Consider the following 56,521-nt stretch of genomic DNA (forward strand, 5'->3'; position numbering starts at 1 on the left):
CGGTGAAATCCATTTCCGTGTCGGGCGCGTTGTAAAAACGGTCCGCCCGCAGATGGAACTCTGGCTTCAGCGCCTGCACCGCTGCCTGACGCAGCGTACGGGCTTCATCGGGGGACGAGGACGCGTCCTGATGGAAGCGGAACCCGTCCAGACGGCCGACGAACTCGCCTTCGACCGTCACTTCACCCTTGTCATTCACCTCGGCCACGAGGGTCTCCTTCTGCTTCAACCGCCGCATCAGCACAGACGTGCGCCGGTCAACAAATCTTTGCGTCAGCCGCGCATGGAGCGCATCCGACAGGCGGTCTTCTACAGCGCGAGTTTCCTCGCGCCAATGTATTTCGTCATCCACCCAGCCTTTGCGTTGCGCCACATAGGTCCAGGTCCGGATATAGGCCAGCCGTTTCGAGATCGCGTCGATATCGCCCTCGGTCTTGTCGATGCGCTCGACCGCTTTGGCAAGCCAGTCTGTCGGCACCTTTCCGGCCTTCAGGAACTCGAACAATCGCTGCAAAAGCGTTGCATGTTCCATCCCCGAAGATGAACGGAAATCAGGCACGCGGCACACATCCCAAAGCAGCCGCACATCGGCGGGCGACCGCACACGGTCGCACACTTCGGGCATCTCTCCCAAGATTTTCAGCGTGGTCAGATCATCCGAATCCCGCGCCCGCGTCAGCCATTCGTTGCTCGTCGGCTCCTCAAGCGCCCGGATCAACCGCTCGACCGTCCCGAACTCTAGCCGTTCGTTGCGCCAATGCAGTTTCTTGACCGGCTGGAATCGGTGGTTTTCGATGGCCTCGACCACATCTTCATCCAACGGCCGCGCCTCGCCCGTCACCCCGAAGGTGCCGTTATCCGTATGCCGCCCTGCGCGGCCTGCGATCTGCGCCAGCTCCCACGGAAACAGCGCCCGCATCCGCCGCCCGTCGAACTTGGCAGTGCTGGAAAAGGCGACATGGTGGATATCGAGGTTCAGCCCCATCCCGATGGCATCGGTCGCCACCAGATAATCCACATCGCCGTTCTGGTATAATTCCACCTGCGCGTTGCGCGTGCGCGGGCTAAGCGCCCCCATCACCACCGCACAACCGCCCTTTTGCCGCCGGATCAGCTCGGCAATCGCATAGACATTTTCGACACTGAACCCGACAATTGCGCTTCTCGGCGGCATCCGGCTTATCTTTTTCGAACCTGTAAAGGTCAGCGTCGAAAAGCGGTCGCGCTTCATGAACTGCGCCCCCGGCACCAGCGCCGCAATCGCAGACCGCATCGTGTCGGACCCGAGGAACAGCGTCTCGTGCAACCCCCTCGCCCGCAGCAGGCGGTCGGTGAACACATGCCCGCGCTCGGGGTCGGCGCAAAGCTGGATCTCGTCCACCGCCACGAAATCGGCGCCGATCTCCAGCGGCATCGCCTCGACCGTGCAGACCCAATACTGCGTCCGCTCGGGCACGATCCGCTCTTCGCCCGTCACCAGTGCCACCACCGAAGGCCCGCGCTGCGCCACGCAACGGTCGTAAACCTCGCGCGCCAGCAGCCGGAGCGGCAGGCCGATCACCCCCGTCCGATGCGCCAGCATCCGCTCGATCGCATAATGTGTCTTGCCGGTATTCGTCGGCCCGAGGACCGCCGTGACCCTCGCGGTCGTTGCCATATCAACTCTCTGTCAGAGGTCCTGCCCCGCCGCCTCGGCCTCGAGCCGCTGGACGGAGTCCAATACCCCGCTCAGATGGGGATGTATAGCCAAGGCCGCCTTGTAGACCTCGAGCGCCTTTTCCGGTTGGTCCAACTCCTCGAAGATCATGCCCAGACCTGCCAAGGCCCCGAAATGTCTCGGGTTCAACGTCAGCACACGGGCAATGTCCTGCACTGCAGGCCCAAGCTCTCCCATCTGGTAATAGCACGTGGCCCGCGCGTTCCAGCCCTCGGCGAAATCCGGCGCATGGTCGGTAAGCGCCGTCAGATGCTCGACCGCAGCCGGCAGATCACCCGCCGCCATCGCCTCGCGCCCGCGCTCCAGCAGCAGATCCATCGCGGGCGACCCCGATTTGGACCATTCGTTCCAGATTTCCTGCTCGATCCGCTCGGATGCCTGCACGTCCGATGATTTCAACTCGTCAAACAGCTTGTCCAGTGCCGCACCGTCCGCAAATGCCGGCGCGGCCCAAGCGAAAACCGCGACAAGTGCCGCAACGATATGGTTGTGGAATGTGGCCCGCGCTTTCATAACCTAATAGGTAACGCAACCGCCGTGAAACGCCAGACGTTCTCTGGTCACGACACAGCGATAAGGACCACAAACATGAGCCAAGTGATAGATGCCGCCGTCCAAGCCCTCGGCGCGAAACTGACCAGCCCGCTCGACGGCGTGGCCAAATTCGTGATCGAAGGTGAAGGCGCCGTGATGATCGAAGGCGCCACCGTCCGCGCCGGAGACGAACCCGCCGATGTGACCCTGACCGCCAGCACCGAAACCTTCCGCGCCATCCTCGACGGCGACCTGAACCCCACCACCGCCTTCATGACCGGCAAACTGTCGGTCGACGGCAGCATGGGCCTTGCCATGAAGCTCGGCTCGGTTCTGGGATGACCGCCGCCGCGCAAGCCCCCGCAAGCTATCCCGCCGCCCCGTTCCACGCGGATGTGGCGCAGGGTCCGGCGGGTGGCTACGCGCTCTGGCTGACCGCGGCCGACGGTGTGCGACTGCGCCTCGGCATCTGGCCCGAAGGCAGCAAGGGCACCGTCCTCATCCTGCCCGGTCGCACCGAATATATCGAGAAATACGGCCGCGCCGCCGAAGACCTGCGCCGCCGCGGCTATGCCACCGCGGTACTAGACTTCCGCGGCCAGGGCCTTGCCGCACGCCCAAACGCCGACCGGATGCTGGGCCATGTCGACCATTTCGACGAATACCAGCGCGACCTAGCGGCGATGCTTGCCGCCGCCCGCGCGCAGGGCCTGCCCGAACCCTTTTACATGATCGCCCATTCCATGGGCGGCTGCATCGGATTGCGCGCCCTGATGAACCGCTTTCCCGTCAAGGCGGTGGTGCTGTCCGGCCCGATGCTCGGCGTCAACCTTGCCCCGTGGATCAAACCCTTTACCGGGGCCGTGGGCGCGATGCTCGGCCCCTTCCGCCAGACCTACCGCTATGCGCCGGGCACCAGCGCGCAGGCCTACCTGCTGTCCGCACCCGCCCATGGCAACATGCTGACCTCGGACCATGACATGTGGGACTATATGCGCCATCAGGTCGCCACCCACCCCGACCTCGCGCTTGGCGGTCCAAGCCTTGGGTGGGTCCATGCCGCACTTCAGGAATGTGGCGCGCTCTCGAACCTGCCCGCCCCCGACGTGCCTTGCGTCACAGCGCTTGGCACCGCCGAAAGGGTCGTGGCAACCCTGCCCGTGCACCTCCGCATGGCAGGCTGGAAAAATGGCCGCCTGGACCTCTACGCAGGTGCCGAACACGAGGTGATGATGGAAACCCCAAGCCACCGCGCCCGCTTCTTCGACAGCGCAGCCGCGCTTTTCGCCGCCCACCCCTGACCCGTTTTCTGACGCAGAAAACGGAACGGAATTTCACGAAAATTCCGCGACCCCACCGCTGCGCCCCGAAATCTGCGTCAGATTTCGCCTCTCCCGCCGTCAGACAACGCCTTGGACCACGTTTCCGACATTGCGCCGAACTGCCCCCCACCGACAGGTTTGACCGCAGGTTCGCATCCATCGACCGATTCCGGCAGCGCGCGCCCCGGCAGCGCGCGCCCCGGAATTTGCGTCAAATTCCGCCGCGAAATCTGCGTCAGATTTCGCTTCCCCCCGCCGTCAGATGTTGATCTGGACGAACCCGTCGCGCAGCGCCTTGGACCAGGCCTCCGACATCGCGCGGAACTGCTCGTCCCCCGCCTCGATCCGCCGCTTCTGCGTCACCCGCAGCGCGTCCTTCTCGATCACCGCCAGATCGAGCGGCATCCCCACCGAAAGGTTCGACCGCAGCGTCGAATCCATCGACAACAGCACCGCCTTCTGCGCGTCTGCCAGACTGGTCGAGGGCTTCACCACACGGTCCAGAATAGGCTTGCCGTATTTGTGCTCGCCGATCTGCAAGAACGGCGTGTCCTCGGTCGCCTCGATGAAATTCCCCTCGGGATAGATCAGGAAAAGCCGCATCGCGCCGCCCCGCCGTTGCCCCGCCACGATCATCGACGCCGAGGCCCCCTGCTCCATCACCGCCAATTTCTCGTCGATCTCGCCGCGCACGCGGGCCAGCATATTGCCCACCATATCGGCCACCTTCAGCAGCGTCGGCGCCTTCAGGATCGACGTCTCCTCGGTGCTCTCGGGGTCTTCCACCGCCTCGCGCAGCCGTGCGATGGTGGTTTGCGTCACCGACAGGCTGCCCGCCGTCATGATCGCGATCACCCGCTCGCCGGGGTCTTCGAAGGTGAACATCTTGCGATAGGTCGAAATATTGTCGAGCCCCGCATTGGTGCGGGTATCCGACAACAAAACCATGCCATCGTTCAGTAGCAGCCCCACGCAATAGGTCATTCCGGCCTCGTTCTAAACTTCCGTAAAGACCCTATTGCTGCACCTGACGGACCGCAACCTCCACATCCAGGATTTCCTGCCCGTTGCCCCGCGCAATCCCGCGGATCGGGGCGGCATCCACCGCATCGAACCCCGACCCGAGCCTGATATACTTGTCGTCCGGACAGCAACGGTTCGCCGCATCGAACCCGACCCAGCCAAGCCCCGCCACGAACAATTCCGCCCAGGCATGCGCCGCCTCGGGGGCATCGCCGTCGCTGGCGAACAGATAGCCCGACACATAGCGCGCAGGCGTTCCCACATGCCGCGCACAGGCGATCAACGCCTGCGCCTGATCCTGACACACGCCCTGCCCCTGCGCCAAAGCCTCGGCGGCGGTGGTCTTGGCCGTGGTGGTACCGGGCACATAGGCAATCGCATCCGAGACCAGCGCCGAAAGCCGGTGCGCCATCGCCAAAGGCCCGTCCTCGCCCAGCGCCCGCGCCGCCAACGCCGCCAGCGCCGCATCAGCCTGCGTGGCCAGCGTGTCACACAGATACACTTCCGCCGGCACCAGCTCGCGGTGCCCGCGCAACACCCCCGCCAGATCGACCGTCTCGACCGTGCCGGTCACGCGCACCTCGATCTCGCTCACCGGTCCGGGCACGGTCCAAGCCTGCACGCGGTCACCCGCCCCGTCGCGGAACGCCCCCCCCGCCAGTCCGTCCGTCACCGTAACTCCCCAGTCGCGCACCCTTTGCCCGTCAAAGGTCGAAGGCACCAGCCGGTGGCTTTGCACCACCCCCCGCACGGGCCGGTCATAGCGGTAGCGGGTGACATGGTCGACCGACAGCAGCATCAGCGCATATCCCCGCTCAGATAGGTGTCATGCACGACCGCGCCCAGCGCCGCCGTCTCGCGGATGAAGCGCGACAGGAAATCGTGCAACCCCTCGTCGAAGATATCCTCGACCTTGGTTTCGGCCAAGCCGTCGCGCATCGCCCGCGCCTGCGCCTGCGCGTCGGTCGTCGCGCCATAGTGCTTTGCCAACCGGTCCAGATGCCCCGCCAACCCGTCGACGCAGGTGACCAGCGACCGCGGGCATTGCGGGTTCAGAATCAGGAAATGCGCTATCTTCGCCGCCGTCACCTCTCCCCCGTAAGCCCAGTGAAACGCCCGATGCGCCGACATGGCGCGCAACAGCGTGGTCCACTGATAGTTGTCCAGCCCCGTGCCCACGAAATCGACCCGCGGCAACAGCACGTAATATTTCACATCCATCAAACGCGCGGTGTTGTCCGCCCGTTCCAGATGATAGCCAAGGTTCAGGAAATCCCACCCGTCATTGCGCAGCAGCGTGGCATCGATCGCCCCGCGCACCATGGCGGAATGGCGCATCGTCCATTCGGTCAAGCGGCTCAGCTCCAGCCCGCTGCGCGGCTGCCGCTCCAGCTGCCGTAACTCCTGATAGGCCGAATTCAGCGCGTCCCACACCTGCGAGGTCAGCGCGGTCCGCACGATCCGCCCGTTCTCGCGCGCCTGCGTGACGCATGAGGCGACCGACGAAGGGTTGTCGCGGTCAAAGAACAGGAAACTCTCGATGTTGCGCTGCACCGGATCGCCATATTTCCGGGCAAAGGCATCGTAGTTGCCGCTCGCCTGCAACAGACTGTCCCATTCGTTGCGATACCCCGCCGCACTCGGCAACAGCGCGATCCGCGCCCCCACCTCCAGCAGCCGCGCGGCAGTCTCGGCCCGCTCCATCGAACGGGCAATCCAGTAAAGGTTGTCTGCGGTCCGGCTAAGCATCGGCTAGTTACCCCAAACTATAAAATACAGCGTAACTAATTGCATACAGACACAAAGCCAAACCAAGTTTCTAAGGCTTGAAATCGACCCTTTTAGCTTTTCTTGAAATGTCATGATTTGGGTTGCAAGCCCGTATGTGCTCGCTACGTCTTGCCTCGTATGGGCGATCAACCTGTCCTTGGTATCACCATCTAACCTGTAAGGCTCAACGCGCTTAAGTGGATCTGAAAAAGCGCCAAGATCCTCATGAAGGATGTTTTGGCCTAAAGCATCTGACAACTTCTTGGCATAATCCACATCGTCTTTATGAATTTCACGAAGCAGTTTGGTCGCTCTCGTATAGGCTTCTTCGGCGAGTTCGCTCTCGCTTTTTGAACTTGATTCTTGAGCAATCATCTCACATCACTCCGCCAGCACCCAGGTATCCTTGACGCCCCCGCCTTGGGACGAGTTCACCACCAAGGACCCCTCCTTCAACGCCACCCTTGTGAGGCCCCCGGGCACCAGCTCGATCCGCTCGCCCACCAGACAATAGGGCCGCAAATCCACATGGCGCGGCGCCACCCCCTCGGCCACGAAGGTGGGCGTGGTCGAAAGCGCCAGCGTCGGCTGGGCGATGTAATTGCCGGGGTCTGCCATGATCCGGTGCCGGAAATTCTCGACCTGCTCCTTGGTCGATTTCGGCCCCACCAGCATCCCGTAGCCCCCCGACCCGTGCACCTCCTTGACCACCAATTCGCCAAGGTTCGACAGCACGTATTTCAGATCGTCCTCCTTGCCGCATTGCCATGTCGGCACATTGTTGAGCAAAGGCTCCTCACCCAGATAGAACCGGATCATCTCGGGCACAAAGGTGTAAACCGCCTTGTCATCTGCCACCCCCGCCCCCGGCGCGGAACAGATCGCCACCCCCCCCGAGCGGTAGACATCCATCAGCCCCGGAACGCCCAGCATGCTGTCGGGCCTGAAACACAACGGGTCGATGAAGGCATCGTCGATCCGCCGGTAAACCACATCCACGCGGCGCGGCCCCTCGGTGGTCCGCATGTATAGAAACTCGCCCTGCACGAACAGATCCTGCCCCTCGACCAGCTCGATCCCCATCAGATCGGCAAGGAACGAATGTTCGTAATAGGCAGAATTGAAATGCCCCGGCGTCAGCAGGACCACCACAGGTTCGCCCGTGCATTTCTCGGGCGCGACACTCGCCAAGGTGCGGCGCAGCAATTCGGGGTAACGGTCCACCGGCTCGATCCGGTTCTCGCGGAACAGGTCGGGAAACATCCGCATCATGATCTCGCGGTTTTCCAGCATATAGGAAACCCCGCTCGGCGTGCGGCAATTGTCTTCCAGCACGAAGAACTCGTCAGGCCCCGTCCGCACCAGATCGACGCCCACGATATGGCTGTAAACCCCCTTCGGCGGCTTGATCCCCGCCACGGCCTTTTCATAGGCCTCGTTCTGGTAGACCAGCTTCGACGGCATCCTTCCTGCCCGCACGATCTCGCCCCGCCCGTAAATATCGACCAAAAAGGCGTTCAACGCCCGCGCCCGCTGCTTGATCCCCTTTTCCAGCTTGCCCCATTCGGCAGCGGTAAAGACCCGCGGAAACATGTCGAACGGAATCAGCCGGTCCGGATCGCCGCCCTCGCCGTAGACGGCAAAAGTGATCCCGATCCGGCGAAACAACTGCTCGGCCTCGGCCTGCTTGAGGCTCCGCAACTCGGCAGGCATCGCCTGCATCCAGTCTTCCAGCCGCGCATAGGGCACGCGCACGCCGCCGCCCTGATACATCTCGTTGAAATAGTCCGTCACCCGTCTCGCCCCCGCACCGTCCCGCCCGTAGCGTTCCGCACGCCCCGTTGTGCCGATCTAATCAGCCCCCTCCCGCAGGGGGAAGGCCTAGCCAAGCGAAGCCTAGGTGCAAGCAAGGCAAACGCCTATTTTTTAATCAAAATCGCGTAAGTCCCCCGCCACCCCTGCTCTGTCCCCTGTCGCCCCGCCACCCGGTCGCCCCGTTGCCCCCCTAATACCCCCCAACACCCCCAACACCCCCCCGGCCCCCCAATTCCACACGCGCCCCAATATCCCCGGTGGGAAGGCCGCAAAGCCGCGGGGGGCAAACAGCCCCCCGCCACCCCCCTGCCGCAAAATCCGCCCGCTCCGTTTGGCCCCCGCCGCGACACGCGCTATATATCTGCCCATGGCCCGCCAACCCGTTCTCACCTTCACCGACCGCGGCATCTACTGTCCGCCAGGCGATTTCCATATCGACCCCTGGCGCCCCGTCCCCCGCGCCCTCATCACCCACGGCCATTCCGACCACGCGCGCCGGGGCCACGGCCACTACCTGTGCACCCACCAAGCCCTCCCCGTCATCCGCCACCGCCTGGGCGACATCAGCGCCAGCAGCATCGCCTACGGCGAGGCCCTGCGCATCGGCGCAGTCACCGTCTCTTTCCACCCCGCAGGCCATGTCCCCGGTTCCGCCCAGATCCGCGTCGAACAGGGGGGCGAGGTCTGGGTCGTCTCGGGCGATTACAAGACCGAACCCGATGGCTTGGCCGAAGCCTTCGAACCCGTCCCCTGCCACGCATTCATCTCCGAATGCACCTTCGGCCTGCCCGTCTTCCGCTGGCGACCACAGACCGAAACCATGGCCGAAATCTCGGCATGGTGGGCACAAAACGCCGCCATCGGCCGCCCATCGATCATCGGCGCCTACAGCTTCGGCAAGGCCCAGCGCCTGATGGCGGGCATCGCGCCTTCCGGCCCCATCCTCACCCATGGCGCGGTCGAAGAAATCACCCGCATCCTGCGCGCCCAGGGCTACCCCCTGCCCGAAACCACCCGCGTCACACCCGACATCTCTGCCAGATCCCACCCCACCGCGCTTGTGATAGCCCCACCCTCCGCGCTCGGCTCCACATGGGCCCGCCGCTTCGCGCAGGCCGAGGAAGCCTTCGCCTCGGGCTGGATGGCCGTGCGCGGCATCCGCCGCCGCCGCGCCCTCGGCACCGGCTTCACCGTCTCCGACCACGCCGACTGGGACGGGCTGAACGCCGCCATCCGCGCCACGGGCTGCGAACGGGTCTTTGTCACCCACGGCTACACAACCCCTTTCCGCCGCTGGCTCGAAACCCAAGGCTATGACGCTGGCATCGTCGAAACCGCCTATGGCGGCGACAGCGAAGAGGAGGAGGAGGAGGCGACCGCCGAAGTCATAACCGAAAGCGGAACCGAATCCGAAACCGGAACCGGGGCCACCGCATGACCCGCCCCGCATCAACGCTGGCTAGGCCCTCCCCGGATGCCGCCCCGAAAGGGCAGAAAGCCCGCCCCACCCCCACACCCCGCCCCGCAAAACGCCCCTCCCCGCGCACACCCGCCCCTCGCATTTTCTGCCCCGAAATATCCTCGGGAGGGGTCCGGGGAGGGCAGACAGCCCTCTCCGGCGCTGGCAAAAGGCACCACCCATGAAAGCCTTCGCCGCCCTCTTCGCCGACCTCGACGGCACCACCAAGACGACGGCGAAACTCGCCGCCCTGACCCGTTACTTCCAGACCGCACCCGAACCCGACCGGCTCTGGACCATCGCGCTCCTGTCAGGCCGCCGCCCCAAGCGCAGCGTCAACGCGACCGAACTTCGCACATGGGCCTCCGAAGCCGCAAACCTGCCGCTCTGGCTGTTCGAGGACAGCTACGCCATGGTCGGCGACCTCGCCGAAACCATCGCCCTCATCCTGCCGCCCCCCGCCACGACCTCGGCCCACAGCCTGACCGACACCATCGGAACACTGATGTCCCTGAACGGTCGCGCCCCGGAAATCAGAAAGGCGGCGATCCTCGCCTACTGGTCCGAACTCGACACCGACGAACGCTTCCTTTTCAACAAACTCATCACCGGCGGCTTCCGCATGGGCGTCAGCCAGGGCCTTATGACCCGCGCGCTGGCCACCGCCACGGGGCAGGACGACTCCACCCTCGCCCACCGCCTGATGGGCGACTGGTCGCCCCTGACCACCAGCTACGCGGCCCTGACCGGCGGCGCAGACGAAACCGGCCCGAACTCGCGCCCCTACCCCTTCGCCCTTGCCGCCCAACTCGAAGGCCTCCCCGAAACCCTCGGCGACTCGACCGACTGGCGCGCCGAATGGAAATGGGACGGAATCCGCGGCCAGCTCATACACCGCTCCGGCGTCTTCGCCCTCTGGTCGCGGGGCGAAGAATTGGTGACCGACCGCTTCCCCGAATTCGCCCCCTTGGCAGACTTCCTGCCCCAAGGCACGGTGATCGACGGCGAAATCCTCGCATGGGGACAAAACCGCCCCCTGCCGTTCGCGCAACTGCAACCCCGCATCAACCGCAAGACGGTCCCGAAGAAACTGCTGGCCGAGGCCCCCGCCCGCCTCCTCGCCTATGACCTTCTCGAAGAAAACGGCCAAGACCTGCGCGCCCTGCCCTACGACACCCGCCGCGCCCGCCTGTCGGCCCTGCTCGGCACCCTGCCCACCACCCTGCCCATCGCCCTCTCCCCCACCCTCCCCTTCGCCACATGGGACGGGATCACCGCCACCCGCACCACATCGCGCGCCGAAATGGCCGAGGGGCTGATGCTCAAACGCGGCACCTCGCCCTATCACACGGGCCGCAAACGCGGCGAATGGTGGAAATGGAAGCTCGACCCGTGGTCGATCGACGCGGTGATGATCTATGCCCAATCCGGCCACGGCCGCCGCGCCAACCTGTTCACCGATTTCACCTTCGCGGTCAGGGATGGCAACGACCTCGTCCCCTTCACCAAGGCCTATTCCGGCCTGACCGACGCCGAATTTGCCGAAATCACCCGCTGGGTCGGCAAACACACCCTCGAACGCTTCGGCCCCGTCCGCCGCGTCACCCCCGAACTGGTGTTCGAAATTGCCTTCGAGGGGATACAGGCCAGCCCCCGCCACAAATCCGGCATCGCGCTGCGCTTCCCCCGCATGGCCCGCTGGCGCCGCGACAAGGGCGTGGACGAGATCGACACCATCGAAACCCTGCGCGCCCTTTTGAAGGCCGCCTCCGGCTGACCCGTCGCAAGCGGGGGTTTCACACCCCCGCACCCCCGTGGGATATTTGAGCGAGCATGAAAGCAACAAGCAGGCACCCGCCCTTGCACCCCGCCCCCTGCGCCCCCTAGATGTGACGCAAAGCCATTCCCGAAAGGTCCGCCATGACGCTTCCCCTGCCTCGCCCCGTCTTCGACGCCAACGCTGCCTCGGGTGGCGCCTTCGGCAAACTGCCCGACTGGGACCTGACCGATCTTTACCCCGCGACCGACAGCCCCGAATTGAAGCGCGATATGGAGTGGCTGGAAAAGGCCTGCGCCAGTTTCGCCGCCACCTATGAGGGTAAGCTGGCCATCCTCGACGCCGCAGCCCTTCTCGCCTGTGTGCGCGAATACGAACAGATCGACGTGATCGCCGGTCGCATCATGTCCTTTGCAGGCCTGCGCTACTACCAGAACACAATGGACAGCGACCGCGCCAAGTTCATGGCCGACGCGCAGGAATCCATCACCGATTTCACCACGCCGTTGGTCTTCTTCACTCTCGAATTTAACCGCCTGGACGAAGCCCACCTCTCCGGCCTGATCGCCCAAAACGCCGACCTCGCCCGCTACAAACCCGTCTTCGACCGCATGCGCGCCATGCGCCCCTACCAACTGTCCGACGAGCTGGAAAAATTCCTGCACGACCAGTCCTCGGTCGGCTCTGCCGCATGGAACCGCCTGTTCGACGAAACCATGGCCGGCCTGATGTTCAAAGTCGCGGGGATCGACGAGGAATTGAACCTCGAAGCGACCCTTAACCTGCTGACCGACACCGACCGCAGCAAGCGCGAGGCCGCCGCCCGCGCCCTTGCCGCCGTCTTCGACAAACACATCAAGCTCTTCGCCCGCGTCCACAACACGCTGGCCAAGGAAAAGGAAATCGAGGACCGCTGGCGCAAGATGCCCACCCCGCAGACAGGGCGGCACCTGTCCAACCACGTCGAACCCGAAGTGGTCGAGGCGCTGCGCAATGCCGTCGTCGCCGCCTACCCCAAACTCTCGCACCGCTACTACCGGCTGAAAGCCAAATGGATGGGGCTGGAAAAACTGCAAATCTGGGACCGCAACGCCCCCCTTCCCATCGAAACCCCGAAAACCATCGACTGGGACACGGCGCGGGGCATGGTAACCGACGCCTACGCCGCCTTCGCCCCCGAAATGGCCGACCTCGCCAAACCCTTCTTCGAACGCGGCTGGATCGACGCAGGCGTGAAACCCGGCAAGGCGCCGGGCGCCTTTGCCCATCCCACCGTCACCACCGTGCACCCCTACGTCATGCTCAACTACCTGGGCAAACCGAACGACGTCATGACGCTGGCCCATGAACTCGGGCACGGCGTCCATCAGGTGCTGGCCGCAGGCCAGGGCGAACTCCTGTCCTCCACCCCCCTCACGCTGGCCGAAACCGCCTCGGTCTTCGGCGAGATGCTGACCTTCCGCAAACTGCTCGACGGCGCCCAGACCAAGGCCGAACGCAAGACCCTGCTCGCCGGCAAGGTCGAAAGCATGATCAACACGGTCGTCCGCCAGATCGCCTTCTACGACTTCGAATGCAAACTCCACGCTGCGCGGGCTGGCGGCGAACTCACCCCCGACGACATCAACGCTCTCTGGATGTCCGTTCAGGCCCAATCCTTGGGCGATGCCTTCGACTTCATGGACGGCTACGAAACCTTTTGGGCCTATATCCCCCACTTCGTCCACTCGCCCTTCTACGTCTACGCCTATGCCTTTGGCGACGGCCTCGTGAACGCACTCTACGCCGCCTATGCAGATGGCCTGCCCGACTTCCAGACCAAATATTTCGACATGCTGAAAGCGGGCGGATCAAAACACCACAAGGAACTCCTCGCCCCCTTCGGCCTCGATGCCTCCGATCCGAAATTCTGGGACAAGGGCCTGTCGATGATCGCAGGCTTCATCGACGAACTCGAAGCCATGGAAGACTGAAACGGCAAAGGGCGCAGGGGTTTCCCCCCGCGCCCCTTCCCATTCACGCTGGCCCAAATATCCCGGGGGAGTCGGGCCTTGGCCCGACGGGGGCTGGCCCCCTCTTTGCCTTAAAGCGAAATCTCGCGCGCCACAGCAAAGGCCGCGTCGATCATCTTCTGCGTGCCCACCGTGAACTCGAGCGGGCAAGGATAGGCTGCCCCCGTCCGCACGGTCCGACCGAAATTCTCGACCTGCAGTTTGTAATGGTTCGCGCTCGGCCAACGCTCGGAAGTCACCGTCTGCCCGTTGTGCAGCTCGATCCGCGCTTCCGCGAACAGGTTGGCGTTGAACGGCCCGTTCGCCACCTTGAGCAAACCCTTGTCGCCGTGGAACGTCACCTCCTGCCGGTTCTGCAGCCGCATCGAGGTCATCGCGGTATAGGTCGCCCGCCCCAGCGGACCCTCAAGGATCGCATCCACCTCGGCCCAGACATCGACGCCGTTCTCGCGGATCATCCGGCACGACAGGTCCGTAGCCTCGGCCCCTGTCACGAACCGCGCCGAACCATATGTGTAAACCCCGATGTCGCGGATACCGCCGCCGCCGGTTTCCGGGCGGTTGCGGATGTTCCCCGGCTCGTCCTCGTTGTTGTAACTGAAGAACGCATCCACGTGTTTCAGCTTGCCGATGGCCCCGCCCTGCACCAGTTCGCGCGCCCTGATCCACTGCGGATGGTGCACGATCATATAGGCCTCGGCCACCAACAGCCCCGACGCATCGCGCGCCGCTATCAACTGGTCGATCTCGGGCGCCGTCATCGAGATCGGCTTCTCGGTCAACACATGCTTTCCGGCGGCCACCGCCTTCAGCGTCCATTCCACATGCAGATGGTTCGGCAGCGGAATGTAAACGGCGTCGATCGTCGGATCGGCCAAGAGGTCGGCGTAGCTCACCTGCTGCAACGAAGGGCAAAAGTCCCACCCCGCAACCGATCCGGGTTTCGACGTGCCCAGCGCCACCAACTCGGCGTTCTCGGCCATGTGGATCGCAGGCGCCATATGGTCGCGGGCAAATTTGGCATTGCCAAGAACGCCCCAGCGGACGGTTTTCATCGCGGTTTCCTCCCTGAATTCAATGCGCGGAAGCTACGGGCTGAAGGCCGAACCTGCAAGCGCGCAAGAAGCGAACTCTGACACAGAGTTCGCGCCGGAGTTTGACGCAAACTCCGCTGCCCCACCCGCAGCGCCCGATTTCTGCGTCAGAAATCGCCGCGGAATTTGCGTCAAATTCCGTCCCCGCCTCAGTCTTTCCGCAACCGCAGCAAGGTCATCATGCCAAAGGGCGGCAAATGCGCCTCTTCGACAAGCGTCAGCCCGTGCGTGCCCAGCACGACCGACCGCTCGAAATCCGAATGCCAGCCGATCAGGTCTGCCAAAGGGGCCGCCACCTGTTCAAGCCATGCAAGCGCCCCTCGTTCCGCCGGATCGCGCGCGAAGTGGTTCACCACCAGCAGCGTGCCCCCCGGTCGCAACACCCGCACCATCTCGGCCATCACCCGCTCGGGCTCGGGCACCACGGACATGATATGCATCGCCGCCACAGCGTCGAACGACCCGTCCGCGAACTCCATCTTCCGCGCATCCATCTCGCGCAGGTCGCGCACATGGGCCAGCCCCTGCTCGGCCACCTTCGCACGCGCCTTCTCCAGCATCTCGGCCGAGGCATCGATCCCCGTCACCTCGACGCCCGCCCCGTATTGCGGCAGGGAAAGCCCCGTGCCCACGCCGACCTCCAGCACGCGGCCCCCCAGCCCGTTCAGCACCGAAACCGCACGACTGCGCCCCGCTCCGGTGATCCGGCCAAAGGTCAGGTCATAGACCGGTGCCCACAGGGCATAGGATTTGCGAACCGCTTGGATATCCATCTCAGCCAGCCTTCCGTTGCGCCCTCTCGCGCTGCCACAGGAACCCGATCGCGACCAGATAGGCCACCGCCAGCCCCAGCAGGGTCACCCATGGATAGGTCAGCAACGCCGCCACGACCGCAGCCCCGCCGACCAGAATATACTTCGCATATTCCGCATAGACCGTCACACGTTTGAGCGACGGCGTCCGGATGCGGCTGATCATCAACGCCCCCATCGCCACCATCCAGATCGCGATTGCCACGCCCGGAATGTGCAGCCCGCCGTAAAAGGTGAACGAAAGATACATCGGCGCCAACACCAGCATCGCCCCCGCAGGGCTTGGAACACCGATGAACGTGGTGCGTTCCGCAGCCTCCTGGCCCTGAACCGCCGCCTTGTTGCCGACATTGAACCGCGCCAGCCGCAACATGCAGCACACGGCATAGATCAAGGCCGCGATCCAGCCGAGCGAGGCTTCCCCGTCCAGCCCCCAGAAGTACAATACAAGCGCAGGCGTGACCCCGAAATTGACGAAATCGCCCAAGCTGTCCAACTCGGCCCCGATGGCGCTTTCCGATTTCAGCATCCGCGCCAGCCGCCCGTCGAGCGCATCGAGCGCCGCCGCCAGACCGATCAGCGCAATCGCCGTGGCGAACCGCCCCTCCACCGCAAAGCGGATCGCGGTCAGTCCCGAACACAGGCCAAGGATCGACACGAGGTTCGGCACAAGCTGCAGGATATGCAGCTTCTTGCGCGGCGCGGGCTGGTTGTGCGGTGCTTCCACCTGGCTTACTCCATCCGCGCCATGCGCTGGGGTGCCGCCTGCCCCAGAACGGCAATCACCGTCTCGCCCGCCACGCAATTCTGGCCCAGCGCCACCTGCGGCTCCACGCCGTCCGGCAGATAGATGTCCAGCCGCGACCCGAAACGGATCAGCCCGAACCGCTCGCCGGTCCGCAGGTCCTGCCCCTTGGCCGCGAAACACACGATCCGCCGCGCCACCAGCCCCGCGATCTGCACCACGGCGATAGACCGCCCGTCCGCCATGTCGATCCGCAGCGAATTGCGTTCGTTGTCGATAGACGCCTTGTCCATCGCCGCATTGAAGAACTTGCCCGGACGATAGGCGATTTCCGCCACCTTTCCGGCAATCGGCGCGCGGTTCACATGGCAGTTGAACACCGACATGAACACCGAAACGCGCATCAGCGCCTCAGGCGCCATGCCCAGCTCCGGCGGCGGCACCGCCCGCTCGATCAGGGACACCACACCATCGGCTGGCGACACCATCAGCCCCGCATTCAGCGGCACCGCGCGCTTGGGATCGCGGAAGAAATAATAGCACCAGACCGTCAGCCCCACCCCGACCCAGCCAAGCGGCTCCCAGAGCCACATCAGCAACAGCGCCACCACCGCGAAAGCCGCGACAAAGGGATACCCCTCGCGGTGCATGGGTTTGATAAAAGTCTCGAGCATCGTCATCAGGCATCACCTCGGTTCAGGGCGTCGTAGCCGCAGGCACCCGTTCGGACAACCGCAAACGACGCTTCATCACAAGAAAGCGTCACCGCCGGAACCCGTTCCGCCCGCCACGCCCGTCACCGCCCCAGATAGACCAAACTACCCCGCCCGACCACCCTATCCGACCGCCCCGCCCGTCCACCTAAACCGCAAGACCAAGCCCCGCCTGCGGTTTGGTCGCGCTAGACCCGCTCCCAGCCTCCGGCGAACTGCCCCAGAACCGCCTGCAAGCGGCCTTCCTCGGGCGGCGGGCACGACACCTGCGCCACCAGACCACGCTTCTTGTCCTCGACCACCGCCGCCACGCGGGCCGTCAGACCCGCCTCGGCCAAAGCCTCGTCATAGACGCGGGTGATGGCACGGCGGCGCAAGTCGGGCTTGAACACCTTGCCCACCGCAGTCTTGGGCAATTCGGCCAGCACCTCGACATGTTTCGGCACGGCGGCGCGTTCGGTGATGTGACCTTGGGCAAAGGCCAGCAATTCTGCCGCGGGCACATCGCGCCCCGCCACCAGTTCGACATAGGCGCAAGGCAGCTCTCCGGCATGGGCGTCGGGCTGGCCGATCGCGCCGACCATCGCCACCGCCTCGTGCTTCAAAAGCGCCTCCTCGATCGTGGCGGGGTCGATGTTATGACCGCCGCGAATGATCAGGTCCTTGGCGCGGCCCGTGATGAACAGATAGCCCTCGGCGTCCAGCCGCCCCAGATCGCCGGTCCGCAAAAAGCGCCCTTCAGCGAACAGATCGCGGTTCTTGTCGACCTCGGTATAGGTCGACCCCTCGAACACCCCGGGCCCCGCGACACAGATCTCGCCGACCTCGTCCACCGCACATTCGCGGAACCCGTCAGCCGCCTTTTGCAAGATGCGTACATGGGTATGGGGAAAGGGCAAGCCGACCGACCCGATCTTCTTGGTCCCGCCCGGCGGGTTCACCGCCACCAGACAGGTGCATTCGGTCAGCCCGTAGCCTTCGACCGTCTCGATCCCCGTGGCCTTGAGAAAGCGCGAATACACCTCGACCGGCATCGCCGCCGATCCGGAAAAGGCGTTCTTCAGCGTCGAGATATCCGCGTTGATCGGGCGCTGCACCAAGGCGGCAAGCGCTGTCGGAACGGTGATCAGATAGGTGCATTTCCACCGCTCGACCAGCTTCCACAGGTTGTCCATCACCCCCGCACCGCGATAGCCCGCAGGCGTCGGAAACACCACATGCGCCCCCGACGCGATCATCGACATCAAAATCGGATAGGCCGCAAAGACGTGAAACAGCGGCAAGGGGCACATCACCACATCCGTCTCGCGGAACAACAGCCGCGCCCCGAGCCAGCCGTTATAGACCATCCCCGAAACCTTGTGCTGCGCCACCTTGGGCATCCCCGTGGTGCCGCCGGTGTGGAAATAGGCGGCAACGCGGTCGGCCTGACCATCGACGAAATCCAGCGCATCCGCCCGCTGCGCCGCCGCCTCGCGGGCAAAATCCTTGATGACGGCCGTGTGGTGTACGGGGTTCTTCGGCCGCACCAGCGGCACGATCCACGCCTTCGGCGGCGCGAGATAGGGCACGAGGTCCACTTCCAGCACGACCGTGACCCCCGGCGCATGGCGCACCGATTCCGCAACCTTCTGCGCGATGTCGGTCTTGGGAAAGGCCTTCAGCGTGACCACGACCTTGGCCTTGGTCTCGCGCAGGATGGCGCTGATCTGTTCGGCCTCCAGAAGCGGGTTGATCGGGTTCACGATCCCCGCCATCGCGCCGCCCAGCAGCACGACAGCCGTCTCGAGGCAATTGGGCAGCACATAGGCGACCACATCCCCTTCGGCCACGCCAAGGCTGCGGAACAGGTTCGCCGCCTGCGTCGACCGGGCAAAAAGCGCGTCCCATGTCAGGGTCATCGCCTTGTCCTTCGGGCCGGACAAAAGCTGGTAACTGATCGCGGGCCGCGCCCCGTGGGCATCGCGCGCGCGGCGCAGAAAGCTGTGCATCGACCGTGGCATGTCGCGGTCTTCCCACGGCATTTCACCCTCGATCGCCTTCAGATCCGCCAGATTGGCGAAAAGTCCCATGGTGTCCCCTCCCATACCGGCCCCGCGTGTTCCCGCAGGTGCCGCTGCGAACATGGGGACAAACAAAGCGCCCTGCAAGACCGCGCCAAAAGCGGGACGCAGCGTCAGCCCGCCCCGCCGTCAGCCCGCCACGCCGTCAGCCCGCCCTTACGCCTGCCCGCCGCTACGCCTGCCCGTCAGTGAACTGCAACCGCGCCAACCGCGCATAAAGCCCGCCCTCGGCCACCAGCGCGTCATGCGTGCCAACCGCCACGATCCGCCCGTGATCGAACACCACGATCCGGTCCGCCCGCTTCACCGTAGCCAGCCTGTGCGCCACGACCAGCGTTGTGCGCCCTTCCGACAGGCTTTCCACCGCCGCCTGCACCGCCCGCTCGCTTTCGGCATCGAGCGCGCTCGTCGCCTCGTCCAGCAGCAGCACCTTGGCATCGCGCAGGATCGCCCGCGCAATCGCCACCCGCTGCTTTTGCCCGCCCGACAGCATCACACCACGCTCGCCCAGCCAGGTGTCATAGCCCTGCGGCAGGGCTGCCAGAAAATCATGCGCCGCCGCCGCCTTTGCCGCCGCTTCCACCTCGGCATCGGTGGCATCGGGCCGCCCGAAGCGGATGTTCTCGCGGGCCGAAGCGGCAAAGATCACCGGATCTTGCGGCACCAGCGCGATGGCACGGCGGAAATCGGCCCGCTCCATGTCGCGCAGGTCGATCCCGTCAAACCGCACCGCCCCCGATTGCGGATCGTAAAACCGCATCAAAAGCTGCAAGATCGTGGTCTTGCCGGCCCCCGAAGGCCCGACCAGCGCCACCGTCTCGCCGGGGCGCACCACCAGCGAAACGCCCATCAACGCCGAAACCTCTGGCCGCGCCGGATACCGGAAGGTCACATCGTCGAACACGATCTCGCCCCGCACGGGCCGCGCAAGCAGCTTCGGCGCCGCCGGATCGTTCACCGTGTCATCGGTCGCCAGCATCTCGACCAACCGCTCGGTCGCCCCCGCGGCCCGCTGCACCTCGCCCCAAATCTCCGACAGCGCCCCCACGGCCCCCGCCACCAGAACGGCATAGATGACGAACTGCACCAATTCGCCCGGCGTCATCTCGCCCGCACGCACATCGCGCGCGCCGATCCACAGCACGCCCACGATCCCGGTAAAGGTCAGGAAGATCACGATCACCGTCATCAGCGACCGCACCTTCACCCGCGTCTGCGCCGACCGGTAGGCCTTCTCCGTCACTTCCGCAAAAGCCGCCCGCGTCTGCCCCTCATGCGTAAAGGCCTGCACCGTCTGCACCGCCGACAGCGCCTCGGATGCAGACCCGCTCGACGCCGCGATCCAATCCTGATTCTCGCGGCTCAGCACCCGCAACCGCCGCCCCAGCACCACGATCGGCACCACGATGGCCGGCACGATCAGCAACACCAGCCCCGTCAACTTGGCCGAGGTCAGCATCAGCAGCACCAGCCCCCCCACCAGCATCAGCACGTTACGCAAGGCGACCGAAACCGAAGACCCGATCAACGACAGGATCAGCGTCGTGTCCGTGGTGATCCGGCTCAACACCTCGCCCGTCAGCAAGCGTTCATAAAACGCCGGAGACATCCCCATCACACGGTCGAACAGCGCCCGACGGATATCGGCCACCACCCGTTCGCCCAGACGGGTGACAAAGTAATACCGCACTCCCGTGCCGATCGCCAAAAGCGCCGCGATCACCAGCGCCGCGCCGAAATACTGGTCGAGCAGCCCGACATCCTGATTGAACCCGTCCACCACCCGACGCACCGCAAGCGGCAAGGTCAGGCTCATCCCCGCCGTTACCACCAGCGCGACCGAGGCAAGCACCGTCATTGCGCGATAAGGCCGCAGGAAAGGCATCAGCCCCCGCAGCGCCCCCACCTTCTTCGAGGCGGGCCTGTCGATGATCGTGTCGTTGCGGGCCATACTTTTTCCTGTCCACTGCGCCCGCAGGGTTTAGCACCGCCACGCGCACGGGCAAGCGCAGGCTTTGTCGCGCCCCCTACCCCGCAGCCCCCCCATGTGCCACCATGGCCGGCGGAGGCCCCCATGATCACCACGCTCGTCTTCGACGCCTATGGCACGCTTTTCGACATCACATCCGCCGCCCGCCGCGCCGCAACGGAAGCGGGGGGCGAGGCTTTGGCGCAGGCTTGGCCCCGTCTGGCTGCCGATTGGCGGCGAAAACAGCTCGAATACACTTGGCTCCGCACCATGACCGGAACCTATGCCGATTTCGCCACCGTCACGGCGCAATCGCTCGACTGGGCGCTCGATGCCCACAACCTGCGCGACCCCGCTCTGCGCGCAAGGCTCCTTTCGCTATACGAAGAATTGAACACCTTCCCCGAAGTGCCCGAGGTTCTGGCCAACCTCAAAGCCTCGGGCTACCGCCTCGCGATCCTGTCGAACGGCACGCCCGCGATGCTGGACGCCGCGACAAAGGCCGCAGGACTCGCCGATGCGTTCAACGCGATCCTCTCGGTCGACCCCCTGCGCCTCTACAAACCCGCCCATCAGGTCTACGCGCTGGTCGAACGCCACCTCGGCGCGAAACCCGCCCAAACCCTCTTCGTATCGTCGAACGGATGGGACATAGCAGGCGCCGCCCATTTCGGCCTCTGGACCGCATGGGTCAACCGCGCGAACGATCCCGTCGACCGTCTTGCACAAACGCCGGTCCACAGCATCCCCGACCTCACCCACCTCGCACGGCTTTTGCAATGACCGACTTCTTCCACACCCCCGACGGCACGCGCCTCGCCTATTCCGACCAAGGCGAAGGCCTCCCCCTCCTGTGCCTGTCCGGCCTCACCCGCACGATGGGCGATTTCGACTACCTCGCCCCCCACTTGCCGCCCCTTCGCCTCATCCGCATGGATTACCGCGGCCGCGGCCAAAGCCAATGGACGGGGGCCGCCACCTACACCATCCCGCAGGAAGCCGCCGACGCGATCGCCCTCCTCGACCACCTGCAAATCCCCAAGGCCGCGATCCTCGGCACCTCGCGCGGCGGGCTGATCGGCATGGCCCTCGCCGCCACTGCCAAGGCACGCCTGATCGGCCTCTGCCTCAACGACATCGGCCCGGTCATCGACCGCGAAGGGCTGGTCCGCATCGGCGAATACATCGGCCGCAACCCCGCCCCGAAAACCCACACCGCGCTGGCAACAGCCTACCCCGAATGGATGCCCGGCTTCGCCAATGTCCCGCACAGCCGCTGGCTGGCCGAAGCCCGGCTCCACTACACCGAACCCCCCCAAGGCCTGCGCGTCACCTACGACCCCGCGCTGCGCGATGCCTTCCTTTCCGGCCTCAATGCCGCGCCCGCAGACCTGTGGCCCCTGTTCGATGCCTGCGCGGGCCTCCCCCTCGCCCTGATCCGGGGCGCGAACTCCGACCTTCTCTCGCCCGAAACCACCGCCGAAATGCAGCGCCGCCGCCCCGACATGATCTTCGCTTCCGTCCCCGACCGCGCCCACATCCCGTTCCTCGACGAAGCCGAAAGCCTGACCGCGATCCATGCCTTCCTGAAAGCCTGCACGCCATGACCGCGCTTGCGCTGATCCAAGCCGCCACGACCCGCCCGCGACATCACGCCCACCCGACCCCGCATCCGAACACCCCGCGCCTCGACGCCACCGCAACAAGCCGCATCATCGTAGGCTCTGCCCTTCCGGCCCGGCCCGCCAACCAACGAAACCTGCGCCGCCACCCCGTCGGGATCACCGCCCCCCTGCCGGACAGCGCCGCCGCCCCGGACGGACCCCGAAGCCTGATCACGACCCACGCCTACCGGAAAGCCAGCGCCCCATGACCACCCTCTCCCTCATCCAAGCTGCCGCGACCCGCCTTTCAGGTCACGCCCGCCTTACGCCCCTTCTCAACGCCCCCCTGCTCGACGCCACCGCAAAACGCCGTATCCTCGTCAAAGCCGAATGCCTGCAACTGACAGGTTCGTTCAAGTTCCGCGGCGCATGGTCCGCAGTCTCGGCCCTGCCCGCCGACCGGCGCGCCAAGGGGGTGCTCGCCTTTTCCTCGGGCAACCATGCTCAGGGCATAGCCCTCGCCGCGCAGCGCCACGGCATTCCCTCCGTGATCCTCATGCCCTCCGACGCCCCCGCCGTGAAAATCGACAACACCCGCTCCTACGGGGCCGAGGTGATCCTTTACGACCGCACCACCGAAAGCCGCGACGCGCTCGGCGCGGCCCTCACCGCCGAACGCGGCCTGCACCTCATCCGCCCCTACGACGACCCGCAGGTGATCGCAGGCCAAGGCACCATCGGCGTCGAGATCGCCGCCCAAGCCGCCGACCTGAACATCACCGAAGCCGCCGTCATCGCCTGCTGCGGCGGCGGCGGCCTTGCGACCGGCATCGCCCTCGCCCTCGAACCCCACGCGGGTTTCCGCGTCCAGACCGCCGAACCCGCAGGCTTCGACGACATGGCGCGTTCGCTGGCCACCGGCACCCATCAGTCCAACGCCACCGCCACCGGCTCGATCTGCGACGCTATCCTGACCCCCACGCCCGGCACCCTGACCCTGCCCGTCCTTGCCCGCCTCGCAGGCGCAGGCCTCACCGTCACCGACGATCAGGCCCTGCACGCCATGGCGCTCGCCTTCACACACCTCCGCATCGTGCTCGAACCGGGCGGAGCCGTGGCGCTGGCCGCCGCCCTTTTCAACCCCGACCTTCCCGATACAGTCATCGTCACAGCCTCGGGCGGTAACGTCGATCCGGCCACCTTCCAGACCGCCCTCACCCGCTTCGCCGCCTAGCACAAATCCGACATTCCGGCCGCCCATAGCCTCCAACCCCACCGAAACCCGCCCAATGCCCCACATCTACCTCCCCGACCTCCGCCTGAACGCGCAACTCACCGGCCCGGCAAACGGCGCGCCGCTGGTCCTTTTGCACGCCCTCGGCACCGACCTTTCGATCTGGGACGACCTGATCCCCCTCCTGCCCGAATCCCTGAAAATCCTCACCCTCGACATGCGCGGTCACGGAGCCTCCGACTGCCCCGCCCCGCCCTACGCCATGGGTGCCCTGATCCGCGACACCGAACGCGCGATCGACCATTTCGGGCTGAAAGACGCAGCCGTCCTCGGCCTCTCCATCGGCGGCCTCATCGCCCAGGGCCTTGCCGTCAAGCGCCTGGACCTCGTGCGCGCGCTGATCCTGTCCAACACCGCCGCCAAGATCGGCCGCCCCGAACACTGGGCCGACCGCATCGCCACCGTCACGACCAAAGGCATGGCCGCCATCGCCGACCCGACGCTCGAACGCTGGCTCGGCCGCACCTGGCGCACCCACCCCGCCATGCCCCGCCTGCGCGCCCACCTGCTGCAAACCAACCCCCAAGGCTGGGCAGGCTGCGCCGCCGCCATCGCGGGCAGCGATTTCTACCAGACCACCGCCACCCTGCGCCTGCCCACACTGTGCATCGCCGCCGCAAATGACGCCTCGACCCCGCCCGACCTGATGCGAGAAACCGCCGACCTCATCCCCGGCCACCGCTTTGCGCTGATGCGCGGCACGGGCCACATCCCCCCCGTCGAGAAGCCCGCCGAATACGCCGCCCTCATCGGGCAGTTCCTGTCGGACATCGGCCATGTCTGACTTCCTGCTGATCCACGGCACCGCCCACGGCGCATGGTGCTGGGGCGCTACCATCGCCGCCCTGAAAGCCCTCGGCCACCACGCCCGCGCCATCGACCTGCCGGGCTGCGGGGCCGACCCCACCCCCGCGCACCAAGCCACCCTCGACGCCTGCGCCACCGCCATCCTGAACGCCATGGCCGGCCAAACCATCCTCGTCGGCCACTCCGCCGCAGGCTTCCCCATCACCGCCGCCGCCGAGCGTGACCCCACCCATATCGCAGCCCTCGTCTACCTCGCCGCCTACGTCCCCCACCCCCACCAGACCCTTGCCGACATGCGCCGCGCCGGCCCCTCGCAGCCGCTGAAAGGCGCCTTCCGCCTGACACCCGACCGCCAATCCTTCACCTTCGATCCCGCAATCGCCGCCGACCGCTTCTACCACGACTGCCCGCCCGACATCGCCGCCATGGCCCTCGCAAGTCTCACCCCCCAACCCACAGCCCCGCAGGAAACCGCGCTCCCCTCCACGGCCAAGGCCGCAAGCCTGCCCCGCCACTACATCCGCTGCACCGCCGACCGCACCATCCCCCCCGCCTACCAGACCACCATGGCCGCAGGCATCCCCCTGACCGATCTTCCCACCGGCCACTCCCCCTTCCTTTCCGCCCCCGCAGCCCTCGCGCAACGCCTGTCGGAAATCGCGGCAAGCACCCTCGCGCGCCCCGCCCGAAGCGGATAAACCCTGCCCATGCAAAACCGCCTCGCGCTGACCTTCATCCTGATCACCGTCACCCTCGATGCCATCGGCATCGGCCTGATCTTTCCGGTCATGCCCGACCTGATCCAAAGCGTCACCCATGGCGACCTCAGCCAGGCGGCGATCTGGGGCGGCATCCTCTCCACCTCCTATGCCGTGATGCAGTTCCTCTTCGGCCCGATCATCGGTGCCGCGTCCGACCGCTACGGACGCCGCCCGATCCTGCTCGTCTCGCTCCTGATCATGGGTGTCGACTACCTCGTCCTCGCCATGGCCCCCACGATCTGGCTGCTCCTGCTCGGCCGCGTCGTCGCGGGCATCGCTGCGGCAACCTATGCCACCGCCACCGCCTATATCGCCGACATCACCCCGCCCGAGGAGCGCGGCCGCCGCTTCGGCCTGATCGGCGCCTGCTTCGGCATCGGCTTTGTCGCAGGCCCGCTGCTCGGCGGCCTTTTGTCCACCATCCACCTGCACGCACCCTTCTACGCCGCAGCCGCCCTCGCCTTCGCCAACCTCGCGCTCGGGTTCTTCGTGCTGCCCGAAACCGTGACCGATGCGACCCGCCGCCCCTTCTCGCTGGCCCGCGCCAACCCGCTCGGCGCACTCCGCGCCGTGTCGCGCCTGCCTGCCCTGCGCCGCATCCTTCTCACTTTCCTGATCCTCGGCATCGCGATGAACGTCTATCCGGCGATCTGGGCCTATTACGGCCAGGCCCGCTTCGGCTGGGACAGCCGGATGATCGGCATCTCGCTCGCCGTCTACGGCGTCTCCTTCGCCGTGGGTCAAGCCCTGCTCGTCGGCCCGCTGATCCGCCGCTTCGGCGAACACCGCGCCGCGCATTATGGCATGTGGGTCGACATCACCACGCTCGCAGGCCTCGGCCTCGTCACCCACGGCGCAGCCGCCCTGATCCTGACCCCGATCACCGCGCTCGGCGGCGTCGTCACCCCCGCCCTGCAGGCGCTGGCCAGCCGCAGCGTCAGCGCCGACGCGCAGGGCGAGCTGCAGGGCGTGCTCTCCTCGCTCAACGCCATCGCCATGATCACCGCCCCCCTCGTGATGACCTCGGTCTTTTCGGCCTTCACCGCCCCCGGCGCTCCCGTCTTCGCCCCCGGCGCGCCCTTCCTCGTCGCCTCGGCGCTGATGGTGCTTTGCCTCATCCTCCACGTCACGACACCCAAAAGCGTCACGCCCGCGTCGTAAACCGCTGCGCCCCGCCGCGCACCGCCCCCTAGCTTCTCCTTGGTTCAAATATCCTCGGGGGGTCCGGGGGGCAGACAGCCCCCCGGCGCCTGCCGCAAAACCTGCCGCAGCAAAAAGGGCCCTACCATGAAGCTCAAAGACCTCGAAATCTTCGTCGTGGCCCCCCCCTATCCGGGCTGGGGCGGGCGCTACTGGATCTTCACCAAACTCACCACCGACAACGGCATCACAGGCTACGGCGAATGCTACGCCTCGACCGTCGGCCCAAAGGCGATGAAAGCGGTGATCGAGGACGTCTTCGAACGCCACATGCAGGGCCAGTCGCCCGAAAACATCGAATGGATGTTCCGCCGCGCCTATTCGTCAGGCTTCACCCAACGCCCCGACCCCACCGTGATGGGCGCCTTCTCCGGCCTTGAAATCGCTTGCTGGGATATCCTTGGCAAAGCCCGCAACCGCCCCGTCTGGGCGCTTCTGGGCGGCAAGATGAACGACCGCATCCGCAGCTACACCTACCTCTACCCCGAACCGGGACAGGAATCGGCCGAATTCTGGGTCGACCCCGATGCCGCCGCAAGCGCCGCCCTGCGCTTTGCCGACCTCGGCTTCACGGCCGTAAAATTCGACCCCGCAGGCCCCTACACCATAAGGGGCGGCCACGAACCCGCCATGTCCGACATCACCCGCTCGGTCGCCTTCTGCAAGGCGATCCGCGAAGCTGTGGGCGACCGCGTCGACCTCCTCTTCGGCACCCACGGCCAGTTCACCACGCCGGGTGCCATCCGCATGGGCATGGCGCTCGAACCCTACAACCCGCTCTGGTACGAAGAACCGATCCCGCCGGACAACCTGCTTGAATTCGCCGAAGTGGCCAAATCCGTCCGCGTCCCCCTCGCAACGGGCGAACGCCTCACCACCAAATACGAATTCGGCGCGCTGCTCCGCCATGGCGGGGTGAAAATCCTGCAACCCGCGCTCGGTCGCGTGGGCGGCATATGGGAGGCCAAGAAAATCGCCGCCATCGCCGAAATCTACAACGCCGAAATGGCCCCGCATCTTTACGCAGGCCCCGTAGAATGGGCGGCCAACGTGCATCTCGCGGCCTCGATCCCCAACCTGCTGATCGCGGAAACCATCGAAACCGGCGGCGCCTTCCACCTGCAACTGATCAAGAACACGATCAAATGGGAGGGCGGCTATATCCTGCCCCCCGATGCCCCGGGCCTCGGGATCGACTTCGACGAAGACCTCGCCCGCGCCCACCCCTTCACCGGAACCGGCCTGCATCTGCAAATGCAGGAAGCGCCCTGCGACTATTCCAACGGCAACCGCTTCGAAGGCGGCGCCCCGTCAAAGCGCGACTGACGGGCCAAGCGCGACTGACGGGAAATTCCCGTCACCCGGCGGGGCGGTTCTTGCGGAACATCCGCCCCGCCCCGCTGTTTGGCATGCGACGGCCCCCTGCGGGCTTTTCCGCAGGACCGAACATATGCCCCCCGTGCCATTGCCCGACCCCGAACGCGTGCCCCCCCCCGTGGCGAAGGAAAAACCCGCCCGGCGCGATGCGGGCACACCCGACCCGCTTCACCCTACCGTCTTTCACGAACCCTGGTGGCTCGACGCCGCCGCCCCGAACGGCTGGCACGAGGTCACGGCAACCACCAACGGCCGCATCACAGGCCGCCTGCCCTACCTCTTGCGCCCGTCCCGCTTGGGCGGTGCTGCGCTGACCATGCCCGATTACTGCCACTTCCTCGGCCCCGCCATCGATGCAGGCAATGGCGCGCCAACCAACCGCGCCCTGCGCCGTGACCAGATCATCCGCGACCTGATCGCCGCCCTTCCCCCGCACGGCCATTTCACCCAACGCATGCACCGCGGTCTGCCCGACATCATGGCCTTTTCCGAAGCGGGCTTCCAAACCTTCGTCCAGTTCACCTATGAAATCGCACCCGACCGGCCCGAGTCCCTGTGGTCCGCCATGCGCGACAAGACCCGCAACACGATCCGCCGCGCCGAAGATCGCTACAGCGTGACCGACAGCCTTTCACCCACCGATTTCGCCGCATTCTACACCGCCAACGCCAATGCCAGCGGCGCACCCTCCTACTACCGCGCAGCCGATATCGCCCGTGTCACCGCCGCCGCCCTGTCGCACGACCGGGGCCGCATTCTCGCCGCCCTGACACCGCAGGGCGCGATCAGCGCCGCCATCTTCTGCATCTGGGACGCGACCGCCTGCTACTACCTCTTGTCCATGCGCGACCGCGGCGCCGAAAACGGCGCGACCGGACTTCTGCTCTGGCAGGCGATACGCCACGCCGCCGCACGCGGCCTGATCTTCGACTTCGACGGCCTGCTCACGCGCGGCAACCGCGTCTTCTTCACCGGCTTCGGCGGCACGGTGCATCCGCGCTACATAGCCAAACGCCAAACCCTCGCCAGCCGCATCGCCACGCGCATCCCGTCGCGCCTGCGGCGCCTGACCTGAAGGCAATGGCGATTCCGGAGGGACTCGAACCCCCGACCCGCCGCTTAGAAGGCGGCTGCTCTATCCAGCTGAGCTACGGAACCGTTCGCCTGTTTTGGGGCAAGCGCCCCGATCCTGCAAGCCGTCACCGTAGCCGCAGCGTCAGGAACACGCTGTTTGGGTCCGGCACATAGCCCTCGAACGGCCCACATTCGACAAACCCCGCCTTGGCATAAAGCGCCCGCGCGGCCACAAAGGTCGGCTGCACACCCGTTTCCAAACTCAGCCGCGAAAACCCGTCCACCCGCGCCTCGGCCAGCAAGTGGTCGAGCATCCTCTTGGACAGCCCGCGCCCCCGATTCTCGGCCAGCACATGCATCGACTTGATCTCGGCATGGCTATCGTCGATCCGCTTGAACGCCCCCATCCCCACCGGCACCCCGCCATCGCGTATCACGAAGAACCGGATATGCGGCGACGCCAGCTTGCCCGCATCCATCATATGAATGCTTTCGGGCGGCGTATCGGCGTGCATATCGGCGGTGTGGCGGGCGAACAAAAGCCCGAGGTCGGCCCCGAGCGGGCTTTCCTGCGTGATCGTCAGCATCAATGCGTCCAGACACCCTTGCGGTCGGTCGCGAAATTCTCGCCATAGCCGCGCGGACGGATCACCGGCTTGCGGGCCTTCGGCTCGGTCACCTCATACTCGATACCGCGCGCATTGGCATAGGCTTCCGCCGCCTCGCGCGTGTCAAAGCGCAACCGCACCTGCGCCTGCGTATCGTCCGACGAGGTCCAGCCCATCAGCGGATCGACCCCCCGTTCGGTCGCCGGCGCGAATTCCAGCACCCATCCCTTGGCCTTGGCCGTGCCCGATTGCATGGCGGTCTTGGCAGGTTGAAAGATGCGTGCGCGCATGGGATCGGTCCTTACGATTGTCCGCGCCGTTATGGCCGAAAACGGGGGAAATGTGCAAGCGGCAGGTTCATCCCGGGGTAGGGACTGCCGGTTGGCCACGGGGAGTGTGGGTGGGGTGTGTGGTGCGACCAACCGGCAGCTTGCTGCTTGCCCTTGCACCATGCCGCGAGACGAAGCGATGCACAACCCCAAGATGCAGCATTCCACAAAACATTTTCCTAAAATTGTAGCCGTCGCAAAAACGCCCTTCCGTGCCCCCTGCCCCACATGCCAGTTGCGCCTTGCAGCAGGGTTAAAACACCCCAAATTAGGCGGCTGGAGGGAATCATGCCCCACAACAACATCAACGCCGTCAGCGAACGCCCCGAGGTTCTGACCCGCCCCAAACTGGAAGGCGGCCGCGCCTTCGTGCTCGCCTCCAGCTTCGAACCGGCGGGCGACCAGCCCACCGCGATTGCCGAGCTTTCGGCCGGTGTGCGGTCGGGCGAACGCGATCAGGTGCTTCTGGGGGCCACCGGCACCGGCAAGACCTTCACCATGGCCAAGATCATCGAAGAAACCCAGCGTCCCGCGATCATCCTCGCGCCGAACAAGACGCTGGCGGCCCAGCTATACGGCGAATTCAAAGGCTTCTTCCCCGACAACGCCGTCGAATACTTCGTCTCCTACTACGACTACTACCAGCCCGAGGCTTACGTGCCGCGCTCGGACACCTACATAGAAAAAGAATCCCAGATCAACGAGCAGATCGACCGGATGCGCCACTCGGCCACTCGCGCCCTGCTGGAACGCGACGATGTAATCATCGTGGCCTCCGTCTCCTGCATCTACGGTATCGGCTCGGTCGAAACCTACTCGGCCATGACGCAAGACCTGATCGTCGGGCAAAACTACGACCAGCGCCAGATGATGGCCGAGCTTGTCGCCCAGCAATACCGCCGCAACGACGCCGCCTTTGCCCGTGGCAGCTTCCGCGTGCGCGGCGACAGCCTCGAAGTCTGGCCCGCCCACTTGGAGGACCGCGCATGGCGCTTTTCCTTCTTTGGCGACGAACTCGAATCCATCGTCGAATTCGACCCGCTGACCGGTGCCAAATCCGATGATTTCAAACAGATCCGCATCTACGCCAACAGCCACTACGTCACGCCACGCCCGACCATGGCGCAAGCGATAAAGGGCATCAAAGACGAGCTTTTCCACCGCCTCAAGCAACTCACCGGCGAAGGCAAACTGCTCGAAGCGCAACGGCTCGAACAGCGCACGCAATTCGACCTCGAAATGCTCGAAGCCACCGGCGTCTGCAACGGCATCGAGAACTACTCGCGCTACCTCACCGGCCGCTCCCCCGGCGAGCCGCCGCCGACGCTTTTCGAATTCATCCCCGACAATGCCATTGTCTTTGCCGACGAATCCCACGTGTCCGTCCCGCAGATCGGCGGCATGTACAAGGGCGACTTCCGGCGCAAGATGACCCTTGCCGAACACGGCTTCCGCCTGCCCTCCTGCATGGACAACCGCCCGCTGAAGTTCGAGGAATGGGACGCCATGCGCCCGCAATCGGTCTTCGTGTCAGCCACCCCCGCGGCGTGGGAGCTGGAACAGACCGGCGGCGTGTTCACCGAACAGGTGATCCGCCCCACCGGCCTGATCGACCCGCAGGTCGAAATCCGCCCCGTCGACATGCAGGTCGATGACCTCTTGGAAGAAATCCGCCGCGTCGCCGCCCGTGGGCTGCGCGTCCTTGTCACCACGCTCACCAAACGCATGGCCGAAGACCTGACCGAATATTTCCACGAACAGGGCATCCGCATCCGCTACATGCACTCGGATATCGACACCATCGAACGCATCGAAATCCTGCGCGACCTGCGCCTTGGCGCCTTCGACGTTCTGGTGGGCATCAACCTGCTGCGCGAAGGGCTCGACATCCCCGAATGCGGCCTCGTGGCCATTCTGGATGCCGACAAGGAAGGCTTCCTGCGCTCGGAAACCTCGCTCATCCAGACCATCGGCCGCGCCGCCCGCAATAGCGAAGGCCGCGTCATCATGTATGCCGACCGCATCACCGGCAGCATGGAACGCGCCATGGCCGAAACCAACCGCCGCCGCGAAAAGCAGATCGCCTATAACACGCTCCACGGCATCACCCCCACCACGATCCGCAAGAACGTCGAAGACGTGCTCTCGGGCCTGTGGAACGGCGATACCGATATGGCCCGCGTCACGGCCCGCGTCGACAAACCCATGGTTGGCCAGAACCTCTCGGCCCATCTCGACGCGCTGCGCCTGCAAATGCGCAAAGCCGCCGAAAATCTCGAATTCGAGGAAGCCGCCCGCCTGCGGGATGAGGTGAAGCGCCTCGAAGCCGTCGAACTCACCATTTCCGACGACCCTATGGCGCGGCAATCGGTGGTGGAAGAAGCCGCCGAAGCGGCGGTCAAATCCTCGGGCCGCTCGACCGCAGGCCGCGCCGGCCAGCGCGGCGGCACCAAACGGCGTGGACGTTGAAAGGTAGCATATGACGAAACAGTTTCTCGACGCCAACCACCCGATGTTCCGCAAGGCATGGGTCCGCTGGACCACCACGCTCTTCCCGCTGGCATGGGGTGCGCTCGAACTCTACTGGGGCAACCCCGGCTGGGCCGCAATCTTCGGCGGGGCGGGGGCCTACGCAGGCTACATCCTGCTTTACAAGAAACCGGACTGACACCGCCCGACACCGCGCAGCAGTCCCGCAACGCGGCGGCAGGTCACCCCGCCGCCGCAAAGCGCCTCAGCCGTTCTCGGCCTTGTCGAGCAATTCCATCACCGTCGCATCGGGCGTTCCGCCACAGGCCGACAGCGCCGCATCCATATTCTGCTGCAACCGCTCGTCGTCGTAAGTCACGTCCTCGGCGGCACCGCCCATATAGCCGTCCATCCAGAACAGCAGCTTGTTCATCTGGTCCTCGGGCAGCGCGGTCAATTCACCGCAGGTCACCTTGCTGACATCGAACGTGCCCGCCTGAACCGCCCCGCCCGCACCCAGCGCCAGAACCGACGCCATCAGAAACATCTTGCCCATCACACACTCCGAAATAGGGGTCAAAACAGGCCGAACCCTAGCACGCACCGCCCGCCCGTCCATCCGCTTTCGCAAAGCCCCGCGCCAGAGGAACCACCCGCCCCGCCCCGCGTTGCACCCCCGACCCCAACCAACGGAGCGCCCCATGACCCGCCTGACCCTGACCCTCGCCACCCTGATGTTCCTCACCGCCTGCGAAACCATGCAAGGCCTCGGCCGCGACGTGGAAACGACCGGAGAAGTCATCCAGACCGAAAGCGTCGAGACGCAGCAGGGGATGTGAGGTGACACCAAGGTGCGCGCTTCGGCGCGCACTGCAATTCAGTCATGGATAAAATAGAAATTCGGCGAACCTTCCCTTTCAGGGATCATCTAATATTAAAATAATTCCATAATCCTTCGTGGATTGCTACTCCCTGTGTCTTGTCAAAAAATTCTTCGCCTCGATGCGCCCAATAGAAGCGACTATCTTGCTTGTTCCAGTTCCCTATTACTCCGAATTGAAACAGGTCGTCCAATAAAAGTTCTCTGTCTATTTCGGGTTTAGACGCAAATGCGTTTAGCACCTCGCGCTTAAATTCATCAAAATACGTATATCGAGGCTTTTTAATACTGGCCCTTAACGTGGCTGCAACTAGGGATCCATGCCGGACGCTAATTTCTTCGGTAACTTCGACAAAAGATCGGCGACTAAATTCGTTGAGTGCCTGCTTAACTTGGTTTACCCCGATTCTTTCTGCGTTCGGGCTTTTAAACGATATCGCATTTAACAACTGCACGACGTCGCGAGGACGGCTCCACGTATTAATTCTGATGAATTCCTCTAAAGAATAGCTTCGCTTGCCGAAGGATATACTTTGATCTACGAAATCTGAGAAGCTCAATGGAGCCAGTCGCTGGCGCGAATGTATCACTTTTTGCTTAAAAAGTCTGAACAAGAGACTGTCTGACTCAAGGCCCATATCCCAACTAAGGAGGACACTCTTGCCGTCGAATATCTTGTTAATTTCAGCGTCCGATTCGCAGATCAAGTCTCTTATTTCAGGGCGAACACTTGTAATGATATGAAAATCAAGGTCGTTTTGGTGAAAAAAGTTATTGAGATCTCGCGCCACTCGAAAAATGTCTCTGACCATCGCGGCACGCACCCGAATCTCATCGGCTTTTTTGTCAACCTTTGAAAAAACAAGTTCATCGACGAACAAGAAAGCCCTTTCGACGGTATGATGGCGCTTGAACAATTCCCGCAATACAGCGCAGTATTGGGACAGGGAAACCTCGTCATTGCTCATTTTTGAGAAATCAAATCCCACCTCTGCCGCAATACCGACGTACTCTGCACTGATTTTGACCGAAGCTGTCTTCAAAATACCATCGAACAGGCCCGAAAGCCTTGACCGTTCGCCGATTGCGAAACTCGTAAATGCTGACTTAAGTCCCGCGCCAGACAGTACCTCCGCCAGTTTTACAAAGAACGTTCGCTCCCAAACTAGTCTAAAATCGTAATTCAAGAACAAATTCTTGGGATTGGAAACTTGAACTAAATCAATCTTTTGCGTCGAAGCAGCACTATTAAGATCCTGAGGGGTCAGGTCATTATAGAATGAAAAGAAGTGGTGTAAGTATCCTCTCCGCTCAACTTCGCGCGCAAGATGGAACTGGACTGCCGTCTTACCAGACCCCTTCCGTCCTACAACTATGTACTTGTTTCTGTTGTTAAGCGAGCTTAAGGCAAGCGATGAGGGCGCTATGAAGGTCGAGTCAAAATATTCGGAGTGGTTCCGCCCCTCGTCAATGGCTTCCACGTCACCAAAATAATGATCAGATAGCATCGTGGTCCCCACTCACTTACAAAGTTGGTGGGAACTTAAACCTCTACGTGTCCATCTTCAACGCCGAGATGAACGCCTCCTGCGGAATCTCCACCTTGCCGAACTGGCGCATCTTCTTCTTGCCGGCCTTCTGCTTGTCCAGCAGCTTGCGCTTACGCGTCGCGTCGCCGCCATAGCACTTGGCGGTCACGTCTTTCCGCATCGCCGACAAGGTCTCGCGGGCGATCACGCGGCTGCCGATGGCGGCCTGGATCGGGATCTTGAACATGTGGCGCGGGATCAGCTCTTTCAGCTTTTCCACCATCGCCCGCCCCCGCGCCTCGGCGCGGTCGCGGTGGACCATCATCGACAGCGCGTCGACCGGTTCCTCGTTCACAAGGATCGACATCTTGACCAGAAAATCCTCGCGATACTCGCTGATCGAATAGTCGAACGAAGCATAGCCCTTGGTCACCGATTTCAGCCGGTCGTAAAAGTCGAACACCACCTCGGCCAGCGGAAGGTCGTAAACCACCATCGCGCGGTTCCCCGCATAGCTCAGGTCCAGCTGGATGCCGCGCCGGTCCTGACACAGCTTGAGGATATCGCCCAGATATTCGTCCGGCACCATGATCGTCGCCTTGATGCGCGGCTCGGTGATGTGGTCGATATAGGTCAGGTCGGGCATGTCGGCGGGGTTGTGCAATTCGCGCACCTCGCCATCCTTCATATGCAGGCGGAACACCACCGAAGGCGCGGTCGTGATCAGGTCGAGGTCGTATTCCCGCTCCAACCGGTCACGGATGACTTCAAGGTGCAACAGCCCCAGAAACCCGCAGCGGAAGCCAAAGCCCAGCGCGGCACTCGTCTCCATCTCCGAACTGAAACTCGCGTCGTTCAGTTGCAGCTTCTCGATCGCATCGCGCAGGTCTTCGAAATCGGCGGCATCGACCGGGAACAACCCACAGAACACCACAGGCTGCGCGGGTTTGAACCCCGGCAGCGGCGTCTCGCAGCCCTTCTTTTCCGACGTGATCGTATCGCCCACGCGGGTGTCGCGCACCTGCTTGATCGATCCGGTCCAGATCCCGATCTCGCCCGGCCCAAGCTCGTCGATATCCACCATCTGCGGCTTCAGCACGGCCAGTTTGTCGACGCCGTAAACCGCATTGGTCTGCATCATCTTGATGCGGTCGCCCTTGCGGATCGTGCCGTCGATCACACGGATCATGACGACCACGCCCAGATAGGCATCGTACCAGCTGTCGACCAGCATCGCCTTCAGGGGCGCATTGCGGTCGCCCTTGGGCGCGGGCAGGCGGGTGACGATGGCTTCCAGCACATCGGGAATGCCAAGGCCCGACTTGGCCGAGATGTTGATGGCATTCGATGCGTCAAGCCCGATCACATCCTCGATCTGCTGCTTGACCCGTTCCGGTTCGGCGGCGGGCAGGTCGATCTTGTTCAGCACCGGCACGATCTCGTGCCCCGCATCCAGCGCCTGATAGACGTTGGCCAGCGTCTGCGCCTCGACACCTTGGCTGGCGTCAACCACCAGCAAAGACCCCTCGACCGCGCGCATCGACCGGCTCACCTCATAGGCGAAATCCACATGGCCGGGGGTGTCGATCAGGTTCAGGATATAGGTCTTGCCATCCTTGGCCGGATATTCGATCCGCACCGTGTTGGCCTTGATCGTGATACCGCGCTCGCGCTCGATATCCATGCTGTCCAGCATCTGGGCCTTCATGTCCCGTGCGGCCACCGTCCCCGTCATCTGGATCAGACGGTCGGCAAGGGTGGATTTCCCGTGGTCGATATGGGCCACGATCGAGAAATTGCGGATGAGGTCAAGCTGGGTCATGGCCGCGCATATAGCCTGTAACCCAAGGGTCGGGAAGGGGGCGCGACAAGCGCCGCGCCGCCCTGTGCCACAAATCCCGCGCAAGGCCCGCCGCCCCCCGTCCGCGCCCCCGTCCGCGCCCCCGCGAAGCGCCCGCCCAAGCACCTGTCACGCAGCCCGACCCGCTCTTTCACCCTTGTCCAAATACTCGGTTCCCCCGCCCCCACGCTTCGCATCGCCCAAAGAACCGGCACATCTTGTGGCCCGCTTCGCCCCGCACCCCAAGATGGGGCAGCTTTGGGCGAAATGTCGCGCAATCACGGCGGGTTATTGAAAATTCCGCTTCGAATCAGCATAATCCGATGCAGAAAAATGACCGTGAGCGGTGGTTCCCTCCGCATCCGGCAAGAGGCAGAGACAGAATGAACCGACATATCCTCTGCGCGGCTCTCGCCGTGCTGGCACTTCCCGTGATGACCTCCGTCGCTTCGGCAGGCCCGATCGAACGCGCGTGTCTCTCGTCGGGGCGCGATGCGGCAAACCGCTCGGTCTGCTCCTGCATCCAGCAGGTCGCCGACATGACCCTGCGCGGCACCGACCAGCGCAAGGCGGCGGTGTTCTTCCGCGATCCCGACAAGGCGCAAGACACCTTCCTGTCCAAGCGCAACGCCGACGATGCCTTCTGGGAGCGTTACAAGAACTTCGGCGCCACCGCCGAGGCCTATTGCGCGGGCTGACGGGCAAGCGCACCGGCCAGCCCGCAGCATGGCAGCGCAGGGCGGCAGATCAGCCGCCCCGCATCCAACCTTCAGTCCGACGCGCCCGCCCCGTGCATCTTCTGGTGCATGGTCCCGTGGTCCATACCCTCCATCCCGTCCATGCCCTCGCCAGGTAAGCGCTTGCTGTCGACGATGACCGGCACATCGAGCGTGCTGCCATCGGCAAAGTCGAGCACCAGATCGAATCTGTCACCATCCGCCAGCTTGCGGGTCAGCCCCATCAGCATGACATGGTCGCCGCCCCGCGCGAATTCGTGCATCTCGCCCGAGGCCAGCGGCACCCCGCCCTCGATCTTGCCCATGACCATCACGCCATCGGCGCCTTCGCTGTGGGTATGCAACTCGGCCTTCTTCGCCAGATCGGTATGGGCGCCGGTTATGGTGATATCCGCTTCGGTGTTGTTGTGGATCATGAAGAACACCGCGCCCGATTGCAGGCTCAGCCGCGCATAGGCATCGTGGACATGGATCTTTTCGGGATGCTCTTGCGCCACGGCGGCAAAGGGCAGAACGGCCAGCGCGGCGGCGGTAAGGATGGCGGGCAGACGCATCTTGCGTGCTCCTTTATGTAAGGGAACGGAAAAAAAGCGAAGGGGTCCAGACCAGAACCGGCGGCCCCCGCGCCACGGGTTCCCCCGCCCCGACCTTCCGCAAGGCAATGCCTGCCCCGAACCGCACGGCCTCGGCCCGCGTCGCAGGCCGTGCGACCGATGCTGCCACCGGCACACCCACCCCCGAACCTGCGGCCGTGCAAACAGGGCAATGATGCGCCTCGACCGGCTGGCCCGTCGCATCCAGCGTCACCGTGGCAGGGCCCGCCCCGGAGCAGATGACCATATCGACCGCCCCGGCCATCTGCCCGCGCGCGACTGCGGCGGTGACAGACGTCACCGACAGCAGCATCACAAGCAAAAGGCCAAGCACAGCACGCATGGCGCGGTTCCTAAGCCAAGGCCGCGCCAAGCGAAAGAGGACAATTCCGCACAAGCAAAAGCCCCGCCGCGGCCAAGCCGGGCGGGGCAAATCCTGTGCCGTCAGGAAAGATCAGGCGCTGGCTTGTGCCTTGGCGACTTCTTTCTTGATCGCAAGCGCGCGGATCGACAGCTCGTCGTCCTTGGCCTTGGCAAGAAAGGCGTCAAGCCCGCCGCGGTGGTCGACGGTCCGCAGACCTGCAGCCGAAACGCGCAGCTTGAACGACTGGCCGAGCACGTCCGAGATGAGCGTGACATCGTTCAGATTCGGCAAGAAGCGCCGACGCGATTTGTTGTTGGCGTGGCTGACCGTGTTACCGGACATCGGGCCCTTGCCCGTCAGTTCGCAGACGCGCGACATGGTCGTGATCCTTCGTGTGTAAGCAAGACAGCCTCCGGGATTCCCGAAGCGTCCAAATTCGATTGGGGGTCAGTAAGGCCAATGACCGCCAACGTCAAGCGACCAAGCCGCGCCGTTTCACGGCCGGCGCCGATTTTTCGCAGAAAAATCGCCCCCAAGCGCCCCACCCGACCCCGATTTTTCTGCGAAAAATCGCTCTCCTCCTTCAACCCTGCGCCCCGAACACGCGGCGAGGGGGGCCAGCCCCCATCGCCTTGCAGGCGATTCCCCCGGGATATTTGAGGGACAGAAAATGCAGCAATCGTCAGGCCGGACGGCTCGCATCGACACGACGCAAAGCATCCAGCATCTCGGCCGCTGCCGCCTCGGGCGTCATGCGCCCGTCTTCCACCGCCGCGCCCAGCCCGTCCAGACGCGCACGCGCCGAAGCCTGCCCGAGAACCGACAAAAGCCCCTGCCGCACCTCTTCCTCGAACCAGTGCCGCGCCTGTCCGGCCCGCCGCGCCGTCCAGTGCCCGTTTTCCCGCCGCCAACCGGCCAGCGTCTGCATGTCGGTCCAAGCGCCTGCCAACCCTTCGCCAGTGGTGGCCGAAACGCACAGCGCCTTGGGATAGCCCGCAGGGTCCTGGGCCCGCCGCCGCAACAGGCCCAATGCCCCCGCGTAATCGGCCATCGTCCGCATCGCGGCAGGCTTCAGCGCGCCATCCGCCTTGTTCACAAGGATCAGATCCGCCATCTCCATGATGCCGCGCTTGACCCCCTGCAATTCGTCGCCCCCCGCAGGGGCCAGCAAAAGCACGAAGATATCGCACAATTCAGCCACCACGGTTTCCGACTGCCCCACCCCCACCGTCTCGATCAGCACCACATCAAAGCCCGCAGCCTCGCACAGCGCCACCGCTTCCCGCGACCGCCGCGCCACGCCCCCCATCTGCGCCTGACTGGGCGACGGCCGGATAAAGGCCATCGGATCGCGGCTCAGCCGTTCCATCCGCGTCTTGTCGCCAAGGATCGACCCGCCCGACCGGGCCGAGGACGGATCGACAGCCAGCACCGCCACGCGCAGCCCCGCTGCGGTCAGCATCAGGCCGAAGGCCTCGATGAAGGTCGACTTGCCCACACCGGGCGTGCCAGAAAGCCCGATCCGCAGCGCAGCCCGCCCCGCGCTTGGCAGTCCGGGCGCCCGCAACCGTGCCAGAAGCGCCAGCGCATCGGCACGGTGATCGGCCCGCCCGCTTTCCACCAGCGTGATCGCCCGCGCCAGCGCCCGCCGGTCGCCCGCCGCAACACCAGCCGCCAGTTCCGCCACATCTGCCCGTCCGGCCATGCACCCTCCGCCACGGCACCGCCGCCCCTGCCACGCTTTGTGCCACCCGAGCCCGTCTTGCGCCAGACCCGCCGTCAGGGGCGCGCCCCTGCCATTCACGCTCGCGCAAATATCCTGCAGGGGGAGGCGCGGCTCTGCCGCGACGGGGGCCGCACAGGCCCCCCTCCCCTCGCGCCCCAGCGCGAGGGCACAGGCTTGCGGCGGAACGCCGCTCCGCTTGGCAGCGAAACCAGCCATCGCACCGCCAACAGCAAAGCGAGTTCCCCTCAAAGCGCCCTGCCGCCATAAACACAGCCATGTCCGAATCGCCCAACCCCAGCCCCCTGCCCATCGACGAGGCCCTGCCCGCCCTGCGCCACGCCATCGCCGCGCGCGGCATGGCCGTGCTGCAAGCGCCCCCCGGGGCGGGCAAGACCACCCGCGTGCCGCTCGATCTTCTCGCCTCGGGCCTGATCGCGGGGCGAATCGTCATGCTCGAACCCCGCCGCCTCGCCGCCCGCGCGGCCGCCGAACGCATGGCCGAAACGCTTGGCGAACCCGTGGGCCAGACCGTCGGCTACCGCATAAGGGGCGAGGCGAAGGTCTCGAAATCCACCCGCATCGAGGTGGTGACCGAAGGCATCCTGACCCGCATGCTGCAATCTGACCCGTCACTTGCGGGCATCGGCGCGGTGATCTTCGATGAGTTCCACGAACGCTCGCTCAACGCCGATCTCGGCCTCGCGCTCTGCCTCGAAGTGCGCGGTGCGCTGCGCGAGGATCTGGTGCTGGTGGTCATGTCCGCCACGCTCGACGCCGCCCCCGTGGCAACCCTTATGGGCGACGCCCCGCTCGTCACCTCGGCAGGCCGCGCCTTTCCGGTCGAAACCCGCTGGCTGCCCCGCCCGCCCGACGCCTCGCTGCGGTTCGAGGCCGCCGTCACCGGCCTGATCCTGCAAGCCCTCGAGGAAACGACCCAAGGCGGCATCCTCGTCTTCCTGCCCGGCGAAGGCGAAATCCGCCGGGTCGAGGCGCAACTGGCAAGCCGCATCCCCGCAGATACCGTGATCCGCCCGCTCTTCGGCGCGATGGATTTCGCCGCCCAGCGCGCCGCCCTCGCCCCCGTTGCGGGCCGCAAGATCGTGCTTGCCACATCCATTGCGGAAACCTCGCTCACCCTGCCCGACATCCGCGTGGTCGTCGATGCAGGCCGCGCCCGCCGCGCCCGCTTCGATGCGGCCTCGGGCATGTCGCGCCTTGTCACCGAACGTGTGACACGGGCCGAGGCCGAACAGCGCCGCGGCCGCGCCGGTCGTGTGGCTGCTGGCATCTGCTACCGCATGTGGACCAAGGGCGAGGAAGGCGGCCTTTCCGCCTTCCCCCCCGCCGAGATCGAAGCCGCCGACCTGACCGGCCTCGCGCTCGAACTCGCGCTCTGGGGCGGCGGTGAGCTGCCCTTCCTCACCCCGCCGCACCCCGGCGTGCTGGGCGAAGCCCGCGCCCTGCTTTCCAGCCTTGGCGCGCTTGACGACAAGGGTCGCATCACCCCGCATGGCAAGATGCTCGCCACCCTGCCGCTGCACCCGCGCCTTGGGCATATGCTCGCCCTTGCGGGACCGAAAGCCGCCCCCCTTGCAGCCCTGCTGGCCGAACGCGACCCGCTGCGAGGCGCACCGCCCGACCTGATGCTGCGCCTTAAGGCGATAGACCGCCCCCCGCCGGAAGCCCACCGCCCCACCATCGAACGCATCCGCGACGAAAAGCGGCGCTTGGCGAAATCAGCCCCCGCCGTGGCCGCCGAGCTTTCGCCCGCACAAATGGCCGCCCTCGCCTACCCCGACCGTATCGGCCTGCGCCGCAAGGGCGACGCGCCGCGCTGGGTGCTGTCGGGCGGCAAGGGGGCCGCCATGGCCGCAGGCACCCCGCTTGCAGGGGCCCGCCTGATCGTCGCCACCGACCTTGACGGCGACCAGCGCGAAGCGACCCTGCGTCAGGCCGTTGCCCTGACCGAAGCCGAATTGCGCGACCTTTTCGCAGACCGCATCCAGTGGCAAACCATTTGCGAATGGTCGCGCCGCGAAGGCCGCGTCATGGCCCGCAAACAGGAACGCTTCGGCGCTTTGGTCCTGAACGACCAGACATGGCCCGACGCCCCGCCCGAGGCACTGGCCCGCGCCGCCCTCGACGGCCTGCGCCAGATCGGCCTGCCATGGACACCCGCCGCAAACCGCCTGCGCGCCCGCATCCGGCTTGCCGCTGGCACTGGCACCAGCTGGCCCGATGTCACCGATACGGCCCTGCTTGCCAGCCTTGAAGACTGGCTCCTGCCGCACCTCAAGGCGCCAAAGACCGAGTCCGACCTGCGCGCGCTCGATCTGACCGAACCGCTGCGCGCGCTGCTGACTTGGGACCAGACCCAGACGCTTGACCACCTGACCCCGTCGCATTTCGAAACCCCGATGGGCCGCCGCGTGCCGATCGACTATGACGGCGAGGCCCCCGCGATCGAGGTCCGCCTGCAAGAGATGTTCGGCACCACCCGCCACCCCACCGTGGGCGCAAACCGCCTGCCCCTGCGCGTCACGCTGCTCTCGCCCGGCCAACGCCCCGTGCAGGTGACGATGGACCTGCCGGGCTTCTGGGCCAACAGCTACGCCGATGTCCGCAAGGACATGCGCGGCCAATACCCGCGCCACCCCTGGCCCGAAGACCCGACCGCCGCCGAACCCACGCTACGCGCCAAACCGCGCGGCACCTGACCAGCCTCCGGGGCCAGCCCCGGACCCCGGAGTATTTGCCGCAAAGGTGAAGGGGCAAAGGAAAGCGGGACGAAACGCAGTGAAACACATCGTCAGCGCCGCGCCCCTTTCGTCCGTAAACGTTACAGACTAAGGACACGGGCAAGATTTCAGAGCGAGGGCATCATGCAAGACATCAGCGCAGCGCGGCGTGGCCGTTGGGCCGTTGCGGCCATGTTCCTTGCCAATGGCTTCACCATGGGCGCATGGGCACCGCAGATCCCGCTTCTGTTGCCGCGCCATGACATCACCGAATTCACGCTTGGCCTGCTCATCCTTGTGCTGGGCCTCGGGGCGGTCGCCTCGATGCTGTTTTCCGGCAAGCTGATCGCCCGCTACGGCAACCGCGCCGTGCTGCGCGTCTTTGCGCTCTCCATCGTGCCGGTCCTGCCCGCCGTGGTCTTTGCCCCCGACCTGATCGTGCTTGCGCTGATGATGGCCGCGCTCGGTGCGCTGATCGGCTGCATGGATGTGGCCATGAACGCCAACGCGGTCGAGGTGGAGCGCGGAATGGGGCGCGCCATCATGTCCTCGTCGCACGGGTTCTGGAGCCTTGGCGGCTTTTTCGGCGGCGCGCTCGGCGGCTGGATCATCAAGCATTGGGGGGCCGAGGCGCAGGCGATCTGGGCCGCAGCGGTCGCCGCGATCATCGTCCTCGCCGCCATGCCCTTCCTTCTGGGCGAGACCGCCGAACAAAAGGCCGCAACCGCCGCCCACCCGCGCGCGGGCCTTTTGCCGCGCGATCCGGCGATCTGGCTGCTGGGGCTGCTCGCGCTGTTTTCCATGGTGCCCGAGGGTGCCGTGCTCGACTGGGCCGCACTTTACCTCTCGACCGAACTTGACGCCGATCTTGCCCGCTCGGGCCTCGCCTTCGCCTTTTTCTCGGGCGCGATGGCGCTCATGCGCTTTGCGGGCGATTCGGTGCGGAACCGCTTTGGCGCGGTGCGGACGCTGCGCGTGTCGGGTCTGGTCGCGGCGGCAGGCATGATGGGCGGCGCGCTTGCCCCCACAGACATCGCTGCAATCGCCAGTTTCACAATCGCGGGGCTTGGCGTGGCCAATATGGTCCCGATCATGTTCTCGGCTGCAGGCAACCACCCCGGCCTCTCGCCCGGCGCAGGCATCGCCGCCGTGACGATGATGGGCTATTGCGGCATCCTCGTCGCACCTTCGACCATCGGCTTCGTCGCCGAACACGTTGGCTTCCGCGTCACCTATGGCACGCTGTCGCTTCTGCTGGTCGTGGTCGCACTTTACGCCACGCGCACTGCCGCCGCCGATGGTGCGCGCCCGCTTGCCGCATAAAGCCCGCGTCAGGCGGCAAGCACGCCTGACACCTGATCCGCCGTCACCAGCGTGGCGAAATCGGCACCCAGCAGCGACAGCGTCACCCGCAGCACCTCATCCGCTCCGATCCGGCCCCCGTCATGCGCCGGAATGTCAAAGGCCAGCAGCGCATCGCCCGGCAACACGACCTGAAACCCCAGATCGAACGCCGCCCGCACCGTCGAGGTGACGCAAAACGCCGCCACCGCGCCCACCACCACGATCCGTTGGGTGCCCTGTCCGCGCAGCAGCGCCTCGAGGCCCGTGCCCGCAAAGGCCGATGATCGCGATTTCCACAACACGGCCTCTCCGGTCACCGGCAACGCGCAAGGCATCGGCGCACCGGCGGGCAGATGGCGCTGGAACGGCGTCTCCGGCTCGTCATGCAGCACATGAACGACCGGCAGACCCCGCGCGCGAAACAGCGCAAGCAGCGCCGCCACATGCGCCTCGGCCATAGGGTTTGCCTGCGGACGGCCCGCCGCGATGCGGTCGGCCATTCCCATCTGCATGTCGATGCAAATCAGTGCGGTCGTCATCTCAGCCCCCCATGTAATCGCCTTTGCCGATCTCGACCCCGTTGTGACGCAGGATGTTATAGGCGGTGGTCAGGTGAAAATAGAATTGCGGCAGCGAATAGATGTTCAGGAAGTTCTCGCCCGTCATCACCATGTCCGAACCGCGCACCTTGATGGTGATGTTCTTGGCCTCGGCCCCGTCGTAACGCGCCTTGTCGAAGGACGCCATATAGCCCCGCGCCGCCGCGATCCGGTCTTGCAACTCGGCAAAGCTGGTTTCGGTGTCGGGAAAGCCTTTCGGCTCTTCTCCCGCCAGCCGCGCCGCCGCCCGCGCCGCGAAATCGCACGACAGTTGCACCTGCTTCACAAAGGGCAGCATGTCGGGAAACAGGCGAAAGGTCAGCATCGCCTCGGGCTTGATGCCCTTTGCGGTGCAATGCGCCTCGGCCTTGGTCAACAGACCCGACAGTGCGCCAAGGAAACGGTCGTAGACAGCGACGGAACGGTGATGCATGAAATCTCTCCCCCAATGGATTTGCGGCCACCGTCTGCCCGCCGCCTTGCACTGTCAATGCCCCAGCAAAGCCGGTTGCACCCGCCCCGCACCGCGTCCAGACTGTCGCCATGACCGATGATCCCAGCCTCGCCACCCGTCAGGGCCTGCCCGCCGAACTTCTGGCGCTGCTCGACGAATATCCGCGCGCAGGCTGGCCCGAACAGCCGGGCTTTCACGGCCTCGTCTCGTTCTGGCTCGACCGGCACATGGGCTTTCGCAGCCTCACCACCCGCATAAAGGCCGAAACCGAAGCCCTGATCGACGGCAAGACCGACACCGCCACCTTCCCGCAACGCCTCGTGCCCCTCGGCCGCCGCCTTGTCGATGAATTGATCGGCCACCACCAGATCGAGGATGACGCCTATTTCCCCGAACTCGCCGCCCTCGAACCGCGCCTGAGCCGAGGCTTTCATATCCTCGACGCCGACCACCACGAACTCGACACCTTGCTCGACGCCTTCGTCACCGGCGCGAACGCGGTGCTGCAAAGCCCCGACCCGCGCGATGCCGCAGGCCAGTTCCACACCAGCCTTGCGCCCTTCGGGACGATGCTGCACCGCCACCTGACCGACGAGGAAGACCTGATCCTGCCGGTCATCCTGAAACATCGCTACGGCTGACCCCGAAAAAGCGGGGGGCTTTCCAGCCCCCCACCGCGTGCCGCGCCCCCCGCCCGGTTGCGACTATCCTCGGGGGGTGAATTGCCCGGCACGGGCAAGAGGGGGGCAGATTGCCCCCTCCCCTTCCTGCGCGCCGCTGCGCGCTTACGGCCCGCGGCCAAAAGGCCGCGCAGCCGAGGACGACTTGATCCTGCCCGTCATCTTCGAGCACCGCTACGGGTGATCCACAGAAAAAAGTGGCTCCCGCGCCCTGACCCCTTCTCCTTGGCGACAAATATCCTCGGGGGGTGAGCCGCCCCATGGCGGCGAGGGGGGCGAAAAGCCCCCCTTTTCGCGCGCGCCTCGGCGCACTCATCGTGTGCGGCCGCAAGGCCGCCCGATTTGGTCAGGGGTCAGACGCCCAGACACCAGCGCATCACCGCCTTTTGCGCGTGCAAGCGGTTCTCGGCCTCGTCGAAGATCACCGAATGGGGGCCGTCCATCACCGCACTCGTCGCCTCGTCGTTCCGGTGCGCGGGCAGGCAATGCATGAACAGGCTGTCGGGCTTGGCGCGGCTCATCAGCTGCTCGTTCACCTGATAGGGGCGCAGCTGGTTGTGCCGCCGCTCCTTGGCGCTTTCGGGATCGTGCATCGACACCCAAGTGTCGGTCACAACCAGATCGGCCCCCTCGACCGCCACGAAAGGATCGCGCGCGATCACCACCTTTGACCCCTTGTCGCGGGCGAACTGCACGAAGCGCTCTTCTGGGTCGAGCGTTTCCGGTCCGGTATAGGTAAAGTCGAAGCCGAACTGCCCCGCCGCATGCAGGAACGACCCGCAGACGTTGTTGCCATCGCCGCACCAGACCACCTTCTTGCCGGCAATCGGGCCGCGATGTTCTTCATAGGTCATCACATCCGCCATGATCTGGCAGGGGTGGGTGCGGTTGGTCAGCCCGTTGATCACCGGCACCGTGGCATGTTCCGCCATTTCCAGCAGCGTCGCCTCTTCAAAGGTGCGGATCATGATCAGGTCGACATAGCGGCTCAGCACGCGGGCGGTATCGGCAATCGTCTCGCCATGGCCAAGCTGCATCTCCTTGCCCGACAGCACCATCGTCTCGCCGCCCAACTGGCGCACGCCTACGTCGAACGACACCCGCGTGCGGGTCGATGGCTTTTCGAAGATCAGCGCAACCATGCGCCCTTTCAGGGGCTGGTCGTCATCGGGCGATCCCTTGGGCCGCCCGTTCCGCGCCGCCTTCATGGCATGGGCAGAATCGATCATTGTCCGCAACTCGGTTGCATCGGTCTTGTGGATATCTAGGAAGTGCTTCATTTCAATCGTCTTTCTGATGGCAAGCGACCGGGGGTTTTCCACCCCCGGACCCCCGGAGGATATTTCAGGACAGAAAATGACCGAGCGCTCGTCGCACGCTCCGCTCTGCCCGTTCGGTCGTCGCATCCATCTCAGGCCGCCTTTTCCAGCGCCGTCGCCGCCCGGTCGAGCCGCGCCAAGGCTTCCGCGATGTCTTCATCCGGGATGTTCAGCGCAGGCAAGAGCCGCAGCACATTGTCGGCCGCGGGCACAGTCAGCAGATGCTCGGCGTAAGCCGCCTTGACCACGTCGGTGTTGGCGGCCTTGCATTTCAGCCCGAGGATCAGCCCCTGCCCCCGCACCGCTTCGAACACCGCCGGATGCGCTGCGACCAACCCTTCCAGCCCCTGCCGGAACAGCCCGCCCTTGCGACCCACCTCGGACAGGAACGCGTCATCCGCCACGATCCCCACCACGGCAGCACCGACAGCACAGCCAAGCGGGTTGCCGCCATAGGTCGACCCGTGCGTGCCCGCCACCATGCCGCTTGCCGCGTTTTCCGTGGCCAGCACCGCGCCCAGCGGAAAGCCGCCGCCGATGCCCTTGGCCACCATCATGATATCGGGGGCCACCCCCGCCCATTCATGCGCGAAAAGCTTGCCCGTCCGCCCCATGCCGCATTGCACCTCGTCGAAGATCAGCAAGGCCCCGGTGCTGTCGGCCAGATCGCGCAAGCCTTTCAGGCACGCATCCGGCAGCACGCGTATGCCGCCCTCGCCCTGCACGGGTTCGATGATGATCGCCGCCGTCCGTTCGGTCACCGCCGCGCGCAGCGCGTCATGGTCGCCGAATTTCAGATGGGTAAAGCCCGGCATCAGCGGCCCGAACCCCTTGACCATCTTTTCCGACCCCGCCGCCGCGATCGCCCCCGTGGAACGCCCGTGGAACGCCCCTTCAAACGAGATGATCTCGACCCGCTCGGGCTGGCCTTTGTCATACCAGTATTTGCGCGCCATCTTGATCGCCAGTTCCGCCGCCTCGGTCCCCGAATTGGTGAAGAACACGGTATCGGCAAAGGTATGCTCGACCAGCATATCCGCCAGCCGCTCTTGCTCCGGAATCCGGTACAGGTTCGACACATGCCACAGCTTGCCCGCCTGCTGCGTCAGCGCCGCCACCAGCGCCGGATGGGCATGCCCCAGCGCATTGACCGCGATCCCCGCGCCAAGGTCGAGGTAACGGCTCCCGTCCTCGGCCGTCAGCCACGACCCCTCGCCCTTCACAAAGGCCATGGGTGCGCGGTTATAGGTCGGCAAGACGTGCGAGAGGGCCGGGGAGAGGGCGGGGGAAATCATCTGCGATGTCCTTTGAAGCGAAGCCCTAGCCGTAAAGGCTGGCCAGTGGCAAAGTCAACGTGCGAAGGGGGTTTGCCCGCATCCATGGGGCAAATGACGGCAAAACGCGGCGCGGTCAGCGTCGGCGTCGGATCGGGGCAAAAGGCGCGTTTCCTGCGGTCATGCTCCCCACGTAGCCAAGCGCACCGCCAAAGTCCACCGCAAAGGCGCCCATCCGGCGCCCATCCACCGCTCTGTGCTTGATCTTCCGCCCCCCCGCCTGTATCCCGCCCGCTTGTATCCCGCGACAGCCTGTCTAGAATGGCGCCGTTGCACCAAACCACGGGGAATGCCGATGTCCTGGACCGACGAGCGCGTCGAGACGCTCAAGCGCATGTGGGCCGAAGGCCAAAGCGCCAGCCAGATCGCCAAGGAACTTGGCGGCGTGACCCGCAATGCGGTGATCGGCAAGGTGCATCGCCTTGGCCTTTCGAACCGCGTCGCCGGTGGCAAGGAAGAAGACGAGGCCGAGGCGGCTCCCGCCCCCGCAGCGCCCGCAGCGGCCCCCCGCGCCGAACCGCGCCCCGAACCGGTCGCTGCACGGCCCGAGGCAGCGCCCCGCCCCGCCACGCCCGAACGCCCCGCCGCGGCACCCGCCGCTCCGGCCGGCAACGTCATGCCCATTCCGCTGCGCAAGGCCATCGTGCCCGCAGGCCAACCCCTGCCGCCGCAGCCTTCCGCCAACGAGATCAGCCCCGAGGCGCTGGCTTCGGTGCGCGAGGTGGAAAAGCGCGCCCGCAAGCTGACGCTGATGGAACTGACCGAACGCACCTGCAAATGGCCAATCGGCGACCCGGCGACCGACGATTTCTGGTTCTGCGGCCTGCCCTCGCTTCCGGGCAAACCCTATTGCGAAGCCCATGTCGGCGTCGCCTTCCAACCGATGAGCGCGCGGCGCGACCGCCGCCGCTGATCCAGCCCCATCGCGCAGCGCTCCCCCTCCCCCGCGGGGGAGGGTCGGGGAGGGGGGCAATGACAGCCCCGATCAATTCCCGCCCAGCAATTGCTCCAGCAGGCTTCCCGCCTGCTTGTCCACCTCGTCCTGCAACTTGCGCCGCGCGGCATCTTCCAGGCTTTCGCCCGCCTGCTGGCCCAATTCTTCGGCGGCGCGGCGGCGCAATTCGTCCTCCGCCGCCTTGGCCTGTTCGCCCAACTGCTCCTGCGCCAGGGCTTCAAGGTCCAGCGCCACCTTCGGCTTCTCCCAAGGCCCGGTGATCCAGATCGGCACGACGATGCGGTCGGCCCCGTCTTCCCCCTGCAAGGCAGACGCCCGCAGGCGGTAATCGAAATCCCGCGCCCCAAGCCCGACCCGCCCCCCGCCCGTCGCCCGCAGATAGGGCGAGCGCAGCGCCAGATCGTCGTTGAAAAGATCGCCCCGCTCGATGGTGAACCCCGCCTCCAGACTGTCGAACACCGTCCGCTCCGAAGGCCCAAGCTGCGATGCATCCATTGAAGCCAGCATCGCGGGCACGTCGATCCCGCGGATCTCGCCCGCCCCCAGCGCCAGCCGCCCCTGCCCGTCGAGGTTCCGCATCAAGGCCGCGACAGACCCGCCCCCTGCCACGAAATCGAAGCTCAGATCGCCCGTCCCGATCAGCCGGTCATAGCCCGCCACATCGGCCAGCAGCGGCTGCAAGGCGACGCCCCCGAAATCGAGCTTGCCCCCGACCGAAAGGCCCTTGCGCCCGTTCACCACGACCTGCCCCAGAACCGTGCCGTCATAGGCCCCGGCCCGCGCGACATCGACCACAGCCCGCCCCGCATCGACCGTGACACGGGCGCGCAGGTCGGTAAGCCGCAAACCGCCCAGCCGCAGCGCATCGGCCGACAGGCCCAGATCGGCATCAAAGCCGCGCAACCCTTCGGCCGACAGGGGCGCATCCGACCAGCCCGCCACCGCAGCCCCGCCCCCGCCGACTTCACCGCCGCCTTCGCCGCCGCCTTCCCCCCCGACCGCCAGTTCCACCATGGCCAGATTGCCCGAAACCCGTGGTCGCACCCCGCCCAGCGCAAGGTCGAGATCGCCGGTCAGCACCGTCCGGTCCAACCCGATCCGCCCGCCCCGCAAATAGACATCCCCGTCAGCACTGCGCGTCACCTTGCCCGACAGCGTAACCGACCGCGCACCCAACCCTTCTGGCAGCGCGGGCGCACCAAAGCCAAGCACGGCAGCCAATGCGGCCAGATCGCCCAGATCGGCCTCGATCTGCCCCTCGGCGGCCAAGGGCGCGACCCCGCCGCGCCCGCCGAAACTGATCTCTGCCGCACCGATCCGCGCGGCGAAATCGACCGGCACCACCTCGCCCGCATAGGCCTTGTCGAAATTGCCGACCGAACCGCTCGCCGTCACTGCCTGCCCTGCGATCTCTCCGCTCAGGTTCAGGGCCAGCGACCCCTCGTAATCGGCCAGCCGCGCCTCGGCCTCCAGCCCGCCGATCTGCACGGCCTGCCCCGTCGCATGGTCGAGATACCCCAGCGACCCGTCATGGATCGCCGCCAGATCCAGCGTGAACGGCGTCTCTGCCCCCGCCATCCCGGCCGAGGCCGTGCCGCCATTGCTGCCCCCGAATTCCCAGTTCGGCACCCCGTCCTCGGACCGTTCCAGCAAGATTTCGGGCCGCGTCAGCTCGAACCCCGTGATCCGCATCGTCCCGCCCATCAGCGCGGTCAGATCCAGCCGGATCGACAGGCCCTCGGCCACCAGCATCGGCCCCTCGTCCGACCACGGCGCATTCGACAGGGTGATCCGGCCTGTCTCGACCCCCAGCACCGGCCAGAGGCTGGGCTTTACCGCCCCTTCGATCGTCAACTCGCGCCCCGTCACCGCCTCGAACCGGTCGGTCGCTAGCCGCGCCACACGCTCCGAAGGGATCAGCGCAACCGCTCCAAGTGCCAGCAGAACCAGCACGACCAACGCCACCGACAGTCGAAATAGCCACCGCATCTGAACCCCCACCTGCCCCGTCCGGCCCTTGCGGCTCACCCTAGCCTTGCGCCAAACCGCGCCGCAAGCGTGCTAGTTGCGGCTGACCGGTTTTGACCGGAACCGCGCCACCGTCTCGCGCTCGGCCCGCTTGCAGACCATGGGCGGCAGATCGCGGTCGAGCAGGGCCAGATCATCCAGCACCATCTCGCCCATCCGCTTGAAGGCGATGTCCAAGGCCCCCGCCCGATGCGCCGACAAAAGGAACCCCGGAACCGACCGCACCGGATGGTCGGAAGGCAAGGGTTCCTCGGGGAACACATCGCTTGCAGCCAGAATATGCCCCGACCTGACCGCCGCGATGAGCGCCGCGAAATCCACCACATCGGCCCGCGATAAAAGCAGGAACAACGCCCCCCGCCGCATATCGGCAAACGCTTCCTCGCCCAGAAACGCCCGGTTCTCGCTGGTCACGGCAGCGGTGCAAAACACCACATCCGACTGCGCCAGAACCTCGGCCAGCCCGCAAGGCTGCGCGCCCGCCTCGCGCAGACGCGAAGGCGGCAGCCACGGGTCATAAACCCGCAGACGCGGCTGGAACCCCGTCAACACCCGCGCCACGGCACGGCCCAGATCGCCGAACCCGATGATCCCGACCTCGGCCCCCGTCAAAAGCCGCGCCTCGCCGTTGCCGTCGCCCCCCCACAATTCGCGCCCCGCGCGGAAATCGGCATCCGCCCCGTGGATGTTACGCAACAGCGACAGCGCGAAGCCCAGCCCGATCTCGGCCACCGGCTGCGCGAACACCGCCCCCGTGGTCACCACATGGATGCCACGGCGAAACACCTCGTCGTAAGGCATGTTGTTGATCAGGTTGGATTCCACATTGAAGATGCAGCGCAACCCCGCAAGCCGCGCAAGCAAGGCCGCATCCAGCGGCGGCTGCCCGATGATATAGCGCGCTTCGGCCAGCACATCGTCGGGCAGGCGGGCGATGTCTTCGTCCACCGTCTCGACGATCCGGTAGCGCGCATGCAGTTCGGCCAGCCTGTCGGGCGCAAAGATCAGCGGCAGACTGCGCGGCAGCGGGCAAGACAGGATCAGCGGGCGGGTGTCGGTCACGGGAAATCTCCTCTTCCCGACAAGGCTACAAACCGCCCCGCCGCCCTGCAACGCCAATCAAGCGGAGCGGCGTGCCGCCGCAAGCGATCAGCGCCTTGCGGCGCGCGTTTGGGGGGCTTCACCCCCCTCTTGCCGCATGCGCGGCAATTCACCCCCGAGGATATTTGAGCAAGCGTGAAAGGGGAAAGTGCCGGGGGGGGGGGGGGCGATTAGCCCCCCCCCTTTTGCCAGACCGGTCAGGCCTGCGGGGTCTCGTTCGCCTCGTAGGCTTCGATGATGCGCGCGACGAGCGGATGGCGCACCACATCCTTGGCGGTGAAGTAGTTGAAGGTCACGCCCTTGACCCCTTTGAGGATGCGTTCGGCATCCTGCAACCCGCTTGGCACGCCGCGCGGCAGGTCGACCTGCGTGCGGTCGCCGGTGATCACCATGCGGCTGCCCTCGCCCAGACGGGTGAGGAACATCTTCATCTGCATGGTCGTGGCATTCTGCGCCTCGTCCAGCACCACAAAGGCGTTCGACAGTGTCCGCCCCCGCATAAAGGCCAAGGGCGCGATCTCGATCCGCTTTTCCTCCAGCAGTTTCTGCACCTGCTTGGCGGGCAGGAAATCGTTCAGCGCATCGTAAAGCGGCTGCATGTAGGGGTCGACCTTCTCCTTCATGTCGCCGGGCAGAAAGCCCAACCGCTCGCCCGCCTCCACCGCTGGGCGCGACAGGATGATCTTTTCCACCGCTCCGCTGATGAACATGGTCACCCCGACCGCCACCGCCAGATAGGTCTTGCCGGTGCCCGCAGGCCCGATGCCGAAGCCGAGTTCATTGGCGAACAGGTTCGCGACATAGGCCTTTTGCGCCTCGGTCCGCGGTTCGATCGGCTTCTTCCTTGTGCGAAGCTCCATCCCTGCATTGAACAGTTCGATCTGCTCTCCGTCGGCAAGGGCGCGGTCCGGCATCGGCCGGCCCATCCGCATCGCGCCGTCAATGTCGCCGGCCTGCACGCCGCGCCCCGATTCCAGCCGCGCATAAAGCGAGCGCAGCACGGCGGCGGCCTGTTCACGCGCCAGTTTTTCCCCGATCACCGCCAGACGGTTGCCCCGCCGCAGGATATGGACCCCCATCTGATGCTCGATCTGCGCCAGATTGCGGTCGAATTCACCGCAAAGGTCGATCAAAAGCCGGTTGTCCGGGAATTCGAGGGTCGTTTCCACAACGTCCTCGGAACGGGTCGGGGGGGTCAGCGCGCTGATGCCCAAGGAGCTCTCCTTCTAAGCCTACGTTCGCCACATCTTGATGATGATCCGCGTTTTGGCGCATGGCAAGCACCATATCTACGCTGCGGTCATCAATTCGTCCGCTCCGCAAGACTGCCCGTCTTTTGTGCAACCCGCGTGACGGTAATGCTCAACGCCGAAATAGGCTGCGCGGTGCCCAAGCAAAAGGGGCCGCAGCATCATGCCACGGCCCCGAAATCTGCGCTTCTTGCTGCGGGTCAATAGCCCGCACTTGCCCGTCTAGCGCACAGGGCGCCAGTCTGGCACGCGGTTCACCCGCGGATCGCCCACCACATAGCCAGGTTTCACGCGGGTGTCGCAGACCGGCATCCCCGAAACCGGATCGCGGCGGCGGCTGGAATAGCCTTCGGCCCCGTCGTCGATGATCCAGATCTGGCAGCCATCGGGATCATAGGCGATCGCCGCCTGCCCATCCACCAGCCCGCGCCCCTTTTGCGCGTCGAGCCCGAAAATGGTCTTGTCCTGCGGCTTGGCCAGCAAGGGCGGCTCGCCATCCGGCCCCGTGCCGCGCGTCGGGGTCATACCGCAGCCCGCCAGCGCCGAAAGCAGCATCAACACTGCGGGAAACGTCACGTTACGCATCATCACCACCTGTAGCAAACCACTTCGACGCGCCGGTTCTGCGCCATGCCCTCGGCCGTATCGTTCGACGCCCGGGGCTGGCGTTCACCGAATCCCTGCTCGCGCTCGACCACCGCGCCGACCGACCGCGCGACAGACGCCACCGCCGCCGCCCTCCGGTTCGACAGGCTCATGTTGTATTCATCCGACGCGCGGGCATCGGTGTGCCCGTACACCGCGTAGCCATAGGCGCCCGCACCCGAAAAGAACTGCCGCAACCGTTCGGCCCCGCTGGCCGTCAGATGGGCGCTGTCGGTGGCGAACATCGTGTCGGTGTTGGCGACAAGGCAGGTGTTGATCTTCACGCAGACCGGCTTGCCGTCCTTGGGACGCACGCGCTCGACCATATAGCCTTCGAGACCACCGTCCGAATACCAGTGCTGGCACCCGTCCCGGTCAAGCCATATGCCCCATTCGATCCGTCCAGTGACGACCGGTTGTTGTTGGGCGAATGTTTCTGTCGCACTCGTTATGCCCAGCAGGCAAAACAGAACGGCGGCGACAAAGCGCACAGCCTTGGAATACCCGTACACGCCGAAGCTCCCTCGTTAACCAACAATCCAAGTCACATACACAGACGTCACGTTTGCCCAGACAATTAGGCCCTGTAAAGCGGATTCATACCAAAGGATGTATCCCATCCGGAAGCGCAAGCGATTGTAGAAACAATTGCACCGGACCTGACGTGACTGTGCCGGTTGCCGAAACGCTCAGACCCGCTGGCCGCCAAGCGAGTTCGGACCGGATTCGACAATCCGCACCCTGACCAGATCGCCCGGCTTGCCCGCAGCGTCGGTCACATGCACGGCATGCAGATGGTCCGACTTGCCGACCATCTGCCCGGCCATGCGCCCCGCCTTTTCGTAAAGCACCGCCACCTCGCGCCCGACCATGCCCGCCTGAATGGCCCGCTGCTGCTCCAGCAAAAGCGCCTGCACCGCTTGCAGCCGCGCATCGGCCACGCCGGCCTCGACGCCCGGTTTTTCCGCCGCAGGCGTGCCGGGACGGGCCGAATACTTGAAGCTGTAGGATTGCCCGAACCCCACCGCGCGGATCAGATCCAGCGTATCGGCGAAATCGGCATCGGTCTCGCCGGGGAAGCCCACGATGAAATCCGAACTCAGCAGAATGTCGGGCCGCGCGGCCCTGACGCGTTCGATCATGCGGAAATAGGCATCCCGCCCGTGCTTGCGGTTCATCGCCTTCAAGATCCGGTCCGACCCCGATTGCACCGGCAGATGCAGATAGGGCATCAGTTTCGGCTCGTCGCCATGCGCGGCGATCAGGTCGTCTTCCATGTCGTTGGGGTGGCTCGTGGTATAGCGGATACGCTCCAGCCCGTCGATCCGCGCCAGCGCCCGCACCAGCCGCGCAAGGCCCCAGTCGCCGCCGCCATCCGATGCGGCGCCCGCTCCGTGATAGGCGTTCACGTTCTGGCCCAGAAGCGTGATCTCCTTCACGCCTTTTTCCACCAGCCCCCGCGCCTCGGCCAGCAGGCGGTCGGCGGGGCGGCTGACCTCGGCGCCACGGGTATAGGGCACCACGCAGAACGCGCAGAACTTGTCGCAGCCCTCCTGCACCGTCAGAAACGCCGACGGCCCGCGCAAGGCCTTGCGCTCGGGCAGGTGGTCAAACTTGTCTTCCGCCGGAAACTCGGTGTCGATCGCCTTGCCCCCCGCCAGCAGGCGCCGGTTCATCTCGGGCAGGCGGTGGTAACTTTGCGGCCCCACCACCAGATCGACTAGCGGCATCCGGCGCATGATCTCGTCGCCCTCGGCCTGCGCCACGCAGCCTGCGACACCGATCTTCATCTCGGGCTTGGCCTCCTTGAACGCCCGCAACCGCCCCAGATCCGAATAGAGCTTCTCCGACGCCTTCTCGCGGATGTGGCAGGTGTTGAGCAGCACCATGTCGGCATCCTCGACCGTTTCGGTCGTTACATAGCCCTCGGCACCCATGGCCTCGACCATGCGCTCGCTGTCATAGACATTCATCTGGCAGCCATAGGTCTTGATGAACAGCTTCTTCGCCTCGACCATGACCCGCGCCCCATCCCATGCTTTGAAAACCAGCCTTCA

The 56,521-nt window shown here is 65.3% G+C and carries 54 protein-coding genes and 1 tRNA gene (1 of these 55 cut by a window edge); 22 read left to right on the forward strand and 33 right to left on the reverse strand.

Features of this window, described 5'->3' with window-relative positions; all coding sequences use genetic code 11:
• Positions 1–1,657: the 5' portion of a helicase-related protein gene (locus tag HYN69_RS12470; RefSeq protein ID WP_108436025.1), read on the reverse strand. Its footprint begins 1,289 nt before the window's first position; only the first 1,657 of its 2,946 coding nucleotides appear in the window; the start codon lies at positions 1,655–1,657; its stop codon lies off the left edge, out of view.
• Between the two features lie 12 nt (positions 1,658–1,669).
• Positions 1,670–2,230 (reverse strand): tetratricopeptide repeat protein, encoded by a 561-nt coding sequence (locus HYN69_RS12475; protein ID WP_108436026.1) that lies wholly within the window; start codon positions 2,228–2,230, stop codon positions 1,670–1,672.
• Positions 2,231–2,305: 75 nt separating this feature from the next.
• Here HYN69_RS12475 and HYN69_RS12480 point away from each other — a divergent pair, with 75 nt between their 5' ends.
• Together HYN69_RS12480 and HYN69_RS12485 are read left to right on the forward strand one after the other, a co-directional pair.
• The gene (locus HYN69_RS12480; protein ID WP_108436027.1) at positions 2,306–2,593 is read left to right on the forward strand and encodes an SCP2 sterol-binding domain-containing protein; all 288 of its coding nucleotides are present in this window, start codon (positions 2,306–2,308) and stop codon (positions 2,591–2,593) included.
• On the forward strand, positions 2,590–3,552 hold the full coding sequence (locus tag HYN69_RS12485; protein ID WP_108436028.1) for an alpha/beta fold hydrolase: 963 nt from the start codon (positions 2,590–2,592) through the stop codon (positions 3,550–3,552). Before HYN69_RS12480 ends, HYN69_RS12485 begins: the two co-directional genes overlap by 4 nt.
• 279 nt (positions 3,553–3,831) lie before the next feature.
• Here HYN69_RS12485 and HYN69_RS12490 read toward each other — a convergent pair whose 3' ends face one another.
• Genes HYN69_RS12490 through HYN69_RS12505 form a run of 5 tightly spaced genes read right to left on the reverse strand, consistent with a single transcriptional unit; the run spans position 3,832 to position 8,139 of the window.
• Positions 3,832–4,557 carry a proteasome-type protease gene (locus HYN69_RS12490; protein WP_108436029.1) on the reverse strand — a complete coding sequence of 242 codons (726 nt, stop codon included), beginning with the start codon at positions 4,555–4,557 and terminating at the stop codon, positions 3,832–3,834.
• Between the two features lie 31 nt (positions 4,558–4,588).
• Complete coding sequence (locus tag HYN69_RS12495; RefSeq protein ID WP_108436030.1) at positions 4,589–5,395, reverse strand: transglutaminase family protein; 807 nt, start codon at positions 5,393–5,395, stop codon at positions 4,589–4,591.
• Complete coding sequence (locus tag HYN69_RS12500; protein ID WP_108436031.1) at positions 5,395–6,345, reverse strand: alpha-E domain-containing protein; 951 nt, start codon at positions 6,343–6,345, stop codon at positions 5,395–5,397. Before HYN69_RS12500 ends, HYN69_RS12495 begins: the two co-directional genes overlap by 1 nt.
• 3 nt (positions 6,346–6,348) lie before the next feature.
• Positions 6,349–6,741, reverse strand: coding sequence for a hypothetical protein (locus tag HYN69_RS20615; RefSeq protein ID WP_159082458.1), 393 nt, complete (start codon positions 6,739–6,741; stop codon positions 6,349–6,351).
• 6 nt (positions 6,742–6,747) lie between these two features.
• Positions 6,748–8,139 carry a circularly permuted type 2 ATP-grasp protein gene (locus tag HYN69_RS12505; RefSeq protein ID WP_174213659.1) on the reverse strand — a complete coding sequence of 464 codons (1,392 nt, stop codon included), beginning with the start codon at positions 8,137–8,139 and terminating at the stop codon, positions 6,748–6,750.
• Between the two features lie 409 nt (positions 8,140–8,548).
• Here HYN69_RS12505 and HYN69_RS12510 point away from each other — a divergent pair, with 409 nt between their 5' ends.
• The 3 genes from HYN69_RS12510 to HYN69_RS12520 all read left to right on the forward strand — a co-directional run bounded on the left by HYN69_RS12510 (position 8,549) and on the right by HYN69_RS12520 (position 13,390).
• Complete coding sequence (locus HYN69_RS12510; protein WP_108436033.1) at positions 8,549–9,619, forward strand: ligase-associated DNA damage response exonuclease; 1,071 nt, start codon at positions 8,549–8,551, stop codon at positions 9,617–9,619.
• 202 nt (positions 9,620–9,821) lie between these two features.
• Positions 9,822–11,417, forward strand: a complete 1,596-nt coding sequence (locus tag HYN69_RS12515) for an ATP-dependent DNA ligase (protein ID WP_108436034.1) — start codon at positions 9,822–9,824, stop codon at positions 11,415–11,417.
• A gap of 143 nt (positions 11,418–11,560) precedes the next feature.
• A complete protein-coding gene (locus HYN69_RS12520) occupies positions 11,561–13,390 on the forward strand; it encodes a M3 family oligoendopeptidase (protein ID WP_108436035.1) in 1,830 nt (609 codons plus the stop codon).
• Between the two features lie 110 nt (positions 13,391–13,500).
• On the opposite strand, the gene HYN69_RS12525 is transcribed toward HYN69_RS12520, so the two are convergent.
• The 6 genes from HYN69_RS12525 to HYN69_RS12550 all read right to left on the reverse strand — a co-directional run bounded on the left by HYN69_RS12525 (position 13,501) and on the right by HYN69_RS12550 (position 20,807).
• On the reverse strand, positions 13,501–14,484 hold the full coding sequence (locus tag HYN69_RS12525) for a Gfo/Idh/MocA family protein (RefSeq protein WP_108436036.1): 984 nt from the start codon (positions 14,482–14,484) through the stop codon (positions 13,501–13,503).
• Positions 14,485–14,672: 188 nt separating this feature from the next.
• Positions 14,673–15,296: a class I SAM-dependent methyltransferase gene (locus tag HYN69_RS12530; RefSeq protein ID WP_108436037.1), complete on the reverse strand. Its 624-nt coding sequence runs from the start codon at positions 15,294–15,296 to the stop codon at positions 14,673–14,675.
• Position 15,297: 1 nt separating this feature from the next.
• Positions 15,298–16,062, reverse strand: coding sequence for a CDP-diacylglycerol--serine O-phosphatidyltransferase (pssA, locus tag HYN69_RS12535; protein WP_108436038.1), 765 nt, complete (start codon positions 16,060–16,062; stop codon positions 15,298–15,300).
• A gap of 5 nt (positions 16,063–16,067) precedes the next feature.
• Entirely contained in the window at positions 16,068–16,760 is a 693-nt protein-coding gene (locus HYN69_RS12540) for a phosphatidylserine decarboxylase (RefSeq protein WP_108436039.1), read from the reverse strand.
• 221 nt (positions 16,761–16,981) lie between these two features.
• Entirely contained in the window at positions 16,982–18,865 is a 1,884-nt protein-coding gene (locus HYN69_RS12545) for an acyl-CoA synthetase (RefSeq protein ID WP_108436040.1), read from the reverse strand.
• Positions 18,866–19,028: 163 nt separating this feature from the next.
• On the reverse strand, positions 19,029–20,807 hold the full coding sequence (locus HYN69_RS12550; RefSeq protein ID WP_174213622.1) for an ABC transporter transmembrane domain-containing protein: 1,779 nt from the start codon (positions 20,805–20,807) through the stop codon (positions 19,029–19,031).
• A gap of 123 nt (positions 20,808–20,930) precedes the next feature.
• Here HYN69_RS12550 and HYN69_RS12555 point away from each other — a divergent pair, with 123 nt between their 5' ends.
• From HYN69_RS12555 to HYN69_RS12595, 9 genes are all read left to right on the forward strand, one after another.
• Positions 20,931–21,608: a haloacid dehalogenase type II gene (locus HYN69_RS12555; protein WP_108436041.1), complete on the forward strand. Its 678-nt coding sequence runs from the start codon at positions 20,931–20,933 to the stop codon at positions 21,606–21,608.
• Positions 21,605–22,432: an alpha/beta fold hydrolase gene (locus HYN69_RS12560; RefSeq protein ID WP_108436042.1), complete on the forward strand. Its 828-nt coding sequence runs from the start codon at positions 21,605–21,607 to the stop codon at positions 22,430–22,432. The genes HYN69_RS12555 and HYN69_RS12560 overlap by 4 nt, the downstream gene beginning before the upstream one ends.
• Positions 22,429–22,698 carry a hypothetical protein gene (locus HYN69_RS12565; protein ID WP_108436043.1) on the forward strand — a complete coding sequence of 90 codons (270 nt, stop codon included), beginning with the start codon at positions 22,429–22,431 and terminating at the stop codon, positions 22,696–22,698. Before HYN69_RS12560 ends, HYN69_RS12565 begins: the two co-directional genes overlap by 4 nt.
• The gene (locus HYN69_RS12570) at positions 22,695–23,663 is read left to right on the forward strand and encodes a threonine ammonia-lyase (protein WP_108436044.1); all 969 of its coding nucleotides are present in this window, start codon (positions 22,695–22,697) and stop codon (positions 23,661–23,663) included. Before HYN69_RS12565 ends, HYN69_RS12570 begins: the two co-directional genes overlap by 4 nt.
• A 55-nt stretch (positions 23,664–23,718) precedes the next feature.
• Positions 23,719–24,507: a 3-oxoadipate enol-lactonase gene (gene pcaD, locus HYN69_RS12575; protein ID WP_108436045.1), complete on the forward strand. Its 789-nt coding sequence runs from the start codon at positions 23,719–23,721 to the stop codon at positions 24,505–24,507.
• Positions 24,500–25,228: an alpha/beta fold hydrolase gene (locus HYN69_RS12580; RefSeq protein ID WP_108436046.1), complete on the forward strand. Its 729-nt coding sequence runs from the start codon at positions 24,500–24,502 to the stop codon at positions 25,226–25,228. Before pcaD ends, HYN69_RS12580 begins: the two co-directional genes overlap by 8 nt.
• Positions 25,229–25,237: 9 nt before the next feature.
• Positions 25,238–26,452, forward strand: coding sequence for a TCR/Tet family MFS transporter (locus HYN69_RS12585; RefSeq protein ID WP_108436047.1), 1,215 nt, complete (start codon positions 25,238–25,240; stop codon positions 26,450–26,452).
• 126 nt (positions 26,453–26,578) lie between these two features.
• On the forward strand, positions 26,579–27,817 hold the full coding sequence (locus HYN69_RS12590) for a mandelate racemase/muconate lactonizing enzyme family protein (protein WP_108436048.1): 1,239 nt from the start codon (positions 26,579–26,581) through the stop codon (positions 27,815–27,817).
• 124 nt (positions 27,818–27,941) lie between these two features.
• Positions 27,942–28,943: a GNAT family N-acetyltransferase gene (locus HYN69_RS12595; protein WP_108436049.1), complete on the forward strand. Its 1,002-nt coding sequence runs from the start codon at positions 27,942–27,944 to the stop codon at positions 28,941–28,943.
• A 6-nt stretch (positions 28,944–28,949) separates the two neighbouring features.
• Here HYN69_RS12595 and HYN69_RS12600 read toward each other — a convergent pair.
• The 3 genes from HYN69_RS12600 to HYN69_RS12610 all read right to left on the reverse strand — a co-directional run bounded on the left by HYN69_RS12600 (position 28,950) and on the right by HYN69_RS12610 (position 29,840).
• Positions 28,950–29,026 (reverse strand) — tRNA-Arg (locus tag HYN69_RS12600).
• Between the two features lie 41 nt (positions 29,027–29,067).
• Positions 29,068–29,529, reverse strand: coding sequence for a GNAT family N-acetyltransferase (locus HYN69_RS12605; protein WP_108436050.1), 462 nt, complete (start codon positions 29,527–29,529; stop codon positions 29,068–29,070).
• On the reverse strand, positions 29,529–29,840 hold the full coding sequence (locus tag HYN69_RS12610; RefSeq protein WP_108436051.1) for an ETC complex I subunit: 312 nt from the start codon (positions 29,838–29,840) through the stop codon (positions 29,529–29,531). The genes HYN69_RS12605 and HYN69_RS12610 overlap by 1 nt, the downstream gene beginning before the upstream one ends.
• 327 nt (positions 29,841–30,167) lie before the next feature.
• On the opposite strand from HYN69_RS12610, the gene uvrB reads away from it, so the two are divergent.
• Positions 30,168–32,348 (forward strand): excinuclease ABC subunit UvrB, encoded by a 2,181-nt coding sequence (uvrB, locus tag HYN69_RS12615; RefSeq protein ID WP_108436052.1) that lies wholly within the window; start codon positions 30,168–30,170, stop codon positions 32,346–32,348.
• A gap of 10 nt (positions 32,349–32,358) precedes the next feature.
• Positions 32,359–32,547, forward strand: coding sequence for a hypothetical protein (locus HYN69_RS12620; RefSeq protein WP_108436053.1), 189 nt, complete (start codon positions 32,359–32,361; stop codon positions 32,545–32,547).
• A 66-nt stretch (positions 32,548–32,613) separates the two neighbouring features.
• Here HYN69_RS12620 and HYN69_RS12625 read toward each other — a convergent pair whose 3' ends face one another.
• On the reverse strand, positions 32,614–32,904 hold the full coding sequence (locus HYN69_RS12625; protein ID WP_159082459.1) for an HdeA/HdeB family chaperone: 291 nt from the start codon (positions 32,902–32,904) through the stop codon (positions 32,614–32,616).
• Positions 32,905–33,049: 145 nt separating this feature from the next.
• On the opposite strand from HYN69_RS12625, the gene HYN69_RS12630 reads away from it, so the two are divergent.
• Complete coding sequence (locus tag HYN69_RS12630) at positions 33,050–33,187, forward strand: entericidin EcnAB (protein ID WP_108436055.1); 138 nt, start codon at positions 33,050–33,052, stop codon at positions 33,185–33,187.
• Between the two features lie 85 nt (positions 33,188–33,272).
• Here the strand turns inward: HYN69_RS12630 and HYN69_RS12635 are convergent, their stop codons facing one another.
• Positions 33,273–34,736, reverse strand: coding sequence for a P-loop ATPase, Sll1717 family (locus HYN69_RS12635; RefSeq protein ID WP_159082460.1), 1,464 nt, complete (start codon positions 34,734–34,736; stop codon positions 33,273–33,275).
• A 43-nt stretch (positions 34,737–34,779) separates the two neighbouring features.
• Complete coding sequence (lepA, locus tag HYN69_RS12640) at positions 34,780–36,579, reverse strand: translation elongation factor 4 (protein WP_108436057.1); 1,800 nt, start codon at positions 36,577–36,579, stop codon at positions 34,780–34,782.
• A 401-nt stretch (positions 36,580–36,980) separates the two neighbouring features.
• On the opposite strand from lepA, the gene HYN69_RS12645 reads away from it, so the two are divergent.
• Entirely contained in the window at positions 36,981–37,295 is a 315-nt protein-coding gene (locus tag HYN69_RS12645; protein ID WP_108436058.1) for a hypothetical protein, read from the forward strand.
• A gap of 71 nt (positions 37,296–37,366) precedes the next feature.
• Here the strand turns inward: HYN69_RS12645 and HYN69_RS12650 are convergent, their stop codons facing one another.
• The 4 genes from HYN69_RS12650 to meaB form a co-directional block, all read right to left on the reverse strand.
• Positions 37,367–37,888, reverse strand: a complete 522-nt coding sequence (locus HYN69_RS12650; RefSeq protein ID WP_108436059.1) for a copper chaperone PCu(A)C — start codon at positions 37,886–37,888, stop codon at positions 37,367–37,369.
• Positions 37,889–37,901: 13 nt separating this feature from the next.
• On the reverse strand, positions 37,902–38,270 hold the full coding sequence (locus HYN69_RS12655; protein WP_108436060.1) for a DUF2946 family protein: 369 nt from the start codon (positions 38,268–38,270) through the stop codon (positions 37,902–37,904).
• Between the two features lie 111 nt (positions 38,271–38,381).
• The gene (rpmB, locus tag HYN69_RS12660; RefSeq protein WP_108436061.1) at positions 38,382–38,669 is read right to left on the reverse strand and encodes a 50S ribosomal protein L28; all 288 of its coding nucleotides are present in this window, start codon (positions 38,667–38,669) and stop codon (positions 38,382–38,384) included.
• A 304-nt stretch (positions 38,670–38,973) separates the two neighbouring features.
• Positions 38,974–39,996 carry a methylmalonyl Co-A mutase-associated GTPase MeaB gene (gene meaB, locus HYN69_RS12665; RefSeq protein WP_108436062.1) on the reverse strand — a complete coding sequence of 341 codons (1,023 nt, stop codon included), beginning with the start codon at positions 39,994–39,996 and terminating at the stop codon, positions 38,974–38,976.
• A gap of 296 nt (positions 39,997–40,292) precedes the next feature.
• On the opposite strand from meaB, the gene hrpB reads away from it, so the two are divergent.
• Positions 40,293–42,734, forward strand: a complete 2,442-nt coding sequence (gene hrpB / locus HYN69_RS12670) for an ATP-dependent helicase HrpB (RefSeq protein ID WP_108436063.1) — start codon at positions 40,293–40,295, stop codon at positions 42,732–42,734.
• 165 nt (positions 42,735–42,899) lie between these two features.
• Positions 42,900–44,078, forward strand: a complete 1,179-nt coding sequence (locus HYN69_RS12675) for an MFS transporter (RefSeq protein WP_108436064.1) — start codon at positions 42,900–42,902, stop codon at positions 44,076–44,078.
• Between the two features lie 8 nt (positions 44,079–44,086).
• Here the strand turns inward: HYN69_RS12675 and HYN69_RS12680 are convergent, their stop codons facing one another.
• Positions 44,087–44,638: an isochorismatase family protein gene (locus HYN69_RS12680; RefSeq protein WP_108436065.1), complete on the reverse strand. Its 552-nt coding sequence runs from the start codon at positions 44,636–44,638 to the stop codon at positions 44,087–44,089.
• 1 nt (position 44,639) lies between these two features.
• Complete coding sequence (locus HYN69_RS12685) at positions 44,640–45,131, reverse strand: DUF1993 domain-containing protein (protein ID WP_108436066.1); 492 nt, start codon at positions 45,129–45,131, stop codon at positions 44,640–44,642.
• A gap of 110 nt (positions 45,132–45,241) precedes the next feature.
• Here HYN69_RS12685 and HYN69_RS12690 point away from each other — a divergent pair, with 110 nt between their 5' ends.
• Positions 45,242–45,793, forward strand: a complete 552-nt coding sequence (locus HYN69_RS12690) for a hemerythrin domain-containing protein (protein ID WP_108436067.1) — start codon at positions 45,242–45,244, stop codon at positions 45,791–45,793.
• A 392-nt stretch (positions 45,794–46,185) separates the two neighbouring features.
• Here HYN69_RS12690 and argF read toward each other — a convergent pair whose 3' ends face one another.
• Together argF and HYN69_RS12700 are read right to left on the reverse strand one after the other, a co-directional pair.
• The gene (gene argF / locus HYN69_RS12695; protein ID WP_108436068.1) at positions 46,186–47,112 is read right to left on the reverse strand and encodes an ornithine carbamoyltransferase; all 927 of its coding nucleotides are present in this window, start codon (positions 47,110–47,112) and stop codon (positions 46,186–46,188) included.
• Positions 47,113–47,243: 131 nt separating this feature from the next.
• Positions 47,244–48,446, reverse strand: a complete 1,203-nt coding sequence (locus HYN69_RS12700; RefSeq protein ID WP_108436069.1) for an aspartate aminotransferase family protein — start codon at positions 48,444–48,446, stop codon at positions 47,244–47,246.
• Between the two features lie 334 nt (positions 48,447–48,780).
• Between HYN69_RS12700 and HYN69_RS12705 the strand changes: the two genes are divergently transcribed.
• Positions 48,781–49,398 carry a GcrA family cell cycle regulator gene (locus tag HYN69_RS12705; RefSeq protein WP_108437191.1) on the forward strand — a complete coding sequence of 206 codons (618 nt, stop codon included), beginning with the start codon at positions 48,781–48,783 and terminating at the stop codon, positions 49,396–49,398.
• Between the two features lie 72 nt (positions 49,399–49,470).
• On the opposite strand, the gene HYN69_RS12710 is transcribed toward HYN69_RS12705, so the two are convergent.
• From HYN69_RS12710 to miaB, 6 genes are all read right to left on the reverse strand, one after another.
• Complete coding sequence (locus HYN69_RS12710; RefSeq protein ID WP_108436070.1) at positions 49,471–51,429, reverse strand: AsmA family protein; 1,959 nt, start codon at positions 51,427–51,429, stop codon at positions 49,471–49,473.
• A gap of 72 nt (positions 51,430–51,501) precedes the next feature.
• On the reverse strand, positions 51,502–52,530 hold the full coding sequence (locus HYN69_RS12715; RefSeq protein WP_108436071.1) for a hydroxyacid dehydrogenase: 1,029 nt from the start codon (positions 52,528–52,530) through the stop codon (positions 51,502–51,504).
• Positions 52,531–52,766: 236 nt separating this feature from the next.
• Entirely contained in the window at positions 52,767–53,783 is a 1,017-nt protein-coding gene (locus HYN69_RS12720; RefSeq protein ID WP_108436072.1) for a PhoH family protein, read from the reverse strand.
• 258 nt (positions 53,784–54,041) lie between these two features.
• Positions 54,042–54,407, reverse strand: a complete 366-nt coding sequence (locus tag HYN69_RS12725) for a hypothetical protein (protein ID WP_108436073.1) — start codon at positions 54,405–54,407, stop codon at positions 54,042–54,044.
• Positions 54,407–54,976, reverse strand: a complete 570-nt coding sequence (locus HYN69_RS12730) for an OmpA family protein (protein WP_230426399.1) — start codon at positions 54,974–54,976, stop codon at positions 54,407–54,409. The genes HYN69_RS12725 and HYN69_RS12730 overlap by 1 nt, the downstream gene beginning before the upstream one ends.
• Positions 54,977–55,153: 177 nt before the next feature.
• A complete protein-coding gene (gene miaB / locus HYN69_RS12735) occupies positions 55,154–56,482 on the reverse strand; it encodes a tRNA (N6-isopentenyl adenosine(37)-C2)-methylthiotransferase MiaB (RefSeq protein ID WP_108436074.1) in 1,329 nt (442 codons plus the stop codon).
• Positions 56,483–56,521 lie beyond the last annotated feature (39 nt).

The organism is Gemmobacter aquarius, from assembly GCF_003060865.1.
In the GTDB taxonomy this organism is placed as follows: domain Bacteria; phylum Pseudomonadota; class Alphaproteobacteria; order Rhodobacterales; family Rhodobacteraceae; genus Paragemmobacter; species Paragemmobacter aquarius.

Coding starts and splice junctions, on each gene's coding strand:
- HYN69_RS12475 (WP_108436026.1), bottom strand. CDS start 2,230: ATGAAAGCGCGGGCCACATTCCACAACCATATCGTTGCGGCACTTGTC.
- HYN69_RS12480 (WP_108436027.1), top strand. CDS start 2,306: ATGAGCCAAGTGATAGATGCCGCCGTCCAAGCCCTCGGCGCGAAACTG.
- HYN69_RS12485 (WP_108436028.1), top strand. CDS start 2,590: ATGACCGCCGCCGCGCAAGCCCCCGCAAGCTATCCCGCCGCCCCGTTC.
- HYN69_RS12490 (WP_108436029.1), bottom strand. CDS start 4,557: ATGACCTATTGCGTGGGGCTGCTACTGAACGATGGCATGGTTTTGTTG.
- HYN69_RS12495 (WP_108436030.1), bottom strand. CDS start 5,395: ATGCTGCTGTCGGTCGACCATGTCACCCGCTACCGCTATGACCGGCCC.
- HYN69_RS12500 (WP_108436031.1), bottom strand. CDS start 6,345: ATGCTTAGCCGGACCGCAGACAACCTTTACTGGATTGCCCGTTCGATG.
- HYN69_RS20615 (WP_159082458.1), bottom strand. CDS start 6,741: ATGATTGCTCAAGAATCAAGTTCAAAAAGCGAGAGCGAACTCGCCGAA.
- HYN69_RS12505 (WP_174213659.1), bottom strand. CDS start 8,139: ATGTATCAGGGCGGCGGCGTGCGCGTGCCCTATGCGCGGCTGGAAGAC.
- HYN69_RS12510 (WP_108436033.1), top strand. CDS start 8,549: ATGGCCCGCCAACCCGTTCTCACCTTCACCGACCGCGGCATCTACTGT.
- HYN69_RS12515 (WP_108436034.1), top strand. CDS start 9,822: ATGAAAGCCTTCGCCGCCCTCTTCGCCGACCTCGACGGCACCACCAAG.
- HYN69_RS12520 (WP_108436035.1), top strand. CDS start 11,561: ATGACGCTTCCCCTGCCTCGCCCCGTCTTCGACGCCAACGCTGCCTCG.
- HYN69_RS12525 (WP_108436036.1), bottom strand. CDS start 14,484: ATGAAAACCGTCCGCTGGGGCGTTCTTGGCAATGCCAAATTTGCCCGC.
- HYN69_RS12530 (WP_108436037.1), bottom strand. CDS start 15,296: ATGGATATCCAAGCGGTTCGCAAATCCTATGCCCTGTGGGCACCGGTC.
- HYN69_RS12540 (WP_108436039.1), bottom strand. CDS start 16,760: ATGACGATGCTCGAGACTTTTATCAAACCCATGCACCGCGAGGGGTAT.
- HYN69_RS12545 (WP_108436040.1), bottom strand. CDS start 18,865: ATGGGACTTTTCGCCAATCTGGCGGATCTGAAGGCGATCGAGGGTGAA.
- HYN69_RS12550 (WP_174213622.1), bottom strand. CDS start 20,807: ATGGCCCGCAACGACACGATCATCGACAGGCCCGCCTCGAAGAAGGTG.
- HYN69_RS12555 (WP_108436041.1), top strand. CDS start 20,931: ATGATCACCACGCTCGTCTTCGACGCCTATGGCACGCTTTTCGACATC.
- HYN69_RS12560 (WP_108436042.1), top strand. CDS start 21,605: ATGACCGACTTCTTCCACACCCCCGACGGCACGCGCCTCGCCTATTCC.
- HYN69_RS12565 (WP_108436043.1), top strand. CDS start 22,429: ATGACCGCGCTTGCGCTGATCCAAGCCGCCACGACCCGCCCGCGACAT.
- HYN69_RS12570 (WP_108436044.1), top strand. CDS start 22,695: ATGACCACCCTCTCCCTCATCCAAGCTGCCGCGACCCGCCTTTCAGGT.
- pcaD (WP_108436045.1), top strand. CDS start 23,719: ATGCCCCACATCTACCTCCCCGACCTCCGCCTGAACGCGCAACTCACC.
- HYN69_RS12580 (WP_108436046.1), top strand. CDS start 24,500: ATGTCTGACTTCCTGCTGATCCACGGCACCGCCCACGGCGCATGGTGC.
- HYN69_RS12585 (WP_108436047.1), top strand. CDS start 25,238: ATGCAAAACCGCCTCGCGCTGACCTTCATCCTGATCACCGTCACCCTC.
- HYN69_RS12590 (WP_108436048.1), top strand. CDS start 26,579: ATGAAGCTCAAAGACCTCGAAATCTTCGTCGTGGCCCCCCCCTATCCG.
- HYN69_RS12595 (WP_108436049.1), top strand. CDS start 27,942: ATGCCCCCCGTGCCATTGCCCGACCCCGAACGCGTGCCCCCCCCCGTG.
- HYN69_RS12605 (WP_108436050.1), bottom strand. CDS start 29,529: ATGCTGACGATCACGCAGGAAAGCCCGCTCGGGGCCGACCTCGGGCTT.
- HYN69_RS12610 (WP_108436051.1), bottom strand. CDS start 29,840: ATGCGCGCACGCATCTTTCAACCTGCCAAGACCGCCATGCAATCGGGC.
- uvrB (WP_108436052.1), top strand. CDS start 30,168: ATGCCCCACAACAACATCAACGCCGTCAGCGAACGCCCCGAGGTTCTG.
- HYN69_RS12620 (WP_108436053.1), top strand. CDS start 32,359: ATGACGAAACAGTTTCTCGACGCCAACCACCCGATGTTCCGCAAGGCA.
- HYN69_RS12625 (WP_159082459.1), bottom strand. CDS start 32,904: ATGGGCAAGATGTTTCTGATGGCGTCGGTTCTGGCGCTGGGTGCGGGC.
- HYN69_RS12630 (WP_108436055.1), top strand. CDS start 33,050: ATGACCCGCCTGACCCTGACCCTCGCCACCCTGATGTTCCTCACCGCC.
- HYN69_RS12635 (WP_159082460.1), bottom strand. CDS start 34,736: ATGCTATCTGATCATTATTTTGGTGACGTGGAAGCCATTGACGAGGGG.
- lepA (WP_108436057.1), bottom strand. CDS start 36,579: ATGACCCAGCTTGACCTCATCCGCAATTTCTCGATCGTGGCCCATATC.
- HYN69_RS12645 (WP_108436058.1), top strand. CDS start 36,981: ATGAACCGACATATCCTCTGCGCGGCTCTCGCCGTGCTGGCACTTCCC.
- HYN69_RS12650 (WP_108436059.1), bottom strand. CDS start 37,888: ATGCGTCTGCCCGCCATCCTTACCGCCGCCGCGCTGGCCGTTCTGCCC.
- HYN69_RS12655 (WP_108436060.1), bottom strand. CDS start 38,270: ATGCGTGCTGTGCTTGGCCTTTTGCTTGTGATGCTGCTGTCGGTGACG.
- rpmB (WP_108436061.1), bottom strand. CDS start 38,669: ATGTCGCGCGTCTGCGAACTGACGGGCAAGGGCCCGATGTCCGGTAAC.
- meaB (WP_108436062.1), bottom strand. CDS start 39,996: ATGGCCGGACGGGCAGATGTGGCGGAACTGGCGGCTGGTGTTGCGGCG.
- hrpB (WP_108436063.1), top strand. CDS start 40,293: ATGTCCGAATCGCCCAACCCCAGCCCCCTGCCCATCGACGAGGCCCTG.
- HYN69_RS12675 (WP_108436064.1), top strand. CDS start 42,900: ATGCAAGACATCAGCGCAGCGCGGCGTGGCCGTTGGGCCGTTGCGGCC.
- HYN69_RS12680 (WP_108436065.1), bottom strand. CDS start 44,638: ATGACGACCGCACTGATTTGCATCGACATGCAGATGGGAATGGCCGAC.
- HYN69_RS12685 (WP_108436066.1), bottom strand. CDS start 45,131: ATGCATCACCGTTCCGTCGCTGTCTACGACCGTTTCCTTGGCGCACTG.
- HYN69_RS12690 (WP_108436067.1), top strand. CDS start 45,242: ATGACCGATGATCCCAGCCTCGCCACCCGTCAGGGCCTGCCCGCCGAA.
- argF (WP_108436068.1), bottom strand. CDS start 47,112: ATGAAGCACTTCCTAGATATCCACAAGACCGATGCAACCGAGTTGCGG.
- HYN69_RS12700 (WP_108436069.1), bottom strand. CDS start 48,446: ATGATTTCCCCCGCCCTCTCCCCGGCCCTCTCGCACGTCTTGCCGACC.
- HYN69_RS12705 (WP_108437191.1), top strand. CDS start 48,781: ATGTCCTGGACCGACGAGCGCGTCGAGACGCTCAAGCGCATGTGGGCC.
- HYN69_RS12710 (WP_108436070.1), bottom strand. CDS start 51,429: ATGCGGTGGCTATTTCGACTGTCGGTGGCGTTGGTCGTGCTGGTTCTG.
- HYN69_RS12725 (WP_108436073.1), bottom strand. CDS start 54,407: ATGATGCGTAACGTGACGTTTCCCGCAGTGTTGATGCTGCTTTCGGCG.
- miaB (WP_108436074.1), bottom strand. CDS start 56,482: ATGGTCGAGGCGAAGAAGCTGTTCATCAAGACCTATGGCTGCCAGATG.